The following is a 54,569-nucleotide window of genomic DNA, read 5'->3' as shown; positions in this document are numbered from 1 at the left end:
GGGTTCTGCGGGCTCGCGAGACCGCCATCGGGCTCCTTAGTCGAATTCGAATAACCGAACTCGACTATACGCCGAACACAGCAATTCCGGAGAAGCTCACGGCGGCCGCGCAGCCATAGCCTCGTCGCATGACGACAATTACGAATGTCTCGCTGGTCACGGTGTACGTCACCGATCAGACCGAATCGAAGCAGTGGTATATCGACAAGCTGGGCTTCGTCGAGGTCACCGATATCACCATGGGCGACAACGGGTTCCGCTGGGTCACCATCGCACACCCGGCGCACCCGGAACTCGAGATCGGCTTGATGATCCCCGGTCCCCCGCTGGACGAGGCCCTGGCCGAGGCCATCCGGCGCGCGCTCGGCAGCGGCACGCACGGGGCGCTCGGCCTGCGCACCGAGAACTGTCAGAAGACCTTCGAGGAACTCACCGCCAAGGGCGTGGAGTTCATTCAGCCGCCCGCCGAGCGGCCCTACGGCACCGAGGCCATCATCCGGGACAACTCCGGGAACTGGCTGGTGCTGGTGGAGCAGAAGGAATACTCGCCCGCGGACTTCGCCTAGACGGTGCCCCAACGGACGGGGCTCGTCGTCCCGGGCGTACCGGGACGACGAGGCCGTGCGGGGTCAGGCAGTCGCCTGCGCGGCGACCCACTCCTCGATGAACTTGCGCTCGCTGTTCAGCACGCGGTGATGCAGCTGCTCGGCCAGCGGCTCGATGGCGCCGCCGACCAGCGGCACGTGCACCTGCACGGTGCCGACCACCTCGATCTCGGAACCCTCTGCGGTCGAACGCATTTCGTAGGTGCCCGACATCTCGGTGCTGATGCCGCCGGTCGAACCCTCGAAGGTGCCCTTGGCGACATCGCCGTCGAGCGCCTGCCAGTGGTCGGTGCGCGAGAGCATCAGCTCGCTCTTGAGCACCTTGCTGACCACGCTGGGAACCTTGTCCTGCGCGGCCTTTTCGGTCATATGGATGCGGATGGAGTCCGCCCCCTCGGGATGGGAGAGGTCGAGCGTGGCGGTCTCGGCGTCGGCGAAACGCGCCTGCCAGACCTTGTCGTCGGTGAGTGCCCGGTGAAGATCTTCGACCGGGACGGTGTAAGGCACGGTGAAGCTGAATTTTCGGGACATGCGCGACACGGTAGCCGAGTCGGTCGGTAGCCTGTTGCGGTGTTGGAAACCACCCAGTCTGATCGGCGGTCTGTCCGCCTGCGGCGGGCCAGGATCGGTGTCATCACGGCCGCGACGGTGATCAGTGTGCTGATCGTGCTGCTGGTGCTTGCCGCCTGGCGCAACGACTTCCTGATCAACTCGGACAAGGGTGTCACCAGCGCCGAGGTGCTCTCCGCGGGCAGGCTGCGCTCGGCGGTCATGTACGTGACACCGGACGGGGAAACACACAATCCGAAGGTCGGCGTGCTCTACCCGACCAATCTCACGGCGGGTGAACGCATCCGGGTCGAGTACTACCGTGCCGATCCCGATCTGGTCCGAGTGGAGGGCCGCGACGTGCGCGTCGCCATTCCGCCCGCGCTGTCGGTGATCGTGGTGGTGTGGCTGGTCGCGCTGCCCGCGCTGTGGCTGCTGCACCGGGCCGGGCGGCGCCGGCCGCAGGCCACGGCGACCACCTAGGAGTTCGCCGGATCTTTCCGTTTCCTTCACGCCGGCGTGAGGCCGTGGCGCGTTGCACGGGTCAACCTGAGATGGTGCGTGTAGCGATCGTCGCGGAGTCGTTTCTGCCGAACATGAACGGCGTCGTGAACTCCGTGCTGCGGGTGCTGGATCACCTCGACAGCCACGGCCATGACGCCCTGATCATCGCGCCGGACACGGTGCGCGGCCTGCCACCGGCGGCCCGCTGGCACGACCGGTTCCGGGTGCATCGGGTGCCCGCGGTGATGGTGCCCAAGATCAGTTCGCTGCCGGTGGGCCTGCCGCAACCGGGAATCGTCTCGGCCATCGCCGATTTCGACGCCGACGTGGTGCACCTGGCCTCGCCGTTCCTGCTCGGCGCCGGCGGACTCGGCGCGGCCACCCGGCTAGACCTGCCGACCGTGGCGGTCTATCAGACCGACGTCGCCGGTTTCGCCAAGAGCTACGGTCTGTCGCTGGCCAGCCGGGCGGCCTGGGCCTGGACCCGGCGCATCCACGAGGGCGCGACCCGCACCCTGGCCCCGTCCAGCGCCGCCGCGCAAGACCTTGCGAGCCATGGCATTCCGCGAGTGCACCGATGGGGACGTGGCGTGGACATCGCCCGGTTCACCCCGTCGGCGCGGCGCACCGAGTTGCGCGCCTCGTGGCTCAACGGTGCCGACAAACTGGTGGTCGGCTTCGTCGGCAGGCTCGCGCCGGAAAAGCACGTCGAACGGCTCGCCGTGCTGGCGCACGATCCCGACATCCAGCTGGTCATCGTCGGCGGCGGGCCCGAACGCGACCGGCTCACCCGGCTGCTGCCGAACGCGGTGTTCACCGGCGAACTGGGCGGCGACACCCTGGCCCAGGCGTACGCGAGCCTGGACGTGATGGTGCACGCGGGCGAGCACGAGACTTTCTGCCAGGGCGTGCAAGAGGCCCTCGCATGCGGTGTGCCGGTGATCGGCCCGGACGCGGGCGGCCCGCGCGACCTGATCGCGCACTGTCGCAACGGATATCTGCTCCCGGTCGACCGGTTCACCGAACTGCTGCCGAGTGCCGTTGCGGCACTGCACGATCCGGCGCTGCGCGCCCGATTCGCCGGTGCCGCGCGCAAATCGGTGCTGCACCGCACCTGGCCCGCGATCTGTACCGAGCTGATGGGCCACTACGCGGACGTCACCGGCATGCGGATGCGGTTGCCGCATACCGCTTGACCGAGGGGCGGCCGCGGCGCCGGTGGCCGACCGGATCGGGCCCACCGGCCTCGTGAGACCATGGGTAACCCACCGGGCACCGCCCGGACCCGCGACGTATCCGGCGCAGGCCCTGGACACGGTTCGGCGGATATCCGACTGGTACGGCCTGAAGACGCGGAGAGGCGCATGAGCGTGGCGAAAACAGAATCGGTTCGGGCCTCACTGGACAAGCAGCCGCACGAGATCGCGTCGATGTTCGACGGCGTCGCCCGCCGCTACGACCTGACCAACACGGTGATCTCGGGCGGCCAGGATCGCTACTGGCGCTGGGCGGTCCGCAAGGCGCTGGCCCCGCGCCCCGGCGAGCGGGTGCTCGACCTCGCGGCGGGCACCGGCGTGTCCACCCTCGACCTCGCGAAGTCCGGCGCCTGGTGCCTGGCCGCCGACTTCTCCCAGGGCATGCTCGCCGCGGGCAAGTTCCGCAAGGTGCCGATGGTGGCGGCCGACGCGACGGCGCTGCCCTTCGCCGACAACTCCTTCGACGCGGTGACCATCTCCTACGGCCTGCGCAACATCTCCGACACCGATGCGGCGCTGCGCGAGATGCTGCGCGTCACCAAGCCGGGCGGACGGCTGGTCATCGCCGAGTTCTCCACCCCGGTCATCCCCGGTTTCCGCACGGTGTACATGGAGTACCTGATGAAGGCGCTGCCGAAGGTGGCCCGCGCGGTCAGCAGCAATCCGGACGCCTACGTGTACCTCGCCGAGTCGATCCGGGCCTGGCCGAACCAGCGGCAGCTGGCGATGCGGATCGCGGGCAACGGCTGGGCATCGGTGAAATGGCGCAACCTGACCGGCGGGATCGTCGCGCTGCACCGGGCCTACAAACTCGGCTGACCTGCGATCTTCATCACACCTCACCGGCCAGGATGCGGCTTGTGAGGTGGATTGTGACCTCCCGATAACGCGCGGTAAACCCCGCGCAATCGGCGATGGCCATGATCGGGAGCATGTTGGACGCAGGCGGCACCACCAGGACGGCATGTTCGTACTGCGGCGTCGGGTGCGGAATCACGGTGCAGACGAAGCCGGACGCCGCCGGTAAGCCGGTGCTCGTCAAGGTGAGCGGCGACAAACTGCATCCGTCGAACGCGGGCAGGCTGTGCACCAAGGGCGCCACCCATCTGGAGCTGATGCGCACGCCCGGACGGATGGAGACGGCGTTGCGACGGCCCGAGCGCGGGCAGGAGCCGGTGCCGGTCGCGGTGGACGAGGCGGTGCGCGAGGCGGCCGCCCGGCTGCGGTCGATCCTGGACGAGCACGGGCCGGACGCGATCGCGCTCTACGTTTCCGGGCAGATGTCGCTGGAGGCGCAGTACCTGGCGACCAAGCTGGCCAAGGGCTATCTGCGGACCGTGCACATCGAAGCCAATTCGCGGCTGTGCATGGCGAGCGCGGGCACCGGCTACAAGCAGTCACTCGGCGCGGACGGTCCGCCCGGCTCCTACGACGATATCGACCACGCCGATCTGTTCTTCGTGATCGGCGCGAACATGGCCGACTGCCACCCGATCCTGCACCTGCGCATGGTGGATCGGCTCAAGGCGGGCGCGAAGCTGATCGTGGTCGATCCGCGGCGCACCGAAACCGCCGCGCGGGCCGACCTTTTCCTGCAGATCGCACCGGGCACCGACCTCGCGCTGCTCAACGGTCTGCTGTACCTGCTCGTCGAAAACGGGGATATCGACGAGGATTTCATCGCCGAGCACACCGAGGGCTGGACGGCGATGCCGGAGTTCCTCGCCGACTATCCGCCCGCGCGGGTGGCCGAGCTCACCGGACTCGCCGAGGCCGACATCCGTACTGCCGCAGCCTGGATCGGCGCGGCGGGCGAATGGATGACGCTGTGGACGATGGGGCTCAACCAGTCCACCCACGGCACCTGGAACACCAACGCGATCTGCAATTTGCATCTGGCCACCGGCGCGATCAGCCGCCGGGGCAGCGGCCCGTTCTCGCTGACCGGGCAGCCGAATGCCATGGGCGGGCGCGAAATGGGCTACATGGGCCCCGGCCTGCCGGGGCAGCGCAGCGTGCTCGTGCCGGCCGATCGCGCCTTCGTCGAGACGGCCTGGGGCGTCGAACCCGGCACCATCCGGGACGAGGTAGGGCCGGGCACCATCGAGATGTTCCGCGAACTGGCCGCAGGGCAGATCAAGGCGGCCTGGATCATCTGCACGAATCCCGTTGCCACCGTGGCCAATCGCAAGACGGTGCTGGACGGACTGGAGGCCGCCGAGCTGGTGATCGCCCAGGACGCCTACGCCGAGACCGCCACCAACGCCTACGCCGACCTGCTGCTGCCCGCCACCCTGTGGGCCGAAGCCGATGCGCTGATGGTGAATTCGGAACGCAACGTCACGCTGCTGCAGCGCTCGGTCGAGCCGGTCGGCGATGCCAGGCCGGACTGGTTGCTGATCGCCCAGGTCGCCACCGCGATGGGTTTCCCGGGCTTCGACTTCGAGTCCAGCGCGGCGGTTTTCGACGAGATCAAACAGTTCGCCAATCCGGCCACCGGATACGACCTGCGCGGCATGGATTTCGAACGGCTGCGGCAGGGTCCGATGCAGTGGCCGTGCCCCGACGGAACCCGCCCGCGCAACCCGATCCGCTATGTCAACGACGGTGTGAGCCAGCATCCGCACGTCGACGAGCACGGCCATCGGCCGCGGCTGGCCTTCGCGACACCGAGCCGCCGGGCGGTGTTCTGGCCGCGCCCGCATCTGCCCGCCGCGGAGCTGCCCGACGACGACTACCCGTTCCTGCTCAATACCGGTCGGCTGCAACACCAGTGGCACACCATGACCAAGACCGGCAAGATCGACAAGCTGACCAAGCTGAACGGGCAGCCGTTCGTCGAGGTGCATCCGGACGACGCGGAACGACTCGGCGTGCGGGCGGGCGATCAGCTCGAAATCGCGTCCCGCCGTGGGCGCGCCGTGCTTCCGGTGCAGATCGGCGACCGGGTGCGGCCGGGCGACTGCTTCGCGCCGTTCCACTGGAACGACGAGCACGGTGAGTATCTGACGATCAACGCGGTCACCAATGATGCCGTCGACCCCGCCTCGCTACAGCCGGAGTACAAGGCGTGCGCGGTGTCGTTGCGCCGGGTCGCGGTGCCGGAACAGCCCGAATCGCCTGCCATCCCGATCCCCGTCGCGCCGCATCCGCTCTCGGTGGTGCTCGGCCTGGACGCGACGACCACGCCGACGCTCACCGAGGTCGAACGGATCTACCTGAGCGGATATCTGGCTGCGCTGCAAGCCATTCCGGTGACCGGCCAGCCGGTGCTGCCCGCGTCCGCGCCGATCGCCGCGCAGCGCCGCACCTGGATCGATGGCCTGCTGGCGGGGATGTATTCGCGCGCCGCGGATGCCGCGGCCGCGCCGACCCGTCCGGTGACCGTGCTGTGGGCCTCGCAGACCGGCAATGCCGAGGAACTCGCCGCCACCGTCGCCGCCCGGCTGACCGAATGTGGTTTCCTGCCAACGCTGCTCGATATGGACTCGTGCACCGTCGCGGCCCTGACCGGTGACGTGCTGGTGGTCACGAGCACCTTCGGCGACGGCGGGCCGCCGGACAACGGGACCGACTTCTGGCAGCAGCTGGACGACACGGCGATTCGGCTGGGCGAGATGCGCTACGCGGTGTTCGCGCTCGGCGACTCCTCCTACGACGATTTCTGCGGGCACGGCCGGAAATTGGACGAGCGCTTCGCCGAATACGGCGCCACCCGGCTGCTGCCGCGGGTCGACAGCGAACCGGATTTCCAGGAGCCCGCCGAACGCTGGCTGGACGCGGTGCTCGCCGTGCTCGGCGACCAGCTGAACGGCGAACTGCCGCAGGAGGATTCGATCCCGCCCGGCGGGCAGCCGGGAATCGCGGTGCAGCAGGTGCGCCAGCACACCCGGACGATGACCTCGGTGCTGACCAGGGCCGCCGCGCCCGCACCCGGACGAACCAGGCGCGAAGTCCCCCAATTCACCCGGAACTCGCCGGTGCCCGCGCCCCTGATCCGCAACGAGGCCCTCACCGTCGCCGGATCGGCGAAAGAGGTGCGCCAGTTCGGCTTCGACCTGCGCGGGCTGGAAGCAGGCTACGAGGTCGGCGATTCGCTCGGCATCTGGCCGGCCAACGACGCCGCGCTGGTCGGCGAATGGCTGGCCACCACCGGGCTGGACGGCCGCCGGGTCATCGAGGTCGACGACCGGGAACTGACCCTGGCCGAGGCGCTGCGTACGCACTACGACATCAGCAAGGTGAGCAACGACCTGCTGGCCTTCGTCGCCGAACGCAACCCGAACATCCGGCTGGCCAAACTGCTGCGCCGGGATAACCGCAACGAGCTGGACAACTACCTCTGGGATCGGCAGGCGGTGGACGTGCTGCGCGACTTCCCCGTGCGGGCCGATCTGGTCGACTGGCTGGGCACGTTGAAAAAGCTGCAGCCGCGCCAGTATTCGATCTCGTCGAGCCCGCTGGTCAGTCCCGGCGAGGTGCAGCTGACCGTGGGCGTCGTCCGCTACGGTGACCCCGCCGCCACCGGGTCGATGGCCCGGCGCGGCGGCGTGTGCTCGACCTTCCTGGCCGACCGCGCGGGCGGCGAGGCGGGCACCGTGCCGATCTTCCTGCAGCGGGCGCCGCACTTCCGCCCGCCCGCCGACCCGGCGGCGCCGATGATCATGGTGGGTCCCGGCACCGGCATCGCCCCGTTCCGCGGCTTCCTCCAGGAACGCCGGGAACTCGGCTGCACCGGCCGCAACTGGCTGTTCTTCGGCGAACAGCACGCGGCCACCAACTTCTACTACCGCACCGAACTGGAGGACATGTTCCGCTCGGGCTTCCTCACCCGGCTGGATCTGGCCTTCTCCCGCGACCAGCGCGAGCGGATCTATGTGCAGCACCGGATGATCGAGCACGGCGCCGAACTCTGGTCCTGGCTGCGCGACGGCGCGCATCTGTACGTCTGCGGCGACGCCACCCGGATGGCCAAGGACGTCGACGATGCGCTGCTGCGGATCATCCGGGTGCACGGCAAGGTGGACGAGGCGGGAGCGCTGGCATACCGCAAACAGCTCGTCGCGCAGAAACGCTACGTGCGCGACGTCTACTGACCGCGATTCTCGGCGCTCAGACCAGGGGCGGGTTCAGGCGGGTGAAATCGCCGAGCCGGTGGTACGGGTAGTACGGGTACGGCGGTGTGGTGGCACTGGCCTTGTCCAGCCTGGCCACCTGCTCGGCATCCAGCTCCCAGCCGATGGCGCCCAGGTTCTGCCGCAACTGTTCCTCGTTGCGGGCACCGACGATGACCGTGGCCACGGTGGGGCGGCGCAGCAGCCAGTTGAGCGCGATCTGCGGGACGGTCTTGCCGGTTTCGGCGGCCAGTTCGTCGAGCACGTCGACGACGTCGTAGAGCTTTTCGTCGTCCACGTGCGGGCCCGCCGCGGCGGTCTGGTGCAGGCGGCTGCCGTCCGGAAGCGGTTGGCCGCGCCGGATCTTGCCGGTCAGCCGACCCCAGCCGAGCGGACTCCAGACGACCGCGCCGACGCCTTGGTCCTGACCGAGTGGCATCAGTTCCCACTCGTAGTCACGACCGATCAGCGAGTAGTAGACCTGGTGCGCGACATACCGGGTCCGGCCGTGCTCGTCCGCCGCGGCCAGCGATTTCATCAGCTGCCAGCCCGCGAAGTTGGAGGCGCCGACGTAGCGGATCTTGCCCGCGCGCACCAGATCGTCCAGGGTCGCGACGACTTCCTCGACCGGAGTGCCCGCGTCGAAGGCGTGCAGCTGGAACAGATCGAGGTAGTCGGTGCCGAGCCGGCGCAATGCCGCCTCCACCGCGCCGATCAGCCGCGCCCGGCCCGAACCGGCCTGCCCGGGGCCCGGACCGGTCGGCAGCGACGCCTTGGTGGAGATGAGCACCTGGTCGCGTCTGCCCTTGATGGCCGCGCCGAGCACCTCTTCCGACGCGCCGTCGGAGTAGACGTCGGCCGTGTCGAACATGGTGAGGCCCGCCTCCAGGCTGATGTCCACCATCCGCCGCGCTGCCGCGGCATCGGTGTCGCCCCAGGCGCCGAACAGCTCGCCCCGGCCGCCGAAGGTGCCCGCACCGAAACTCAACGCCGGAACGTGCAGACCCGATGCGCCCAGCCGCCGGTACTCCATCTCCGCGCCTACCGTCCGATCATTCATCGGTCCGCCCTCCTAAAGGGTCTATAGTTTCGTTAATGCGTCGAACAGTACACCCAATCGGCCACAAATGAAACTGGAGTTCCGTTATGACTGATGCCGAGGTCACGCCCGGCTCGATTCGCCCAGGTGGGCGCACCGCTCGCGTGCGGGAGTCGGTGCTGAAGGTCGCCGGCGACCTGCTCGCCGAGCGCGGCTTCGGCCAGTTGGATCTGGCGGAGGTCGCGGCCCTGGCGGAGGTCGGCAAGACCACGGTGTACCGCCGTTGGCGTACCCCCACCGGCCTGGTCACCGACCTGCTGATCGACATGGCGGAGCAGTCCGTCGGCCACACCGACACCGGGTCGCTGCTCGACGACCTCACCGCCAACGCCCGCCTGGTCGCCCGGACCTTGACCGACCCGCGCCAGGGGAAGCTCTTCCAAGCCGTCATCGCGGCAGGCACCTGCGACGAGGCCGCCGCCACCGCGCTGCGCCGGTTCTACGATGTGCGGCTCACCGAATGGTCCCCCTGCGTGGACCGGGCGATCGAACGCGGCGAAGTGCCGCCCGGCACGGACGCCCGCGCCGTCCTCTCGGCCGTGTCCGCACCGCTCTACTACCGCCTACTCGCCAGCGGAGACCCGATCGACGACACCGCCGCGGTCGCCGCCGCCCGTGCCGCGGTAACCGCCGCCGCCGCAGGTGTTTTCGTGTCAGCGCCGAACTAGCCGCTTGCATCGGCGCTGATACGGGTCGGGGCAAGCGTTGCTGCGGTGCGGTTTTCGCCTACGCGGACCAGTCCGCGCGGCGACCGGTGAGCGCGAGGACCCGGTCCAGTGCCGAGGCTTCGGTGGGGACCGGGAGGACCGGGCCGAACAGGCCGGGTGTGCCTTCGGCGGGAGTTTCGCTCAGCAGGTCGAGCAGGGTGGCCAGATCGGTCGCGGTGGCCTCGAAAGGCTGACCGGTGGCCTTGGCCAGATCCCAGCCGTGCACCACCAGTTCGTCCAACGCGATCATCGCCATCACCGGCGCGGCCTCGCTCACCCCGCCCGCCTCGGTGATCCCGTCCCACGCGCCCGGCTCCCGCCACGCCCCGACCAAGGCCTTCAGCTGCGCCGAGATCAACGCCCGCCAATCGCCGGGCAGCGCGTTCTCCGGCGCGATGACCGGCGCCACCGACCCACCGACCGCCTCCTTGGTCGCCGCCTGCCGGAACGCCTCGGTCAGATCCACCACGTGGGCGAGCAGATCCCGGACGGTGGTGTCGGCGCACGGGGTGGCGGCCGCGAGCTGATCGTCGGTGATCCCGTTGATCACGGTGTCCAGCGCGGTGGCCGCCGGTTCGAAATCGAATTCCTGGTTCATGGATTCTCCTGGGCGAGCGGTGGGTCTCAGCAATGCAGACGAACCAGCCGCCCAGAACTCATCGGCCGGGCCATTTCGGCCCGGTCTCGGATTGATCTCGCCGGTGCTTCGCGCACCGGCCCCGCGACCAACTCGTGACCGCGAAAACCGCTGGAAAAGCGGACAATTGGGAGATGAAGGGTGATCGGGTGGAGATCGTCGTCGATTTCGGGGACGGGTCTCGCAGTTATGAAGTGGCCGCGACCCGGGCGGGGCGGCGGGTCGAGGTGCGGATCGCACGCGGTGTCGTCGAAGTGAGCGAGGTGACGCGGACCGGGAATCCGGTGCGCACCGCCCGGTTCATGGCGGGCCGCACGCTGGCGCTGGTCGAATACCCCGCCGACGGGAACGGAGCCCGCGGCGACGAGTGACCCCGCGGCACAAAGGCGGGCACGGGTTGCCCCGACGCCGGACGAGGCGCATCCTCGACAGTGCTGGGACTGACGCCCGCCTCGATTGCGGCGTGCCCGCACGGGTATGCCGACACGCGAGGCCTACGCCGAGAGGAGCGCACGATGACCGATCGCAGCACTATCCGCGACATCGATCCGGTGCCGGAAGCCGACCTCGCGGAGCAGTCCATGCCCGCCTACCCGGACGAGCTCGGCTACCCCGACGACGGACCGGACCAGGACGGCCGGCTCGCACCCGACCTGGCCGAAAAGGCGGCCCCGGACCGGTGGAACGCCGATCCGGCCGACGTGGTCGAGCAGTCGATCGAAGTGCCGTTCGACGACGAACCCGATATCGCCTGACCGGTCGGCGCGCCCGAATGCCGGTGCGGCCCATGGGTGCTGCTCAGGGGCAGATCTTGGCGCGCACGGTGGCGTGCAGCTCGCGCAGGCTGGACCGTTCGGTGGCCACCTCGAGCACGCGGGTACCGTGCGCGTGCCCGGTGAGTTCCACGGCCAGCTGCTCCGGGTCGACCTGCCGGTGCGGAATGCGGTAGGCGGCGCACAGCGCGGCGAGATCCATCCCGTGCGGGGTGCCGAACACGCGCTCGAACACGCCCGCGTACTGCGGATCGCCCTGTTCGAGCAGTTCGAAGATGCCACCGCCGTCGTCGTTGGCGACCACGATGGTGAGGTCGGCGGGGCGCGGTTCGCCCGGACCGATCAGCAGCCCGGAGGCGTCGTGCAGGAAGGTCAGGTCGCCGATCAGCGCGACGGTCCGCCCCTCGTGGTGCAACGCCGCGCCGACAGCGGTGGACACCGTGCCGTCGATGCCCGCGACGCCGCGGTTGGACAGCACCCGGATGCCCGGGCGCGGATGCGACACCAGCGCGGCGTCGCGCACCGGATTGGACGCGCCGAGCACCAGCTGATCGCCCTCGCGCAGCGCGTTCATCACCACGGCGGCCACGTGCAGCCCGGTCGGCTTGGGGTGGCTGCCGAGTTCGGCGCGCACCACCTGATTCGCCTTCTCGTCGAGTTCGCGGCAGTAGGCCAGCCATTCCGGGCGCGGCGCTCCGCTCGTCACGGCGCGCGTCCCGGTGCCGAGCACGTTGCCGGACACATCGGGCCAGCGCGGCCCGGTGGTGAGCGCGTAGACCCGAACCGCCGGATCGGCAAGGACTTTGGACACCTGACGGTGCAGGGTCGGTCGCCCGGTGATGATCGCCTGGCGCGGCCGCAACAGCGGCAGCGCGAGCGGATGCAGCGCGGGCCCGTGCATCGGCGCGGTGGGTTCGGCGACCGTGGGCAGCTGGGCCAGCTCCGGCCGCAGCCCCGCGCCGTGCCCGGAGATGACGACGGTGTCCGGGGTCAGGTCGAGGTCGAGGGGCACGTCCAGGGTGGCGTACTGGGTCTTGGTCCAGGCTTCGTCGGCGTCGCGCCCGGGCGGGGCGGTCTCACCGGGCGCGAGGTCGGGGACCAGCGGCTCGCGCAGCGGGATGTCGAAGTGCACCGGGCCCGCGTTGCCGGAGCGGGTACCGCGGGCCGCGGCCAGCACCCGGCACACGGCCGAGCGCCACTGGCTGTTCTGGTGTCCGTACTCCGCACAGTCCGCGGTCGCGTGCTCCTCCTCGGCGAGGCCGAGGCTGATCGCGGCCCGCACCTGGCTGCCGAACAGGCCGAATTGCTCGACGGTCTGGTTCGCACCGGAGCCGAGCATCTCGTAGGGCCGGTTCGCGCTGAGCACCACCAGCGGAATGCGCGCGTAGTTCGCTTCGAGCACGGCCGGGCCGAGGTTCGCGACGGCGGTCCCCGAGGTCATCACGACGGGCACCGGCTGACGGCTCGCGATCGAGAGGCCGATGGCGAGAAAGCCCGCCGTCCGCTCGTCGATGCGCATGTGCAACCGCAGTCGACCGGCGGCGTCCGCGGCCTGCAAGGCGAAGGCCAGCGGTGCGTTCCGCGATCCGGGGCACAGGACGACATCCCGTACACCCCCGCGCGCGAGTTCGTCCACGACGACCTGCGCTTGTGCTGTAGACGGGTTCACGCCTCCAGCCTCTCAGACAGTGCACCCGCCGTCTTCGTCGCCCTGGTCACACCGCGCTCCTTTGCCCGGATGGCACCGTGCGGTGTCGCCGAGATCGCACGGCGTGCCGCGCCGGAGCGGTCCGGCGCAGTTGCGCCAGCTGTCCATCCGCGCACTCGCACCGGCACGCGCGGCCGATCGGCCCCTGCGCTGCGATCGGCCCGCACAGCAGAACGCGCCGCACATCGAAAAGCGCGGCCGCGGACGGCCGTTCGATGTGCGACGCGTCCGACGTGCACGGCGGGATGAATTCAGCAGGCTGATTCAGTGCGCCTGATTCAGTTGGCGTGCTTCTGCACCAGGTCGCCGACCCGGGGCAGCGCCTCGATGACGTTCTTCTTGGCCGAGGAACGCATCGACGAGTAGACCTTCTTCAGCGCGGGCCGGGTGGACGCGTCGGCACGCGCGTCGGTGACGGCCAGCAGGGCCTCGGCGACCTCGTCCGACTTGGCGACGAGCAGATCACCGAACTTGCCCGAGCCGGACGCGGTGTACTCCTGCCAGAACGGCTCGAGCTGCGCAAGAAGTTTGGGCGCCAACGACTCCAGCGCATCAGGCACGATCGACGGGCTGATCTTCTTGACCGCCGCGTAGCCACCCTTCACAGCCAGGCCGGACGCACCACCCTTGTCCGAGACCTCGGCATCAAGAACCTCGACGGCATCGGCAAGGAAAGCCGGGCGCTTGGCGTCGTCGAGCAGGGATTCAGACAGTGCTGCAACCACTTTCAGGTTCCTCCGGAATAGGTTTCGATGAACGAGCGACCGCAACTATACGCACCGCCGCGCGGCTGGTCGCGGCACTCACCCGCTAACGAGTCGCGCCCCAAACGTGGTCTGCGCCACGGAAAATACAGACCGGGCGGTCGCTCATGGCTGCCAGGGCAGCAATTGCACCATCAAACCTTCGCAGTCGGCGAGCACATTGCCCTGCTCATCGAGTAATTCGGCGGTGATGAACGTCTTGCGCCCCTCGGTCCGGTCGACCCGGCCGCGCACCGTCAGCGGCGTCTCCAGCGGAGTGATCTTGCGGTAATTCACATGGAGATACGCGGTGCGACTGATCGGGCGTCCGGCGTAGTGCACGATCATGCCGAGCAGATCGTCGAACAGCAGCGGCAGCACGCCGCCGTGTGCCGCGCCGTTGCCGCCGAGGTGAAAACGGCGGAACTCCCCCGCCATCCGGATGCCGTCCGGTCCCGCCTCGAGCACCCGCCACGGCAGCAGCAAAAGGCTGCCGCGCCCGGGCAATTCGACGGCACGGCCCGCGGGCCCTTGCAATTCCGGCGCCCGGTAGGGCTCCAGCAGCGCGACGAGTTCTTCGGCCTGAGCGAGCGCGGCCCCGAACACCTCGTCCGGCGCGTCCACGGAAACGGCGAGGTCCTGCAGCGTCCGCATCGCCTCGACGAACGGGCCGAAATTGCGCCCGATCTGCGCGCGGGAGACCTTGGGAAATCCCCCGTGCTTCTCGTACCGGGACTCGTCGACCGCGCTGCGGTCGATAACCGGTTTCACTCCCTCAGTCATATACGCACCATAACCATCTTTTTTACACCGTCAAGTCGAAGCTGGGGCATAGCTCGGTCCGACCCGAGGGCAATAATCACTGGCGTGACGTTCAATCCGAAGTTGTGGCGGCCCGTCCCCGGGTTCGAGAATCTGACCGACATCACCTATCACCGGCACATCGAGCAGGGCACCGTCCGGGTCGCCTTCGATCGGCCGGAGGTGCGCAACGCGTTTCGCCCGCACACGGTCGACGAACTCTATCGGGCGCTCGATCACGCGCGGATGACCCCGGATGTCGGCGCCGTGCTGCTCACCGGCAACGGGCCGAGCCCCAAGGACGGCGGCTGGGCGTTCTGCTCCGGCGGCGATCAGCGCATCCGGGGCCGCAACGGTTACCAGTACGCCAGCGGCGACACCGCGGACACCGTCGACCAGGCGCGGGCGGGCCGGCTGCACATCCTCGAGGTGCAGCGGCTGATCCGGTTCATGCCGAAGGTGGTGATCGCACTGGTGAACGGCTGGGCCGCGGGCGGCGGGCACAGCCTGCACGTGGTCTGCGACCTCACCCTGGCCAGTCGCGAGCACGCCCGGTTCAAGCAGACCGACGCCGATGTCGGCAGCTTCGACGGCGGCTACGGCAGCGCTTACCTCGCGAAGATGGTCGGCCAGAAGTTCGCCAGGGAGATCTTCTTCCTCGGCCGCCCGTACACCGCCGAAGAGATGCACCAGATGGGGGCGGTGAACAAGGTGGTCGACCACGCCGAACTGGAAGACGTCGCACTGGAGTGGACCGCCGACATCAACGGCAAATCCCCGCAGGCGCAACGCATGCTGAAGTACGCGTTCAACCTGCTCGACGACGGGCTGGTGGGCCAGCAGCTGTTCGCGGGCGAGGCGACCCGGATGGCGTACATGACCGACGAGGCCGTCGAGGGCCGCGACTCGTTCCTGGAGAAGCGCAAGCCCGACTGGACCCCCTACCCCTGGTACTTCTGACATGGAGATCCTGAACAGCAGAATCCTGCTGCGCCCCGCCGACTACGACACCACGCTCGCGTTCTACCGCGACGGACTCGGTCTCGCGATCGCACGGGAGTATCCGGGCGGCACGGTCTTCTTCGCGGGCCAGTCGCTGGTCGAGGTGGCCGCGCACGGCGGCTCGGGCACTGCTTCGCGGTTCGAAGGGGCGCTCTGGTTGCAGGTGCGCGACGTGTCCGACGCCGCGGCCGAACTCGCGCTCAAGGGCATCCGGATCGACAAGGCCCCCGCCGAACAGCCCTGGGGGTTGATCGAAATGTGGCTGCGCGACCCGGACGGGGTGCCGATCGTGCTCGTCGAGGTGCCGGCCGCACATCCGATCCGCCGCGATGCCCGCTGGTCAGCGGACTGAACGCCGGTCTGTTTTGTTCCAAATGGGCACATCGAGTTGCCAAGCAGTGCCTCGGCGAGGACGATAGCGCTCGGATGGCCCCCGACCGCCGTTGTTTGGCCCGGCCGCCGTGTGAACCCGTCCGACGAGTGAATCGCAGTCCGCATGCCTGGCGAACCTGAGCCCCATTTCTTGGGGGCGGCCGAACGCGTCTCGCGCCGCCCCGGCAAACCGACCACCCGTTCCGCGTTCGGCGACGCGGTCATGACACGATCCCTACCGTGAGCGAGCGCAGTGAGCGGGCCGAGGGCACAGCGCCTCTGGGCACGAGGGGGTCGAGCATCGAGGTGCCCGGGGCCGTCGAGGCAGGTGAGGTGGGGTCGTGAGGACGCTCCGGACTTTGCCGATGCCCACCGGTTCCGGCGCGGGCGACGTCCTGCCGCACCTGCGAGAAGCGTTGGAGGGCAACGGGCCCGCGTGGCTGCCGATCCCGACCAGCGACCGCAGAGAAGCCCGGCGGCTGAGCGACGCGCTCTCCCCCGGCGAGACGATCGATGACGATGTCGCCCTGGTGGTGACCACCTCCGGCACCACCGGCGTGCCGAAGGGCGCGATGCTCAGCGCCGCCGCGCTGCGGGCCAGCGGCACCGCCACCCACGACCGGCTCGGCGGGCCGGGCAGCTGGCTGCTGGCGCTGCCGACCCACCACATCGCGGGCATTCAGGTGCTGTTGCGCAGCATCCTGGCGGGCACCCAGCCGACCATCCTCGACGTGTCCGGCGGCTTCCTGCCGGAGGCACTGGCCGGTGCGGTGTCGAGCATGCGCGGCGAGCGCCGCTACACCGCGCTGGTGCCGACCCAGCTGATCAAGGCCCTGGACGCGCCCGGCGCCGCGGCGGCGCTGGCCGAACTCGACGGTGTCCTGGTCGGCGGCGCGGCCACCCCGCTGCCCGTCTACGAGCGCGCGAAAGCGGCGGGCATCAACGTCGTTCGCACCTACGGCATGAGCGAGACGTGCGGCGGCTGCGTGTACGACGGCGTGCCGCTGGACGGCACCGAGGTGCGCATCGAGGACGGCCGGGTCGTGCTCGGCGGCACGATGATCGCGTCGGGCTACCGCGGCCAGCCCGATCATCCCGCGTTCGACGAACCCGGCTGGTTCCGCACCGAGGACGCGGGTGTCTTCGACGACGGCAAACTGCGGATCACCGGCCGGCTCGACGAGGCGATCATGACCGGCGGTCTGCTGGTGATCCCGCAGGTGGTCGAGGCCGTGCTGATGACCCATCCCGCGGTCCGCGAATGCGTCGTGCTCGGGCTGCCGGACGAGCGGCTCGGCCAACGGGTCGCCGTGGTCGTGGTGCCCGCGGCCGGCGCGGTGCCGACGCTCGACGAGCTGCGCGAGCACGTGGTGGCCGAACTGGATGCCATCGCGGCCCCGCGCGAACTCGGCATCATCGACGAGATCCCGCTGCGCGGCCCCGGCAAGCCGGACCGCAACACGCTGCGCAAGCAGTTGCTCGCCGACTCCGCGCACTAGCCGGGCATCCTGCAAGCGGTCGCGCCATCGCGACGCAAGGGCGGTGCAAGAGGCGGGTCGCAGAGTCATACCCATGACTTCTTTCACACCCACTGCAGCACTCGCCGTGGAGGCGGACGGGCTGGTCAAGGTGTTCGGGGAACAGCGCGCCGTCGACGGCGTGAGCCTGGCGGTGCCGCAGGGCTCGGTGTACGGCGTGCTCGGACCGAACGGCGCGGGCAAGACCACGACCATCAAGATGCTCGCCACCCTGCTGCGCCTGGACGGCGGCAGTGCCCGTATCTTCGGCCACGACGTGGTCGCCGAACCGACGGCCGTCCGGTCGCTGGTCGGCGTCACCGGGCAGTACGCCTCGGTCGACGAGGATCTGTCCGCCACCGAAAACCTGATCCTGTTCTCCCGCCTGCTCGGCCTCAGCCGCGCCGAGGCCCGACGCAAGTCGGTCGAGCTGCTCGAGGAGTTCGATCTCGTCGAAGCGGCGACCAAACCGCTCAAGAACTTCTCCGGCGGCATGCGCCGGCGTCTGGATCTGGCGGCCAGCCTGATCGCGACCCCGCCGCTGCTGTTCCTCGACGAGCCGACCACCGGCCTGGACCCGCGCACCCGCGCCCAGATGTGGGACACCATCCGCAGACTGGTCCGCGAGGGCGCCACGGTGCTGCTCACCACGCAGTACCTGGACGAGGCCGACCAGCTGGCCGACCGGATCGCGGTGATCGATCACGGCCGGGTGATCGCCGACGGCACCGCCGACGAACTGAAGGCCTCGGTCGGTGGTTCCTCGCTGCACTTGACGCTGGCCGATCGAACCCAGCTCGACGAGGCCCGCCGGGTGGTCGGTGACTTCCTCGGCGCCGAGGCCACGATCACGCCGGAGGCGGGCCGGCTCACCGCCCCGCTGCGCGACGCCGGCGTGACCGCCGATCTGCTGATCCGCCTGCGCGAGTGGCAGATCGGGATCGAGGAGATCACGGTCAGCAAGCCGAGCCTCGACGAGGTCTTCCTCACCATCACCGGCCGTCCGGCCGACGACGACGAAAGGAGCGCGGCATGACGACACTCACCGCCCCCTCCCCTGCGCGCCATGCGGCGCCGCTGCGCATCCCCGAGGTCAGCAACCACATCGGGCTGCGCCAAGCGGTGTCGACCTCGCTGACCATGGCCTACCGCGGCCTGCTGAAGATCAAGCACAACCCGGAACAACTCTTCGACGTGACGGTGCAGCCGATTCTGTTCACCGCGCTGTTCGCCTTCATCTTCGGCGGGGCGATCGGCGGGAACGTGCACGACTACCTGCCCGTCCTGATCCCCGGCATCCTGGTCCAGACGGTGATCCTGACCTCGGTCGTCACCGGCACCCAGCTGCGCGAGGACATGGACAAGGGCGTCTTCGACCGGTTCAAATCCCTGCCGATCGCGCGCATTTCGGCGCTGGCGGGCGCACTGATCGCCGACATGGTGCGCTACACCATCGCCACGGTGCTCACCGTGATCGTGGGCCTGTGCCTCGGCTACCGGCCCGGCGGCGGATTCGTCGGCGTCCTGGTCGCCGCACTGGTGATCATCGTCTGCTCGTTCGCGGTCAGCTGGATCTGGGCGCTGGTCGGCGTCACCGGTAAGAGTGCCGCAGGCGTGCAAGGCATCTCGATGATGGTGATGTTCCCGCTGACCTTCATGTCCGGCGCGTTCGCGATGGTGAGCACCATGCCGGGCTGGCTGCAGGGACTCAACCACGCCAACCCGATCTACTACATGGTGAATACCTGCCGGGAGCTGATGAACGGCAACCAGTACACCGGCAACCTGGCCTGGTCGCTGCTCGGCTCGGCGCTGGTGATCGCCATCTTCGCGCCGCTCGCGGTCAAGGCGTACATGCGCCGGGCGTGAGCACGGAAATCCGATGCGGGACAACGCAACGCCGGACGGCAGTGGGCCGCTCGGCGTTGCGTCGTCGGCTCCGGTCTTCGGATCAGGGAGCTTTGGCCAGCTCACGCAGGATGGCCATGATGCGTTCGGCCGAATCCCGGCGCCGCAGGCGGCTCACCCTGGCCCGGGCCTCGTCGAACGGTTGCGCGCCGAGCCGCTCGCGCGCCAGTTCGGCGTGGGTGGCCCAGCGCATCGACGGAAAGTCCTGGCGGCAGAACACTTTGGGCGCCAACTCGAGCAGATCGGTGCCGCGCGCGGAGTCCTGCTCCGTGGCGATCAGATAGGAGCCGACCGCACAGGCGATGCCGCCGATCTGCGGCAGATCGGCGTACTGGGTCAGCATCGGCACCGTCTGCTCGATCAGCTGATCGACGAACGCGCCCGCGGTGTCGAACGCACCGTGCAGTACCCGGGCGTCCAGGGCGGCCGCGCCGAGCATCAGCGAACCGGGACCGGGGCTGACGTCGGTGGACGGCCAGCCGTACAGTTCGAGCGCCCGGTCATAGCGCTGCAGGCCCTCCGCGATATCACCGCGGCTGAGCGATACCTCGGCCGCGCCCTGCATCACCGTGGCGAGCAGCCGGTTCGGGCCCGCCAGCCCGCTGTCGACGTCGGCGGCACGCAGGGCGAGCTCCAACTCCTGTTCGGCGCGGGCCTGCTCGCCCGCGCCGAGCAATGCCGCCACCAGCATGCTGCGGGTCTCGATGGTGTCCTCGTAGGCGCCGAGACGCACCAGCATCTCGAGCGATCGGCGGTAGTACGGAACGGCTTTCGCGTACTCGGCGATCTGCCCGTACACCTGGCCGAGGTGCCGGCACACCATGGCGGTGCTCCAGACATTGTCGTGGCCGAAGATCTCGAGTGCGCGCACCGCGTCCAGCGTCGAGCCGCGCACGTCGCCGAGGTTTTCCCGCAAGTTCGCGCGCAGCAGCAGCGCGCTGGCCTTGGTCTCGGCATCCGGGGAGCGCACGGCGTGCGCGATCAGGCGGGCCAGGCCACGGCCATCGGCTCTGGTCAGCACGATGCTTGCGACGAAACTGTTGCTCGGGGTGAGTTCGGCTCCGCTGCGCAGCATTCGGCGCACCCGCAAGCGCAGGGCGGCCAGGTCACGCGCGCTGCCGTTGCTGTAGGCGAGGTGCAGGAACATCGTCTGGTAGCTGGTCAGCACCAGATCGGGCGGCGGCGCCTGCGGACCGCTCGCGTCGGGATGCAGTCGAGCGATCCGCCATGCCCAGCCGACCACCTCCGCGTGCGAGCCGCGCAGCATCCACAGCGCGGAGACGATCGGGAAGACGATGTAGGCGGTGTACGCGTCCTCCCGGTCGAGCGCGGCGCGCAAAGCATCGAGCAGATTGTCCAGCTCCGCCGCCACCGACAACGCCAGCCACACCTGGTCGCCGGTGCGATACCGGTCCGCGACGTCGAGGGCATACGTTCTGGCCCACAGCAGCATTCGATCGGTCACCAGTTCGGCCTCGCCGGGCCAGGCGGCCAACTGTTCCGCGCCGTACTCGCGCACCGTCTCCAGCATGCGGTAGCGGGTGCCGAGCAGCTCGTCGTCGAGCACGGTGAGCAGCGACTGGTTCACCAGGCCGTCGACCGCCGCGGCGGCATCGTCGACATCGGGACCGGAGGCCACCAGCTCGGCCGCCGAGAGCGTGAAACCCGCCGGGAATCGGCACAATCGGCGCAAAGCTGCCTGCTGTGGGGCGTCGAGCAGGTTCCAGCTCCAGTCGATCACCGCGTGCAACGTGCGATGGCGTTCGGGCGAACTCCGATCCCCGTGCCGCAGCAGGGCGAACCGGTCGGCCAGCCGCAGCGTGATCTCCTCGACGCTGAGCACCCGCACCCGCGCGGCCGCCAGCTCGATGGCCAGCGGCAGGCCGTCCAACGTATGGCACAGCTGTGCGACGACATCGGGATCGAGCCGGACACCTGGCCGTACCGCCCTGGCCCGCGCAGCGAACAACTCGGTCGCGGGTGACCCGGTGGAGTCGATGGCCAAGGGCGGCAACGGATACACCGTCTCGGCCGTGATCATCAGCGGCGCCCGGCTCGTGGTCAGCACGGTCAGCCGATCCGCCACCCCGATCAGGTCGGCGACCACCACGGCGACGGCCTCGATCAGATGCTCGCAGTTGTCCAGGATCAGCAGCATGGGCCGGGCGGCCACGGCCTCGCGCAGCCGCTGACGGGCATCGATGCGCGGCCGCAACGTCGTGGTGTTGTACCCGACATCGCTCAGTCCGAGCGTCGCGCTGATCGCGGCCTCGATCTCGACCCTGGCGTCGGCGCCCTCCGCGCGGACCGAGGCCAGCTCCACCAGCACCACCCGGTTGGCCGCCGCGGCGCGGGCGCCGACCTCGTTGGCGATGCGGGTCTTTCCCGCGCCGCCCGGCCCGAGCACCGTGATCACCCGGGACGCGGGCAGCAGCGCGGCCAGCGCGCTCAGGTCCTCCGCCCGGCCGAGCAGCGCGTTCGGCGCGGCACGCAGGCCGATGGCCGCGGGCAAGGCGAATTCCGGCCCGTCGATATCGCGGGCAGCCGCGTCGACCGGCGGTCGCGGCGCGGCGGTGCCGTTGTGCGCCAGCGCTTCCCCGCGCAGGATCGCGGTGTTCAACTCGATCAAGGCGGGTCCGGGATCCGCGCCGAGTTGTTCGACGAGCCGGGTTCGGAACGCGGCGAACGACCCCAGCGCCTCGTTCTGGTGACCGGCGAACGCCAGCAACCGCATCAGCGTGAGCTGTGCCGATTCGTCGAGCGGTGCGGCGGCCGCCCGATACCGCGCGAGGCGCAGCGCGCCCTCGATATCGCCCGCGGATTCGCGCGCCGCGAGTTCCAGCACGGTCAATTCGGTGAGCCGGGTCGCCGCCGCGGCGCACAGCGCGTCGGCGACCTCGCCCGGCGGCAGATCACCGCCCGGTTCGCCTCGCCACAGCGCGCGGGCCTCGGCGATCGACGCCAAGCAGGCCGCGTGCTCACCGGCGGTGCGGTATTCGCGCGCCCGGCACAGCAGCTCGGCGCTGCGGGTCAGGTCCACCTCGTCGGCACGCAGCGTGAGCCGGTAGCCGGACGGGCCGATCTCCAGCGCGCCGTCCGGCAGCGCGGCCCGCAGCCGCGACACCTGGGTGTGCAGCGCGTTCATCGGGGCGCGCGGCGGATGCTCACCCCACACGTCATCGATCAGGGCCTGCGCGCTGCGGCTCCGGCCCGGCCGCAATGCCAGCGCCGCGAGCAGCAAGCGCGAGCGAGTGCCGGGCAGCGCGGTCAGCGCGCCGTCGCGGCGCAGCGCGATCTCGCCCAGCAGGGCCACCACGACCGGTTCACCTGCGGGCGCCCGCAACATTTGACCGCGACCACCCGGGCCGCTCTGATCCGACAACATCCCGCGGTCATCGTATGCGAGCAGGACTGACCGAGCCGACATGGTTTTTCCCTCGTTCCCGGTGGTCGGTCCCCTACGCTGTGCGCATGGCTGAGTTCGAAGTGGTCCGGCAGGCCGTCATCTCGGCCGAGCCGTCGCGTATTCACGGACTGATCGACGACCTGCGGGAGTGGACCAAGTGGTCCCCGTGGGAGGACCTCGATCCGCAATTGCAGCGCACCTACACGGGCGCGGAATCCGGCGTCGGCGCCAAATACGCCTGGACCGGCAACCGCAAGGCCGGTGCGGGTCGGATGGAGATCGTCGCGAGCGCCGAGCGCGAGATCGCGATCCGGCTGGACTTCGAGAAGCCCTGGCAGGCCACCAACCAGGTCGTGTTCGAGCTGAACCCGACCGAATCCGGCGCCACCGAGGTGGTCTGGCGGATGAGCGGGCAGCAGCAGGGCCTGATGAAGGTGCTCTCGAAGATCCTGCCGACCGACAAGTTCGTCGGCAAGGATTTCGAGAAGGGGCTCGCCCGGTTGAAGGCGGTCGCCGAGGGCAACGGCCAGTAGCCGACCAGCGCGTGCCTGCGCACGGCCACTGCGCGACCGCGACACTATGCTGCGGGAATGGCTACTGCAGCGCAATGGATCGAGGGCGCGCGTCCACGCACCCTGCCGAACGCAATCGCCCCGGTGCTGGCCGGCACCGGCGCCGCCGCCTCGCTCGACGGCGCGGTGTGGTGGAAAGCCGTTCTCGCGCTGCTGGTCTCGCTGGCCCTGATCATCGGCGTCAACTTCGCCAACGACTATTCCGACGGTATCCGCGGCACCGACGACGTCCGGGTCGGCCCGGTCCGGCTGGTCGGCCAGAAACTGGCCTCCGCCACGGCGGTGCGCAATGCCGCGGTGCTCAGTCTTGCCATCGCCGCGGTGCTCGGGCTGATCCTGGCCGCGACCACGGCCTGGTGGTTGCTGCTGATCGGCGCGGCCTGCCTGGCCGGTGCCTGGTTCTACACCGGCGGCAGTAAGCCCTACGGGTACAGCGGATTCGGCGAGATCGCGGTGTTCGTGTTCTTCGGCCTGGTCGGCGTGCTCGGCACCGAGTTCGTGCAGGCGGAGCGGATCGACTGGGCAGGTGTGGTGCTCGCGGTCTCGGTCGGCGCGTTCTCCAGCGCGGTGCTCGTCGCGAACAACCTGCGCGATATCCCGACCGACTCGCAATCCGGGAAGGTCACGCTCGCAGTCAAACTCGGCGATCCCCGGACCAGGACGTTGCAGCTCGCCCTGCTGGCCGTGCCGTTCGCCGGCACGCTGGCGCTGGTGGCGCGCACGCCGTTCGCGCTGGTCGGCCTGCTCGCCATCCCACTCGCGGTACGCGCCAACGCCCCGGTCCGCTCCGGTAGGGGCGGACTGGAACTCATTCCGGCACTGCGGGATTCCGGCCTGGCGATGCTCGCCTGGTCGATCCTGACGGCGCTGGCGCTCGGTTTCGCCTGATACCGCACGCCGCCCGCGTACCCGGATCCGAACTGCGTACGCGTGGCGGCGCGCCGGGCTCAGTCGTTGTCGGGGACCAGGATCCCGAGCACCCAGTTCACCAGCGAGACGATGATGCCGCCGATCACGGCCGCCCAGAACCCGTCGACCCGCAAGCCGTAGTCGGTGGTCTCGGTGATCTTCGCGGTCAGCCACAGCATGAGCGCGTTGATCACCAGCAGGAACAGCCCCAGCGTGACGATCACCAGCGGCAGCGACAGCAGCTTCACGATCGGCTTGACCAGCGCGTTCACCACCGTGAAGACCAGGGCGACGGCGATCAGCACGATGATCTTGCCGCCGTTGCCGTTCTCGGCCGGACTGACGATGTCGATTTTGTCGACCCAGGCGGCGGCCAGCCAGATCGCCACCGCGTTGATGATCAACCGAATCAGAAGCTGCATGCGCCCATGCTAAGGCGGCGGGGTGGACATGTGTCGACTCGAAACGCGAATTCCGGCCGGGTGGCTGGTCGGCGCAGGCGGGCAGAGCAGCCACCCGGCGACCGGTGACCGCGTCCGCTTTCGGCCTACACATGTCCACTCGCTAGGCGGCGCGATCGAGCAGCGTGTGCACCTTGGACCGCAGCTCGTCGATCGGGCCGGAGCCGCCGAGCAGCCGCTCGGTGGTCGGGTTGGGGGCGCGCAGAATGCCGAGCAGCACATGTCCCGATTCGATGGACTTGTCCTTGCGGGCCAGCGCTTCCCGTAGCGAGAGTTCGAGCACCTTCTTCGCGTCTTTGGTGAACGGGATGTGCCCGAAGTTCCGGCCGCGGCCGAACGGACCGCGGCGTTCCTCGGGGACCGCGCGCTCCAGCGCGTCGGAGCCGAAGTTCGCCTCCAGCGATTCCCGGACGGCGTCGAGGTCGATGCCGATCGAGCGCAGCGCCTCAGCGTCGTCTGCGCCCAGCGGCGCGCTCTTTCCGTTGTCGGCCAGCGCCTGCGTGACGCCGGCGTGGGTGAGACCGGACGCGGCCAGTACGCCGCGCAGCTCCGCTTCGCACTGCGACAGCAGCCCGAGCAGCACGTGCTCCACCTCGATGGTGGGCGAACGCAACTCCCGCGCGTCTTCCTGGGCGATGACGATGGCCATCCGTGCCGATCTGCTGAACCGTTCGAACATCAGCGGTTCCTGCCTCTCCGATTGTGCTTCTGATGGACTGCCTGCTTGCTGACCTCGAGCGCCTCCGCGATCGCCTGCCAGGACCAGCCCTGTTCGCGGGCATTGGTCACCTGGATCGCTTCCAGCCGTTCGAGCAGCCGTCGCAGTGCGAGCACCGCGCGCAACCCGACCTTGGGGTCGGGGCTGCCCGCGGCGGCCGCCAGAGTGGTTGCTTCTGTCATGTCGTCAATTTTGATTGACGACATGGGCGGTGTCAACAAAAATTGACGTCGGTTCGCCGACAGCGGAACGGCCCGCCCGTCAGCAGGAACGACAAAGGCCACCGGTGCGCGGTCGTCGTGTCCGCGCGCAGGTGGCCTCGTAGTGTGTCGGCGCTCAGCCCGCCCAGGTGCCGGAGGCGGTGAACTTGTCCAGAATCGCGGTCGGCTCGGCCAGGCTCAAGCCCTGCGATTCGACCCATGCGTCATCGAAATACGTTCCGGCATAACGATCTCCGCCGTCACACAGCAGGGTGACCACGCTGCCGCCGCGGCCCGCGGCGAGCATCTCGGCGATGATCGCGAACACGCCCCACAGATTGGTGCCGGTCGAGCCGCCGACGCGGCGACCGAGCACCCGGCTGGCGTAGCGGGCGGCCGCGATCGAGCCCGCGTCGGGCACCTCGATCATCCGGTCCACCACCTCACCGACGAACGAGGGCTCCACCCGCGGCCGGCCGATTCCCTCGATACGCGAAGACATTCCGGTCTCGTAGCCCGCGTCACCGGTCTCGTAGCCGCCGTAGAACGCGGAGTTCTCCGGGTCGACGACCGCCAATCTCGTTGCGTGCCTGCGGTATCGGATGTAGCGCCCGATGGTGGCGCTGGTGCCGCCGGTGCCCGCGCCGACCACCACCCAATCCGGCACCGGATGCGACTCCAAAGCCATTTGCTGGAAAATGGATTCGGCGATGTTGTTGTTGCCCCGCCAGTCGGTGGCGCGCTCGGCGTGAGTGAACTGATCCATGTAGTGGCCACCGCATTCGGCGGCCAGCCGGGCCGCCTCGGTGTACATGTCCGGCGGGCGCTGCACGAAATGGCAACGGCCGCCTTGTGCTTCGATCAAAGCGATCTTCTGCGGCGAGGTGCTCGCCGGCATCACCGCGACGAAATCGAGGCCCAGCAGCTTCGCGAAATACGCCTCGCTCACCGCGGTCGAACCCGACGACGCCTCCACCACCGTGGTGCCCTCGTGCACCCAGCCGTTGCAGATCGCGTACAGGAACAGCGAGCGTGCCAGGCGATGCTTGAGACTGCCGGTGATATGCGTGGATTCGTCTTTCAGGTACAGCTGCACGTTCCACTCCGCGGGCAGCGGATAGCGGAGCAGGTGCGTATCGGCGCTGCGCTGCGCGTCGGCATCGATCAACCGGACCGCGTTGTCGACCCAGTCGCGCGGCGTGCTGCGATCGCAGGCCTTCACGAAGCGGCTCCCGGGCCGTCTCCGGGCGTCTCCCCGCGCAGGCGGGCCCGCAGCTGGGCCTTGTCGTGGCGGCGACGCTCGTCCACCACGGCGATGTCCTCGTTCACCCGCACGCGCAGCCGCTTGAACAGCAGCAGCGACAGCGGCATCGCGATGATCAGCGCGAACAAGGCGGCGACGACCAGCGGGATGTCCACCGACACCAGCTGGGCCACCAGCACGATCAGCACCGTGATCACCACTACCAGCGCCAGCCGGGCCAGCGTGTACAGGCCGAGGTTGCGGGCGAGCCGACGACCCGCGCCAGCGGTTTGCTGTCCTGGAGCACCATCCGGTGGAGTTGCGTCACTCACGTCGATCAGCCTATGCGAAGCTGTTGCCCGCCCTCGGGCCGCGCCTCGCGCCGAGGTCGAACGCGTATCCGTTTTGTCTATTACTTCCCCTTTACCAACAGTAGGTGGTTCGAGTACCTAGGGGTTTCAGTGCAACGATGTCGCCATCTGATGAGGGAACTGTCGAGAACGGAGAGGTTTGCTATGAGTGCGATCACCGTCGGCGGCCAGGACACCCTGCTGACGCCAGGGCAGGTTGCTGCCATGTTCCACGTCGATCCGAAGACGGTTACGCGCTGGGCGCATGCCGGTCGACTCGGATCGTTGCGCACACCGGGCGGGCATCGCCGGTTCCGCGAATCAGAAGTGATGCAGCTGCTCAAGTCGCTCACCACCGAGGCGACCTCGCGCTGACTCGGGCCGCGCGGGCCCATCGTGCCGGGGCCCGCGCCCACCCGGGGCAGGCGATTTCACGTCTGCGGTGTGCGGGAGCTACGCGCGGGACTACCCTCGTAAACAGGAGGTGAGCGACGTGACGTACCTGTTGGCACTCATCGCGGTCGTGGCAGTCGCGGTGTTGTGCTGGAAAGCGTTCGGCCCGGAGAAGTCCGCCGGGTCGACCCCGAGCGCTCCCGCGCGTTCACCGCGTAAACGCATCATGGGCCCGGACGACGATCCGGAATTCCTCTGGCGGCTCTCCCGCCAGCATCGCGACGGCGATTCCGGCAGCAACGAACGCTGAGCGTTCGCGCCGCATGTCCGTCGCGCCTGTACAACTCACCCGTCGATGACGTCCAGCCCCGGCAGCCCCTCGCTGTCGCGGAGCTGATTCGCGAGCATCGTCAGATACTGCTGAGCCTCCACCGACAGCCCCGCCGCGGTCCGAGCCAGCCTGCGCAGCGCCGTATCGTTCAATTGACTGACCAAACTCCCGTCCGCATCCACAACCGCCGCCGGGAGATAGGTGAAGTATTCGGATTCCAAGAGTCCGTCCCATCGAGCCGTCGAGCGCCGGATCAGCGCCTCGCATGTAGACAAGACACCCCGCTTTTCCGAACGGCACGCCACCTGGACCGTGATGTGCACCACGTTCTTTCGTCAAGGGGTGTGGTCGCGCCTCGCCGGGTATGCCCGGCACATGGGCGATCATCCGCAGCGGACGCCGTTCTACGGGATGGTGCTGATGCTCGCAGCCATGATCAGCGGGCTCTGGGTGGCCGATCTACCGTGGGTCGCGCTGCGGGTGGTCGCCTATCTCGCGTTGCTCGTGGTCGCGTTGGGCGGGTTCCTGATGACCTTTCGCGATTATTCGTGAATTTTCCTATCCCCGGTAAAGGGTGGCCGTGCGAACAGAGCCGGCGTACGCGAGGGATCCGTCCGGCCGGAGGCGGACGATCGACGTGCCTTCCACCGCCGCGCAGTCCGTGCCGCCGACCGGACGAGCCGCCAGCGTCAGCTCGGTTTCGTCAACGGTGAGGACGCGATCGATGGTTTCGCACCGATTGCCGGAAGTGCGCTCGGTCTGCGTGACGAGAACCAGTTCCTCGGGATTCTTGCCGGTTTGATGGTCACCTCGAGATCGAACACCCGCTGCCCGTCCTCGACCGCACCCCGCCAGCTGCCCAGGAACGCTTGGGGAATGTTCCAGACGGCGGAAACGGGTGTGGTGTCGCGCGAGCGGGTGGTCGTGGTGGTGCCGACGTCGGTGGCGTCGTCGCCGGGCCGACCGCCGACCAGGGTTGCGACGACCACGACAAGCACAGCCGCCACGGCGGGGCGGCGCACTCGGCAGGCGTCGCTGCCTCACAGGGCGGCGTGGAGTGCGGCGGCGAATTCGTAGTCTCGCTGCCAGTCCGGGCCGGTGGGGGCGAGGATCACGCGCTCGACGCCGGCCGCGGCGTGCGCGGCCAGATGGTCGGTGGCGGCGGTGAGGTCGGCGGGCAGATCCGGGGCCACGACAGTCACTTTCGGGGCCGGTCTGCCGAATTCTTCGGCGAGTGAAGCCAATTCCGCCATCTCGCGGGGTAGATCGGCGACGGCCGGGCGCAGCGTGATCCAGCCGTCCGCGAACTCCGCCGCCCGGCGGCGAGCCCGAGACCCGTTGCCTGCCACAAGAATCGGCGGAACAGTCGAACCGGGCGAAAGCGTTGCTTCGACACCGTTGATCGCGGCGGTCTCGCCGGCGATCAACGCGGGCAGCACCCGCAACGCCTCGTCCGTCCGCCGCCCACGATCGGCGAACTCGAAACCGGCAGCGCGCCAACCGATATCACCGTGCGCCGGATTTCCGGTCCCCACGCCCAGCAACAACCGATCCCCCGAAACATACTGCAAGCTACCGACCTGCTTCGCCGCCCACGCAGTCGGCCGTAACGCCAGCAGCATCACGTTGTACCCCACCTTGATCCGCTCGGTCACCGCCGCCGCAGTCGCCAACACCACCGTGCTGTCCAACATCGGCGCACTCGCCACCAAATGATCCGTAGACCACACGGATTCGAGCCCCAGCCCCTCCGCAAACCGCGCACTCCCCCGCACATCCCCCAAGATCGGCCGCCCCGGTTCCGGCGTAGAAGTAGGCAAAATAACACCAATCGCAAGCGCCACAGCTCATCCCATCCAGTACCGAGCGCCACCCAGCACCCTTGTTTCCGTTACCAGAAACAACCTATGCCCCACCCCCGAGCGCCCCAATACCTAAAGCCCTCAACCTCATATCCCAAACACTCACTCCACCCCACCCTGCCTGCCTACACACAGGGCACCCACCAGGAACCACAGACCGCCCACACCGAATCCCGGCGCGCCACACGGCAAGTCGCTATGCGACCCGTCGAAAACCTCTGTGAACCCCGCGATAGACGGAACGGGATCGGCTAAGCGGGGGGAACGCTCAGTTCAGTCCGGCGTAGGAGTGCAGGCCGCTGATCACCATGTTGATGATGAAGAGGTTGAAAAGCATGGCTATGAAGGCGGCTACGTTGATCCAGGCGGCTTTGGTGTCGCGCCAGCCGGAGGTGGCGCGGGCGTGCAGGTAGGCGGCGTAGAGGACCCAGGCGATGAAGGAGCAGGTTTCTTTGGGGTCCCAGCCCCAGAAGCGGCCCCAGGCGGCCTCGGCCCAGATGGCGCCGAGGATGACGCCGGCGCCGAAGAGGGGGAAGCCGATGATGGTGGTTTTGTAGGCGAGCCGGTCCAGGGTGCGGGCGTCGGGGAGGCGACGGGCGATGGCGCCGAGGACACCGGTGGACTCCGCGCCGTCGGGCTGGCGCAGGCGGAACAGGAACAGCAGGCTGGCGACGCCGGCGAACAGGAAGACACCGCTGCCGATGCTGACGATGGTGACGTGCACGGGCAGCCAGAACGATTTCAGCGCGGGCACCACCGGAGCGGCGTCGGCGTAGAGGACGGTCCCGGCGAGGAACAGCAGGATCAGCACCGGGACGAGCAGGAACACCCACATCGCCCGATACCGCTGCTCGCGCAGGAACAGCACACCCATGACGATGGCGGCGGCCGTCGCCATGGTGACGAACTCGTACATGTTGCCGAGCGGGAACCGGTGGGTGGCGAAGCCGCGCAACACGATCGAGGCGATATGCAAGACGATCGCGACGACGAGAACGGAAAACGCCGTGTTGCCGAGCCGCTCGGACAGCGTCTTCGCGGGCGGGGCGGCGATCCGGCCGGGGGCGGCGGGATCGACGGCGGGACCACCGACGGACACGAGTTCGCGCTCGGCGACCTGACGGCTGCGCGCGGTGGCGTACTGCCAGATGAGCAGCACGAGCACCAGCGCGTAGACCACGATCGCGGTCTTGAACGAGAAATCGCTGTAGCGCGCGATGGTCTCGTTGATCGGCATCTCTAGTCTCCCGTGGTCTTCGCGTCGGACGGACCGTCCAGCAGGCGCGCACGCAGCTGATCGAACTCGCCGCCCCAGCCCGCTTGATCGGTCCGGGCCAGCCCGCCCATCTCTACTACAGTGCGTCGTTTGTCCAAGGTACCGGCTGCACTCTCGGCCGGGTAGACCCGGACCCAGATCCGCCGCCGCTTCACCAGCAGCGAGACCAGCAGGCCGAGCATCATGATCACCGCGCTCACCAGCACCCACTGCTGCGCCGGATCGTGCGACACCTGCAGGTTCGCGAACTCCTGCGCGCCGTCGAAGGTCACCTTGGTGCCGTTGGGCAGGTTGGTCGACTCGCCGGGACGCAGGTTCACCCTGGCTTCTTTGGTCAACCGGCCCTGCTTGACCTGTTCGGTGTCGAGCGCGAACAGCGACTGCGGCTTGCCGGTGTCCAGGCCGGTGTCGCCGCGATAGATGTCGACCGCGACGGCCGGATCGTTCATCGCGGGGAACGACGAGGTCATCAGGCTGCCGTGGAACAGCGCGGTCGGCGCGAACAGCCCTTCGATGGCGATCTGGTTCTTGCGGCGCTCCTCGTCGGTGGCGTACATGCCGCCCGGCGGGTCGATCCGCAGCACCCCGCTGGACAGGAAGGTCATCGCGTCGTCCGGACGCCACTGGATGGATTCGGTGCGGGTCTGCCCGTTCGGGAAGGTGACGGTGAATTTCGGCGCGTAACCGTGGCCCTGCAGATAGATCCGGTCGCCCGCGACCCGCAGCGGATGGTTCACCTGGATGCGGGTGGACCGCCAGGTGTTGGTCTGCAGATCACCCTCGGCCTGGTACTCGATGTTCGAGGTGAACATCTCCGCCTGGCCGTTGGTCAGGTAGTCGGCCTTGAAGTCCTTGACCCGCACGCAGATCGGCGTCATGCCGGTGCCGTCGTTGACGTTGCCCGCCTTGAACGAGTCGAACACGGCGGGCGAGGTGGTGCAGAAACCGGGACCGTCGTTCGCGATGACGATGACGTTGCCCTCGTAACCGAACAACTTGCCGACCGCGATGGCGACGAGCAGTCCGACCAGCGCGAGGTGGAAGACCAGGTTGCCGAGCTCGCGGGTGTAACCCTTCTCGGCGGACAGCGTGATCTCGCCGTCCTTGGTGCCGGGCCGGACCTCGGTGCGCCAACCGCGCAATCCGGCCCGCACCTGCGCGACCACCTCGTCGGGCGTCTGCTCGGCGGTGCCGGAGTAGTGGTGCGGCAGCCGGGTCAGGTTGCGCGGCGCGCGCACCGGCGGCGTGCGCAGCGCGCGGTAGTGGTCGAAGCAACGCGGCAGAATGCAGCCGACCAGCGAAATGAACAGCAGCACATAGATGGCCGTGAACCAGAAGCTGCCGAACACGTCGAACAACTCGAACCGGTCCATCCACGGGCCGAGCGTCGGCCGGTCGGCGATGTACTGGGCGACCTTCTGCTCGTTCAGGCTGCGCTGCGGCAGCAAGGCACCGGGGATCGGCGGCGAGCGCGAGCAGGAACAGCAGCACCAGCGCGGTGCGCATGCTGGTCAGGCCGCGCCAGGTGTTGCGCACGAACGCCAGCGCGCGCCCGGGCAGCGATTGCCGCGGCGGCAGTTGTCCGGTCGGCGGCTCGCCCGACGCTTGCTCGCTGTTCGTCATCGAATCAATGCGGTTCGTGCTCATATCGGCAGCGTCACCTCGGAGACGAAGGCGTCGCGCACCCAGCCGACGAACTGATCCCAGATCCCGGTGACCAGGGCCGCGCCCACCGCGACCAGCAGCAGCCCGCCGATGACCTGGATAGTGCGCGAATTGCGCCGCAGCCAGCCGACGCCGCGCAGCGCACTGGCCGAACCGAAAGCGAGAATCACGAAGGGCAGCCCGAGACCGAGGCAGTAGGCGACGATCAGCGCCACCCCGCGCACGGCGGTGGTGCCGTCGGTGCCCGCGGCCACCGCCATCACGCCGGACAGCGTGGGCCCCAGGCACGGCGTCCAGCCGAGCGCGAAGACGCCGCCGAGCAGCGGCGCGCCCGCGATGCTGGTGAGCCGGCGCGGTTGCATCCTGGTGTCACGCTGCAGCGCGGGGATCAGGCCGATGAAGACCAGCCCCATCAGGATGGTGACCACACCGCCGATCCGTTGCAGCAGTTCACGATTGACGTTGAGCGTCTGGATGACGCCGAAAACCGTGGCGGTGGCGAGCACGAACACCACGGTGAAGCCCGCGACGAACAGTCCGGCCGCGCCCGCGACCCGCATCCGCCCGCTGCGCGCGGGGTTTTCGACCGCGACCGAACCGCCTTGCGCCCCTTGGGCTTGCGCGACCGTCGCGGGCGGCGCCTCGGCGCCGACCAACCCGGCCAGGTAGGACAGGTACCCGGGCACCAGCGGCACGACGCACGGCGACGCGAACGACACCAGGCCGGCCAGCAGGCAGGCGCCGAGTGCCAGCAGCAACGGCCCGGTCGCCGCGGTCTGCTGGAACGAATCACCCACGGCGGCCAGCACCATCACCGCGCCACCGGGCTAGACGCGTGATTCACCCGTTTTCACCATCCGGTGTCTGCTCGACCGGCTCTTCGTCGCCGCGCACCACGATGCGCGGTTCGCTCGGTCCCTCGGTCGCGCCGAACAGCACGCCGAAGTCGAGCAACGAGTCCGCGGCTACGCTGCGCGGCACGGTGGCGATGCCCTTCCACCGGTCGTCCACGGCCCAGGCGCCGCCGATGCGGCGAGCCCCCTGCCGGGGTCGACAGGCACGCAGGGTACGGGTGCGGCGATCGCGATTCACTGTGCTTCCTCCGAGGCGATTTTTTGAACGATCGGTTGCAGATCGTCGGCCAGCAACGAGCGCAGGAACACCGCGGCGACGCGGTGCTGACGATCCAAGACGAGGGTGGTGGGGATGACGCTGGTCGGGAAGTTCCCGCCGAGCGCGAGCAGCGTACGCATAGACGGGTCGTAGATGGACGGGTAGCCGACCTTGTTGTCGACCACGAAGTCCTGCGCCTTGTCCTGCTGCGGGTCCCGGACATTGATACCGAGGAAGGCAACGCCGCTGTCTTTCGTTGCCTCATAAACCTTTTCGAGCGCGGGGGCCTCGGCGCGACAGGGTCCGCACCACTGCCCCCACAGGTTGAGCACCACGACCTTGCCCGCGAAATCGGCGACCGAGACGGTCTTGCCCGCGGTCATCAGGTCGGGCCCGGACAGCGGGCCGATGGTGCCGCGCGCGCTGGGCGGATCGTAGAAGATCTCGGTCTTGCCGCCCGGCGAGACGAATTCGAAGGTACCGCCCGAGGCCACCGCGTCCGTACCGCCGGCGCAACCCGCGACCCCGGCGAGCAAGGCCAGGCACGCGAGGAGAGCCGGAACCACCCGTCGGGCCGAACGGGCAGGCGGGGTGGCGAACGCGGCGGCGGAGATCATGCGCCGTGTACCGCGGGATCCGAACCGCCGGCGGGCTCGGAGTAGACGATATCGACGAGCGTGTCGCCCTGGTAGACCAGCGACGTCAGCGAGGCGAGCGAACACTGCCGCACCCGCGGGTCGTGCCAGAGCCGCTGGCCCTGCAGGAAGCGGCGCAGCGTCCAGACCGGTAGCTGATGCGAGACGAGCACGGCTTCGCGCCCGGCCGCCTCCACCCGCGCCTTGTTCACCGCGGCCAGCATGCGGTGCGCGATCTGCAGGTACGGCTCGCCCCAGGACGGGGTGAACGGGTCGCGCAGCTTCCACCAGTGCCGCGGCTTGCGCAGCGCGCCGTCACCGACCGAGACCCGCAGGCCCTCGAACGTGTTGCCCGCCTCGATCAGGTTCTCGTCCGTGCGCACGATCAGCTGGTGTTGCGCGGCAATGGGTTCCGCGGTCTCCTGCGCGCGCTGCAGCGGCGACGCGATGACCACCGCGATGTCGTGGTCGGCCAGCGTGCGCGCGACGGCGCCGGCCTGCGAGCGGCCCGCCACCGAGAGGCTGAACCCGGGCAGGCGGCCGTAGAGGATCCCGTTCGGGTTGTGCACCTCGCCGTGGCGCAGCACGTGCACGATCGTCTCCACCGGCTCGGCGCCGTGCTGAAAGGTGGCCGCCAGCGGCTTCTTGGTCTCGGCGCTCGAAGCCGCACTGTCCTTTTCGCCGAGCCGAGGAGTCGGCTCCGGGCCGCCGGGCGCGGCGGCGGCGAACTGCGCGCCCGCGTCGATGACCGTCGCATCGGCGGCGTCGGAATCGGCGACCGGGGCGGTACCCAGCCCGGCGATGGAGCCGGCGTCGGCGTCGGAGTCCGCGGTGTCCGACCCGGCCACGGCGGACGCGGCAGCGGTCACCGGCGCCGCGCCGAGCCCGGCCAGGTCCACCTCGGGGTCGCCGCTCGCGGCGTCGGCGGCTGGCGTCTCGGCCGGGCCTGCGGCTTCGGTGGGCTGCTCTAGCTCGCGCTGGTCGGCGTCGGGCTGATCGTGATCGGGGCTCACGCGCGGGATCCTTCGGGAGTGGCGGCCGCGGCCGCGTGTGCGGCGGCGGGCAGGGCTGCGGCGATACGGTCGAACGCGTCCTCGTCGAGCGCCGCGGAGACGAACCAGGTCTCGAACGCGCTCGGCGGCGCGTACACGCCACCGTCCAGCAGGGCGTGGAAGAACGCGGGGTAGCGCCAGGTCTGGCTCGCCTTGGCGGCGGCGTAGTCGGTGACCGGGCGTTCGGTGAAGAACACGCTCACCATATTGCCCGCGAACTGCACCCGGTGCTCGACCCCGGCCGCGCCGAGCGCCTCGCCGAAGAGCGCGCCGAGCCGTTGGGCGTTGCGGTCCAGCGCCGCGTACACCGCGTCGTCGGCCGCGCGCAGCGTGGCGAGCCCGGCGGCGACCGCGACCGGATTCCCGGACAGCGTGCCCGCCTGATAAACCGGGCCGAGCGGGGCCAGGTGATTCATGATCTCGGCGCGGCCGCCGAACGCGGCGGCGGGCAGTCCGCCGCTCATCACCTTGCCGAAGGTGTAGAGATCGGCGACGACGCCCTCGTGTCCGAACCATCCCGCCTTGCTCACCCGGAAGCCGGTCATCACCTCGTCCATGATGAGCAGCGCGCCGTGCTCGGCGGTGAGCCGGCGCAGGCCCGCGTTGAAACCGGGCTGCGGCGCGACGGTGCCCATGTTGCCCGCGGCGGCCTCGGTGATCACGCAGGCGATCGAGCCGGGATGCGCGGCGAAGGCGGCGGCGACGGCCTCGAGATCGTTGTACGGCAGCACGAGGGTGTCGGCCGCCTGGGCGCCGGTGACCCCGGGCGAGGTCGGTAGCCCGAGGGTCGCGACGCCGGACCCCGCGTCGGCGAGCAACGCGTCGACATGCCCGTGGTAGCAACCGGAGAACTTGATGATCTTGGCGCGCCCGGTGTAGCCGCGCGCCAGGCGCACCGCGCTCATCGTCGCCTCGGTGCCGGAGTTCACCAGGCGAACCCGATCCACCGGCTGCACCCGCGCGGCGATGGCCTCGGCCAGCTCGATCTCCGCCTCGGTGGGCGCGCCGAACGACAGGCCGCCGACCGCTGCGCGCCGCACCGCGTCGACCACCTCGGGATGCGCGTGGCCGAGAATCATCGGGCCCCAGGAACACACCAGGTCGACGTACTCGTTGCCGTCGGCGTCGACCAGGGTGTAACCGTTGGCGGACGCGATGAATCGCGGTGTGCCGCCGACCGAGTTGAAGGCGCGCACCGGGGAATTGACCCCACCCGGAATCACCGAACAAGCCCGGTCGAAGAGCTGAGCGGAAACCGGCACCGATGCGCTGGTCACGCGCGGAGAAGAACTCACGACCTCCAGTGTCGCAGCCCCTTCGAACCGGGGCGACGACAGGGTGGAGTGGTCGTGACGCACACCGCAACACGCCGAGACACCATTTACGCCGTATTCGGTGGCCAGCAGATTGCCGGCCCGTAATCTCGGGCGTCAACAATCATCGGCCGAGAGGGTTTTCATGCGGTTTGCCATGTTCAGTGCTGCGGTGTCCACGGCGCTCGTGGGCGCGGGGATCGTGCTCGGCGCGGGTTCCGCGCAGGCGGCCGAGCCGGTCGCGCAGCCCGATCGGCTGGGGCTGCAACTGAGTCATGCGGAAACCCAGGCCGTCGCGGGCGGCCCGATCCCGGCACTGGTCAGCATGGTGGTGCCGCTCAACCGGATCGGTGTCGGCCTCAAGCCCGACACCGGGATCTACAAGGACGAGAACGGTGGCGTGCACGCGTCGCTGCGGCAGGCGATCATGGAGGCGGCCGATCGTCCCGACGGGACGATCACCCTGTTCCTGAACGCGCCCGGCACCCGCAACGGCCGCGTGCTCGACATCTACCAGAACTGGGGCTAGCGCCGGCTAGCCGGACCGGCTCAGGCGTACATGCACGGCGCCTGCGGCACGATCGTGTGCAGGAAGCACATGAACGAGTTGTACGGGCCCGCGGAACCGGAGTCCGGCACGAGCACCGGTGCGTCGACCGCGCCCGCGGTCACCGCCGCGGGCTCCAGCGGCAGGCCGGTGTTCGCACCCGCGGGCGCGGCGCCGATCCCGATCGCGGTGGCAAACGCCAGTGCGGCACAGACTTTCACAGCAAGCCGGTTCATCAAACCCTGTCCTCTTGATTGGCACGTCCGAATGACAGCCGAAATCCTAACGGCCGCAGCGGTATTGTGGCCCACCGCGGACAGCGCCGGATATCGGTTGCCGCGACTCTAGTGCCTGGCCTCGCGCCAGGTGATCCCGAGGCTGACGCTAGGTGATCCCGAGGCAGAACAGGGCCGAACCGGTGGTCGCGAGGCAGGCCAGCGGCGCGGGCAACGCGTGCAGCAGTGGCGCGGGCGGGGATTGGACGAGGGCGGGCGGCGGCGCAGCGGCGGAAACCTCGGCGGGCGCCGCCGCGGCCGTGACCACGGTTGCCGTACCGATCAGACCGGCGGCCGCGACGCCGAAGAGCGTGCGCTTGACGGGGACTGTGGGTTTCATGCGTCGGTTGTTCCCGCGAATCGGGAACCGAAACGGCCGGCGCGGCCGAGTTCAGCGCGCGCGGCGCTGCCGCACCGTCCGGGTGACCGCGTCGATGACGAGCAGACCCGCGACGGCGCCGAGCACCGCGGCGAGCAACAGCCACGGCCCCACGTAGCGCGTCGCGATGAATTCCGGCGCCGGGTCCAGGGCCGCGAACGTGGTGGTCCGAATGCCGTTGCGCCAGCTGCCCACCCCGGCGACGAGCGCGAGCACGGCCAAGCCGAGCTCCCCGGCGACCACCGCGATCCAACCCTTCATCGGTCCGCTCCGTTCTCGCTGGGCTCGTCCTCATTGCCTGGTGCGTCGGGCTCGGGATCCGGCGCGGCGGCATCGTCGGCGGGCCGGCCGGCGGGCGAGCCGGGGGCCGTATCGGCCGGCTGGCCGAGGGCAGTGTCGGCCGGCCGGCCGGGGGCTGTATCGGCCGGCCGGGCAGGGTCAGTGTCGGCGGGCTGGCCGAGGGCCGTGCCGAGCGCGGCCCGCAGCGCCCGGTGATCCTTCGCCCATGCTTGCACGTATCCGCCGTCGGCCAGGCGCAGGCCGATGCCGGTGCGCCGCCGCGGTACTCCGCTCAGCTCGCCGAGCGCCCGCGCGGATTCCCAGTCCTCGTCGTCCCACGCGTCTTCGTCGCGTTCGGGCAGCACCGCGGCGACGGCGCTGAGCGGCAACGTTTCGGTGCCCTGCCGCAGCGTGCTGTCGGTGAGTTCGACACTGACGTGGCGGCGCCCCGCGATCACTTGCAGCACAACGAAACCCGCGATCAGCGAGCCACAGAAGAGCAGCGCGAACCAGTGCACGGCGCTACCGGTCGCCAGCTCCAGAATCAGGATTATCAGACACAGAATCGGCCCGTAGGCGGTGGTCCGCCAGCGCGCGCCCGGCTCGGCGAACAGCACCTTCGCGTCGTCGTGTGTGATGGTCATGCGACGTCCACCAGGGCGCGCCGAATCGACCGGATACCGCGAATGGGCAAGGGAGAAGACGGAATCAGCGAGTGAGGCCGGGCAGCAGCAGCACGGCGACGGTGACCACTCCGAACAGGACCAGCAGGCTCAACACGGCCAGCTCGCGCCGAATGCTCTGCGGCTGTTGGATCACCACTCGCATTGATGCCTCCGATTCCCCGGAGCCATCTGCAACGCACAACAACGCTTGACAGCCAACTACCGGTTCCCATGTCCACTGTGACAACCCTCACGATACATGCCGACCCGGCCCCGGCAAATTCGGGTACCGGTCGTTCACCGTCGGCTCACCTGGAAATACGCGGTGGCTTCCGGCCGGTGGGCCAGGTAAACGGCGCCACCCGCGAGCACCGCCTGCACGATCGCGGCACCGCCGGCGATCAGCGAGGCGGCCCCCGTCACCGAGTTGAACGCGAACAGCGCGCCGACCCCGACCACGATGAGCCAGACCCCCGCGATGGTCAGCAGCGTGCGTGCCCAGAGCTTGCCCCGGGCGAACTGGTGCACGATCAGCAGCGCCACCCCGGCCACCGCCAGCCCGATCACCACCACGACCACGTAGACCAGCGCCACCATCAACTCGGCGCTGGCCATGGTGATCTGCGGGTCCTTCTCCTTGGCCTGATCGAGGATCTGCTTGGCGAAGCTGTGCCGCTGCGCAAGCGCGGCCAGCACCGACGCGATCAGCTGGACGACACCGAATCCGACCACGCCCCACCACAATTGCCGGGCGGTACCCACATCCGTCGGCATCGGCGGCGGCGCGGGCGGGTACGGCGCGCCGATCGGTCTCGGCAGGTTGTTCACGACAACCAGTGTGCGGCCTCGGTCGCCCAGTAGGTGAGCACGATGTCCGCCCCGGCCCGGCGGATGCCCATGAGCGACTCGAGCACGGCGCCGCGGCGATCGATCCAGCCCCGCTCGGCGGCGGCGGTGATCATCGCGTACTCGCCGGAGATCTGATAGGCGGCGACCGGCACCGGCGAGTGGTCGGCGACGTCGCGCAGGATGTCCAGATACGACATGGCCGGCTTCACCATCACGAGGTCCGCGCCCTCGGCGAGGTCGAGGTCCAGTTCCCGGATCGCTTCGCGCCGGTTCGCCGGGTCCTGCTGATAGGTGCGCCGGTCGCCTTCCAGCGACGAGGCGACGGCCTCGCGGAACGGGCCGTAGAACGCCGAGGCGTACTTGGCGGCGTAGGCCAGGATGCCGGTATCGGTGCGGCCCACGGCGTCCAGGCCGCGGCGGATCGCGCCGACCTGGCCGTCCATCATGCCGCTGGTACCGAGCAGGTCGGCACCGGCAGCGGCCTGGGCCAGCGCCATCTCGACGTAACGATGCAGCGTGGCGTCGTTGTCCACGGATCCGTCGGCGGCGACCACGCCGCAGTGCCCGTGGTCGGTGAACTCGTCGAGACAGGTGTCGGCCATCAGCACGGTGGCCGAGCCGACCTCGTCGGACAGCGCCCGCAGACCACGGTTGAGAATGCCGTCCGGATCACTGGCCTGGCTGCCGGTGGCGTCCTTGTCCTCCGGACGCGGGATGCCGAACAGCATGAGTCCGCCGACGCCCGCGGTCACCGCCTCGACGGCGGCCTTGCGCAGCGAGTCCATCGAATGCTGTACGACCCCCGGCATGGAACTGATTTCCCGCGGTTCCTCCAGGCCGTCGGCCACGAACATCGGCAACACCAATTGCCGTGGCTCCAGTGTGGTTTCGGCCACGAGTCGACGCAGGGCGGGGGTACGGCGCAACCGCCGTGGGCGGTCCATTCCGGTCATATCCGCACCATACGCCCGGCGCCGGACGGTGTCGCGAGCGCCCGGCGCGCACCCGCCCGCCCGGCCGCCCCGGAGCTGCCGGTTTCCCGCGAGCACCCGGTGAACTGGAACCCGGCTGGTCTTCGGCTGCCACGGTGCTCGAAATCACACCGCCGCCGCGGATCGATGGCGCATACTCCGACAGGAGGGCGAGACCCCCTGGGGGACTTCATGACCGAATCGCACACCGAAATCTCGCTGGCCCGAGCCGCCGACTTCGAATCGTGGGTGGCGGTACTGCTCGCGGACTGGTGGCCGGTGCTCACCGGCGGACTGGCGCCACCCCGGACGACGCTGCGCGCGTGGCGGGCCGTGGACGGCAGCAGGCAGATCTTCCGGGTGGAGCTGATCGCCCGGCAGTCGGCCGAAGCCGATCTCATGACGGTGGCCCGCGCCGCGTTCGTCGAGCTGGGCATGCGGCCGGACGAACGCGAATGGGCGCAGAGTCAGGGCAGGCATCTGGTCGGGCACACCGAGGACGCCACCGCGCAGCTGCGCTTCTCCGATACCGCGCACACCATCTTCCTGCGCCTGCAGAGCAGGCCGTGTCACGTCTCGGTGGCGGGCGGGCGGCAGCTCAGCGCCCTGCCCGACGCGAACCTGCCGTTCCCGAACACCGCGACCGGTCCGCTCGACATCCGGGTCGCGCGCAACAGCGCCCGGCACCTGCTCGCCCAGCACAGCGCGCGCTTCGCCACACCCGCCGACCCGTTCCAGCTGGCGCCGCAGGGACACGTCTCGGATGTGGGCTGGGCGTTCGTTTTTCCCTGGTCCACCACGTCCTGGTACACCGACGGTTCGGCACCGGTGCTCGCGCCCGGCGTCAAAGGGCCGATAGTGGTAGTGAAAGACACTGGAGACACCTGGCTGCTGGACAGCCTCAGCAGTTACGACTCCCAACTCGCCGGCTATGCCGAAGCCAACGGCTACCGGCACGGCACCTCCGATTCGGCCTGAAAGGTCCGCGATGACTCCCGACGCAGGCCCGCAGGAGCAGCCCCCGCCGGGAGCACGGCGACTGCCCGACGGGCGGCTGCTGATTCCGTGGCAGGGCAAGCAGCCGGACGGGACCATCGCGCACGGGATGGTCGAGATCGGTCCCGACGACGACCGGTTCGCCGCATGGAGCGAATCCATCGCGCGGCGCGAACGCGGCGAACTCCCCGACGACGCGTATCCCGTGGATACCGGGGCGCTCCCGCTGTTCCTCGATCCGCGGCCGGACCCGGTGCCTACGGCCCGGGAACGCAGACTGGACGCGTTGCGGGCGATCGCCGGACGCGGCGATATCGGCGCGATGGAACAGCTCGCGCAGCTGCTGCGCGAGGCGAGCGATCTCGCGGGCGCCGAGCAGTGGTTCCGGCGCGCCGCCGAGCGCGGCAGCGGGACCGCGATGGCCGACCTCGGGTTGCTGTGCGGTACGCACGGCCGGATCGCAGAGGCGGTGCACTGGCTGGAGGCCGCGGTCGCGGCGGGTTGCGTGGGCGCGGACGTGCAGCTCGGGCTGGTACATCTGGAACGCGGCCAGATCGACGAGGCCGAGCGGTGGCTGCGCCCCGCGGCCGAGGACGGATCGCCGGAGGCCCTGTGCAATATGGGCGTCGTCGCGAATCGGCGCGGCGACGCCGAGTCCGCCGAGCAGTGGTACGAACGCGCGGCGGCGGCCGGGCATCCCACCGCCATGCGCACCCTCGGGTTGTATCTCGCGCGGCGAGGCGAAGTCGAACGCGCCGTCGCCTTGCTCACGGAGGCCATCCGCCGCGGTCGTGCCGACGCGATGGCCATCCTCGGCTGGCTGTATCTCGAGCAGGGCGATACCGCGGGCGGCGAGTACTGGCTGCGCCGCGGCGCCGACGCGGACGACCCGGATTCGATGTTCCGCCTTGCCCTTTACCTGCGCGAGCAGGAATCGGCCCCCTTCCCGGGCGACCTGTCCGAACCGGGCGTACTGCGCGCCGCCGCACTGATCGCGACCGGCCGCACCCCCGCCCAGCAGGAAGCCCGGCGCTGGCTGGAACGCGCCGCCGCCCTCGGCCACCCCCAATCCCTGCAACTCCTGCACGACCTCTGACCCCCGCTGCCGCACGACCGTTGTGCCCCGCGCGGCGCGCATCGGCCCGGGCGCGGTAAGTGTGCTGGGCAGGGCCCAAAAACGTTGCGGCCAGGGGTTTTTGTCGGTGGGGGGCGGTATAATCGAAACAGTGTTCGAGGGGGCTCGCCGAGCCTCCGATCGCATCGGGAGGGAAGCCTGTGCCCGCGACGAAGACCGTTCTGATCGATAGTCCTTACACACCGCTGGAGAAGAAGAGACTGCCCGCGGGGCGCCCGCGGTCCTGGTATGTCCGGCACAACCGGAAGCTCAAGGCGATGCGACTGACCATCGCGCTGCTCGATTCCGGGGTGTACAACGCGAGCGAAGCCAACAACAAGCGCATCCGCTACACCGCGGACGTGATCGGCATCCGCCCGCCGTCGGACACCACCTGCACCATGGTGCGCACGCTGATCCGCAAGCGGCACTGAGGTTTTCGCCCACCCCGCAGACCCGCGGCACGCGACCGTGCCGCGGGGATGCAACCCTGCCAGGACAGCAACGGCGTCAGGAAGCGGTGCCGTCAGTCAACCGTGGCGTCAGTCAACCTGTTCCGGCGGTCGAACCGTGCCAGCGGACAAGCCGTGCCGGCGGTAACGCTGTGTCGTCCGAAAACAGCACCGCCCGAACCGGATTCGGTTCGGGCGGTGTGACGATCCAGCGGACCGGGTCAGCGGCTGCGGCGGCTCTTCTTGCGCGGCGGCGGCAGCAGACCCTCGGCGCGCAACCGGGCGGCGTGCTCGGCGAGCGCCTCGACCAGCGGACCGACCTGCGCGACCTCGGGTTGCACGTCGACGCGCAAGCCGAACTCGATGGCGGTCTCGGCGGTCTTCGGGCCGATACACGCGACGATGGTGCGCGCGTGCGGTTTGCCCGCGATGCCGACCAGGTTGCGGACCGTGGAGGACGAGGTGAACAGGACCGCGTCGAAACCGCCGGTCTTGATCATCTCGCGGGTCTCCGCGGGCGGCGGCGAGGCGCGCACCGTCCGGTAGGCAGTCACGTCGTCGATTTCCCAGCCGCGGTCGCGCAGCCCCTCGGCCAGCGTCTCGGTCGCGATATCGGCGCGCGGCAACAGGACCCGGTTCACCGGATCGAAAACGTCGTCGTAGGGCGGGAAGTCGGCGAGCAGACCCTCGGAGGACTGTTCCCCGCTGGGCACCAATTCCGGATTGATACCGAACGAGCGCACCTTGTCCGCGGTGGCCTCACCGACGCAGGCGATCTTCACGCCGGAGAAAGCCCGTGCGTCCAAACCGAATTCGGCGAACTTCTCCCACACCGCGCGCACCGCGTTGGTGGAGGTGAACACCACCCACTGGTAGCGGCCGTCGACCAGACCCTTGACCGCCCGCTCCATCTGGGCGGGGCTGCGCGGCGGCTCGACCGCGATGGTCGGCACCTCCATCGGGATGGCGCCGTGGGTGACGAGCCGCTCGCTCATCTCCCCCGCCTGGTCCTTGGTGCGCGGCACCAGCACGGTCCAGCCGTACAGGGCGCGCGACTCCCACCAGGACATCTTCGACCGGGACGCGACCACCTTGCCGATGGTCACCACCAGCGGGCCGACCAGTTCGGAGGCCGCGCTGTTCAGCGTGGCCAGGGTCGCCTCGATGGTGCGCTGCTGGCGCGTGGTGCCGCGCACGGTCACCGCGACCGGGGTCTGCGGCGCCATGCCGTGTTCCACCAGGGCACTGGCGGTTTCGGCCAGGTGGCCCGAGGTCGCGTGCAGCACCAGCGGTCCCGGCGCGGCGGCGAGCGCGGCCCAGTCCACTTCGCCGCGCACATCGGCCTCGGTGTGCCCGGAGCCGAGCGCGATGCCGGCGTAGCTGGGCACGGCCGAGCCGTTGGGCAGCCCGGGCAGCACCTCGAACACCATGTGCGAGCGGGTCACCGCGTTCACCTCGGCGATCACCGAATCGGTGGTGAGCGGATCGCCGGCGACCACCCGCACCACGTCGAAACCGTTGCGGGCCTCCGCGATCAGCGTCTTGGCCACCTCGGCGGGTTCACCGAGCGCGGGCCGCACGTCGACCGGACGTTCGCCGTCGGGGCCGGGCTCGACCGCGGTCCCGATCAGGGCCAGCACGCCCTTGTCCACATCGGGGTCGGTGAACGCCAGGGTGGCGCGCCCGATCACCTCGCGGGCACGCACCGTCAGCAACGCCGGGTCACCGGGACCCGACCCGACGAAAAGGATCCGACCGGGGTGCTTCTTAGTTGCTCGCGCGCTCATTGGCTGTTCTCCATTGGGCTGGGTTGGGTGAAGTCTGTGGCGGGCGCACTCACCGCCGCGGTGGATGAACCGGCATCCGGTTCGGGCACACTGAGCAGCTCACGCGCGCCCAGTTCCAGTAGTTCGCGGGCCAGCGCGCGGCCGAGCTGCTCCGCGTTCTCCGGCGCGCCGACCACCGACGCTCTGAGCACGTCGGAACCGTCGATAGCAGCGGCGCAGCCGCGCAGCGAGAGCTCGTCGAAGATGCGCCCGTCGTCGTCGATCGACTCGACCACCTCGGCCAGCGCGCCGACCGGCGCGGAGCATCCGGCCTCCAGCTCGGCGAGCAACGCCCGCTCGGCGGTGATCGCCGCCCGGGTGGCGGCATCGTCGAAGGCCGCCAGCGCCTCGATGAGTTCGCCCGCGTCGCTGCGGCATTCGATCGCCAGCGCACCCTGGCCGGGGGCGGGCAGCATCTGCACCGGCTCCAGCGCCTCGGTGACCGCGTCGAGCCTGCCGATCCGGGCGAGCCCGGCCTTGGCGACCACGACCGCGTCCAGGTGCCCCTCGCTGACCTTGCGCAGCCGGGTGTCCAGGTTGCCGCGTAGCGCGACGATGTCCAGGCCGAGACCGAGCGCCCGCAGCTGCGATGCGCGCCGCGGCGCGGACGTGCCGACCTTGGCCCCCGGCGGCAGCTCACCGAGCACGAGACCGTCGCGCGCCACCAGCGCGTCGCGCGGGTCCTCGCGCGCCGGGATGGCGGCGATGGTGAACCGCTCGTCCTGGGCGGTCGGCAGATCCTTGTACGAGTGCACCGCGATGTCGATGGTGCCCGCGACGAGTTCGTCGCGCAGCGCCGAGGTGAAGACGCCGATCCCGATCTGCTGCACCGGCTCGGCGGACAGATCGCCCGCGGTCTTGATCACCACCAGCTCGGCCGGATGACCCGCGGCGACCAGCGCATCGCGGATCGTGCCCGCCTGGGTCAGCGCGAGCAGGCTGCCGCGAGTGCCGATCCGCCACGGCGAGCGCATGTTTGCTGCCGTCACGGTGTCCTCTTCCTGCACGAGTGTCATGGGCGCACCTCGTCGGTGCCCGGGGGCCGCGGGCTCATGCCGTCTGCCCCTGTTCGTCGGCGCGGTGACTCGCGGTGAAGTCGTCCGCCAGCGCGATATCGGCGTCGGCGCGCAGCAGGCCGGCGTGCTCGCCGATCGCGGTGATCTCCATCGGCGCGGCAACCGCTTGCGCCGCACCCGGTTTCAGCTCGAACAGCTCGCGCAACGCCTCGGCGTAGCTGTCGCCGCCCGGAGTCGAGGCGAGCTGCTTGACCCGTACCGTCGGAGCGTGCAGCAGCTTGTCCACCACGCGGCGCACGGTGCGGGCGACCTCGTCGCGCTCCGGGTCGGCCAGGCTGGGCAGCCGCGAATCCAGCCGCAGCAGTTCGGCTTCCACCACCTCGGCGGCGCGCTGGCGCAGCGCGGCGACGGTCGGGGTGACCTCGGCCATCCGCTGGCCGGTCAGGTACTTGGCGAGTTCGTCGGCGACGATCGAGCGCGCCGCGGCGGTGTCGTCGGCGGCCGCGCCCGCGGCCGGATCGCGTTGCAGCGTCTCGATATCGATCACCGTGACGCCGGGCAGCCCGGCCACCGCGTGCTCGACATCGCGGGGCAGACCCAGGTCGCAGAACACCAAAGGCCGTTCCGCCGTGGCGAATTCGCCCGCGCGCTCCCGATCGGCCAGGGCCCGGTGGGTGTCGGCCAGCGTCACCACGTTGCCGACCGCACCGGTGCAGGTGACGACCACGTCGGCCACCGCCATCGCCTCGGTGAGCCGGGACAGCTCGCGCGCCTCGGCCTCGACGCCGTGCGTGCCCGCGGTCTCGGCGAGCCGCTTCGCCCGCGCCATGGTGCGGTTCACCACGATGATCCGGCCGATGCCGGCCCGCGAGAGATGCGCCACCGCGAGGCCGCCCATCGCACCGGCGCCGACGACCACCGCGGTACGCCCGGCCAGCGGGCCGAGCACCTGCTGCGCGCGATCGAGCGCCACCGACACCACCGACGCACCGGCCCGGTCGATTCCGGTCTCCGAGTGCACCCGCTTGCCCACCCGCAGCGCGTGCTGAGCCAGCTCGTGCAGGGTCCGCCCGACCGCCTGCTGGGCGTCGGCGGAGGCGTAGGCGCCGCGGATCTGGCTGAGCACCTGCTGCTCACCGATCACCATCGAATCCAGCCCGCTGGCCACCGCGAACAGATGCTCGGCGGCGGCCTCGCTGTAGCGGACGTACGCGTGCTTGGTCAGATCGGGCAGCGGCAGTCCGGAATGCTTGGTGAGCAGATCGCCGACCTCGGCGAGACCACCGTGGAAGGCGTCGACGACCGCGTAGACCTCCACGCGGTTGCAGGTGGAGACGATCATCGCCTCGGACACGTGACTGGAAGCCAGCAGGCGGTCGATCAGCTTGGGTCGATCGGTCTCGGTGATCGCCACCTTCTCCAGCACCGAAACGGGCGCGCTCCGGTGCGAAATACCGACCAACAAGATACTCATGCCTGCGCCTCGCTGCCGCTCGGCTTCGGCATGCGCAGGGCACGCTGTATCACGATTCGCTCGCTTCGCTCGCTCATGGAGTAACCACCGATCCCTTGCTCTTTGGCTCCGTTGCCGTATGCGAGGTCGCCGTGTGCGCGGCTGCCGAATGCTTGAGTGCCGGGTGAGCGGCCGAGGTGTGGGTGGGCGAGCGGTGCGCGATCCGGCCGGAGACGGCCCGCGCCACCTCGGGTTCGGCGACGGCCGGGACGGCCGCGCTGTCGGCGTTGCGCACCCGTTCGAACGAGAGCATCTGCAATTCGACCGCCAGATCGACCCGGCGCACCTCGACCGAGGCGGGCGCGAGCAACTCGCAGGGCGCGAAGCTCAGAATGGACTCCAGCCCGGCCGCGACCAGTCGGTCACAGGCGTCCTGGGCGGCGTCGTCGGGCACGGTGATGACCGCGATGGTCGGTTCCAGCGCGGCGACCGCGCCGGCCAGCTCGGCGACATCGCGCACCACCAGCCCGGCCACCGGCATACCGATCACCTCGATGTCGTTGTCGAAGATGCCGACCACGGTGAAGCCGCGCCGCTGGAACCCGCCGTAGCCGACCAGGGCCCGGCCGAGATTCCCGGCGCCGACGAGCACCACGCGGTGTCCCTGCGACAGGCCGAGCACATCCTCGATCCTGGCCCGTAGCTTGGCTACGTCATAGCCGACACCCCGTACCCCGTTGGGCCCGAGGAAGGAAAGGTCCTTGCGCAGCTTGGCGGAATTGACACCCGCCGCGACAGCCAGTTCCTCACTCGATACGATGGCAACACCCTCGTCGGCCAATGTGGCAAGGACTCGGAGATAGGTCGCCAGCCGCGCCACGGTCGCTTGCGGGATGCCTCGCTGCAGAGCCCTGCCGGAGACGCCGCCGGGCGCCTCATGCTGCTCTGTCACGTCGTCGGCTCCTCGTTCCGGCCCGATCGGGTTCCGGTTCGTCGCTGGACCTCTGGCCCGGGACGGTCCGGTGCCATGGTCGAAGTGTCGCAATGCTGGGTGTCTGTACGCGGTGGGCCCGCAGCCTCGGCGAGCGGGTCCGCGTGCCACCACCGTAACCGCTTGTGCAGCCCTTCACAAAGTCGGTGAAATTGGCCTCATTTTCGGCCGCGACCAGCGCTGCGGCCGAAAAGGACCGCCATCGCTATTACTCAGCGGCTCAGGTCGGCACGCAATCGGCCCTCGTCGACGTCGAAATAGCTGTGCTCACGACCGTCGAGCAGCACCACCGGCAACCGGTCGCCGAACTCCGCGCGCAGGCCGGGATCGGTGGCCACCGCCTCGTCCACGTCGACGGTCGCGGGCTCGATCCCGAAATCGGCGCAGATCACGCGCAGCTGGTCCAGCGCGGTGACGCACAGGCCACAGCCGGATCTGGTCAACAGGGTCACCGAATGTGTGGGATTGGTCATGGCGGATATTAAATCCCCTCGCCACACCCGAATCGGTCTGCCAGGTCCTGCGCTGACTGTCGCCTCCCCCGGTTACTGTGGACGTGGTTCGCGCGACGGGCGGAGGTACTGGTGCCGGAACGATCGAGGGTGGCAAGGGCCGGATTCATCGCGGGACGATTCGGCGAGTTTCCGGCGCGCTGGAACCTGGGCGAGATCGGCCAGGGTCTGCAGGATCAACTGGCCCGCATTCCGCGCAGTCCGTTCGGTCCGAGCGAGGAGGAGCTGCGCGCCAACCTGGCCGGTGAGGCGAGCGCCGATGCCGCGCTCTCGCTGCACGACGCGGAATTGGCGGCGGCGGAGCCGGATCCGACCAGCCCCGAGGTGCCGCGCGACCTGACCGCGGCGGCGTTCTTCGACGTGGACAACACGATGGTGCAGGGCGCGTCCATCGTGCACTTCGCCCGCGGCCTGGCCGCGCGCAAGTACTTCAAGACCTCCGACCTGGTCGACGTGGCGTGGAAGCAGGTCAAGTTCCGGGTCACCGGGCGGGAGAACAGCTCCGACATGGCCAGCGGCAAGGAGAAGGCGCTGGCGTTCATCGCCGGGCGCCCCACCGCCGAGCTGGCCGAGCTCGGCGAGGAGATCTACGACGAGATCATCGCCGACAAGATCTGGCCGGGCACAAGAGCTCTCGCGCAGATGCACCTGGACGCCGGCCAGCAGGTGTGGCTGGTCACCGCCACACCGGTCGAGCTGGCGCAGGTGATCGCCAAGCGCCTCGGGCTGACCGGCGCGCTGGGCACGGTGGCCGAGAGCGTGGACGGCAAGTTCACCGGCCGCCTGGTCGGCGACATCCTGCACGGACTCGGCAAGGCGCACGCGGTACGCACGCTGGCGATCCGGGAAGGGTTGAACCTCAAGCGCTGTAGCGCCTACTCCGACAGCCACAACGACGTGCCGATGCTCTCGCTGGTCGGCACCGCGGTCGCGATCAACCCGGACTCCGACTTACGCGAGGTCGCGAAGAACCGGGGCTGGGAGATCCGCGATTTCCGCACCGGCCGCAAGGCCGCGAAGATCGGTGTGCCAACGGCTTTGGCGCTCGGCGCGGCCGGTGGCGCGGTGGCCGCGGCGGTCACCCGCAAACGCGATCACTGAGCCGGCACCCGTCGGTCCGGCGAACGCCGGAAACCAGTGCGGCCGAGGGGTTTACCGACTGGTGCCCGGCGTTCGCCGGGACGACGGGTGGCGCGACGCACCCGGCGCCCGTCGCTACCCGGTGAACGGGTTGCGGCGCTTGGTGAGCAGTTTGTACAGCGTCGACTGGATGGTCTCGCGCACCTGGTCGGTGACCTCGAACATGGTCATCGGGTCGTCGGCCGCCTCCGGCTCGTAGCCGGTGGTCGGGATGGGTGTGCCGAATTCGATGTACCACTTCGACGGCAGCGGTAGCGCGCCGAGCGGGCCGAGGTGCGGAAACAGCGGCGTCACCGGGAAATACGGCAAACCGAGCAACCGGGCCAGCGGCTTGATGTCGGCCAGCTTCGGGTAGATCTCCTCGGAGCCGACGATGGAGCACGGGATGATCGGCACGCCGGTGCGTACCGCCGCGGCCACGAAACCGCCGCGGCCGAACCGCTGCAGCTTGTAGCGGTCGGCGTATTGCTTGCCGACGCCTTTGAAACCTTCGGGGAAGACACCGGTCAATTCGCCTGCGCGGAGCAGCCTTTCGGCGTCTTCCCGGCAGGCCAGCGTGTGCCCGGCCTTCCTGGCCAGCGAGCCCAGCACCGGCGTCTCGAAGATCAGGTCGGCGGCCAGCAGCCGCAGCGCCCGCTGCTTCGGATGCCGATCGTGGATCGCCAGCTGCAGCATCAGCCCGTCCAGCGGCACGGTGCCGGCGTGGTTGGCCACGATCAGCGCGCCACCCACCTCCGGAATGTTGGCCATGCCGCTCACCTCGGCCCGGAACCACAGCTCCGACATCGGCCGCAGCGCGGGCAGCAACACCGACTCGAGCAGGTGCTCGTCGAAACCGAACTCGTCCACCTGGTAGTCGCCGGTGAGCCGGCGCCGGGCGAACTCCGCGGTCTTGCCGATCTGCTTGCCGATCGCACCCCGCACCAGGTCCGAGAGCGATTGCGGGGCAGGCGGTTCGGCGGCGGCGAGCCGCTCGGTCAGCGACGTCACCTGGCCGGGCGCCTCGCCCTGCGGGTGTTCGGGCCAGCGCCGGGCGGGCGGGCGCGGCCGCGCCTCGACCTGTATGTCGTGGAGTTGGATGACTTTCGCTACGTCGTTCATTGCTGTGCTCCCGTACCGGCCCCGAGCAGGCCGAGCAGTCTGGATTCTGCGGCATCGATCCACTTGGGGTCGATGACGGGCCGCGACGCTGCGCCCCCGATGAAGTCGTCGAAGGCCTGCACCGTGGTCCAGCGCGGCACGAAACCGAGTTCGGCCCGCATCCGGGTGGTGTCCAGGCCACAACCGAAATGGAAATAGTCGAGCTGCTCGCCGGAGAATTCGCGCATCACCGGCCCCATCAGAATCCGCCCCGCGCTGCGGAAGAGCGCGAACGGAACCGGCAATTCGATCCGCCCGGCCCGCCGCACCGCCTGCGACAGCGCCAGCGCGCCGTCACCGGCCACGTTGACGGTGCCGCCGCGCCCGGCGAGCGCGGCGTGCGCCAGCGCGGCGACCGCGTCCTCCTCGTGCACCAGTTGCATCCTGGCGTCGCGGCCGAACACGGTCGGCGTGAGCGGGGACCGCAGATACTGCGCACCGCGCCCGGCCAGGCGCGGCCCGACGATCGGTGCGAAACGCAGAATTGTCGTCGCGATATCGGGCCGGCGCCGGGCCAATCCGCGCACATACCCTTCGATTTCGATCATGTCGCGGGCGAAGCCACCGCTCGGCGGCGTGCGCGCGCTCATTTCCTCCGCGAATTTCGCGGGGTCCTTCGCGCTGCAGCCGTACACCGCGGACGAGGAACGCACCACCACCCGGCGCACCGTCGGCGCCTTCTGGCACACCGCGAGCAGCTGCATGGCGCCGAGCACGTTGAGGTCCTTCATCACCGCACGCGACGCGCCGGCGGGCGGCTTGGCCAGCACCGCGGTGTGCACCACGGTATCCACGGCGCTGCCGTCGACCACCTTGCGGATCAAGGGATTTCGGATATCCGCGCGGACGAACTCGGCGCGGCCCATGCGGCGCTGCAATTCCCGGCTGGGGGTCATGGTGTCGACGGCGAGAATGCGTTCGATACCGGGATCCTGCGCGAGACGAGCGACCACATTGCCGCCGAAAAAGCGGCTCGCACCGGTTACCAACACCACCTTCGGTGTGTGTCCGTCCCGAACTTCAGAACCAGCCGGCACCGCATCCCACCTTGACAAGCCCCCACTTCATTTTGCCCCGTTCCTAGGGTAGCCGCTGCGTCTGTGCGTTCCGATGGGATTTACCAGGTTCTAACGATGACTTCAATCACCGAAATACCGAAAGGCCCGCCACCTCTTCGGTGACGGGCCTTGCAGTTGACGCGCAGCGTTTACTTGCCGAGTTTGCGCCGCTGCACACGTGTGCGGCGAAGCAGCTTGCGGTGCTTCTTCTTCGACATGCGCTTGCGGCGCTTCTTGATCACAGAACCCATAGGGTTGTTCCTCGCGTTCTCTCTACTCGGCGCGCACGCTACTCACGTGCGCCAACTGACCGGTCGCTCGGCAAGCCTCACGCCCAGTGCCCGCGCCGCCGGATACCTCGGGGCACCCAGAAGCGGTGCCACCGGCGGGCGAACACGAACCGAGGATCTATCGTACCGGCACGTCCGACGACCTTCGAAACCGCCTGATCGCTCGCCGCCGGAACGCGTCCGGCGACCGCCTGCGTCGGGGTGACCGCAGCCGTCTCAGCCCGCGTCGAAGTAGGACGTTTCCAGATAGTCGTGTACCGCCTTGGCGTGCACCCGGAACGACCGACCCACCCGCACTGCGGGCAGCTCACCGGAATGCACCAGCCGGTACACCGTCATCTTGGACACTCGCATCAGGCTCGCCACCTCGGCGACCGTGAGAAATTGAGTGCCGCCGAGCATGGGTTGACCCTGCGCACCCGGACCACTCGGTGCCCGGGAACCGCCCCGGCTGCCCGAGGGACCGGAGCCACTCGAACTCCCTGAGCTACTTGCAGACATCTTGTTCGAAGACATCATTGCACCATTGACCTCCGGCACGTCCGCGCCGCCGGCTTCCCCACCGGCGGAACAGACACGCACGTGCTCCTTGAAGCTTAGCGGGACCAGTGGTGTTACTGCGACGGGAGTGAGAAATAAGCTTTTCCGATCGGAATCCGACCGGTCATCCCGCGGATGTGCGATGTTCGCCTCGCCGCCGTCCAGGCCCGATTTGCCCCGTCGGTCCGGATCCGGTGGGAGCAAACTCACGGCGAGTCCGGCCCTTCGTCGTGTCGCGCGCCGAGGGCGGGCCGGCTCACGCTCCGGCGCCGACTCCGGTCCCGACGCCGACCGGACCGTCGCTCACGCCGCCTTGCTCGGCCGAGCGCTGCTTGGCGGCGTGCAACGCCTCCAGGAACGCCGAACGGACGCCGCCACGCTCCAGCTCACGGACCGCGGCCGCGGTGGTGCCCGCCGGGGAGGTGACCGCGGCCCGCAACTCGGCCGCACTCTGCTCGGACTCCTGCAGCAGCGCCGCCGAACCGATCATGGTCTGCACCACCAGTTCGGTGGCCACCTCACGGGTCAGGCCGAGGCCGACGCCGGCGTCCACCATGGCCTCGACGATCAGGAAGAAATAGGCGGGGCCCGACCCGGAGACCGCGGTGACCGCGTCCATCTGGGCTTCCGCGACCGTCACCACCTTGCCGACCGCGCCCAGCACGTCGGTCACCAGTTCCAGCTGCTGGGCCCGGGCGTACCGGCCCGGCGCGATCACGCTCATGCCCTGACCGACCAGCATCGGCGTATTCGGCATCACCCGGACCACCGGGAAGCCGGCGGGCAGCTTCGCCTCCAGACGCGCGGTCGGCACACCGGCCGCCAGCGACACCAGAATCTGGTCCCGATCGTTGCCCACACTGGCGTTGTCGCTGAGCGCGGCCTTGCCGAGCGCGGTCATCACGGCGTCCACGTCGGCGGGTTTCACCGCGACGACCAACAGGTCCGCGCCGACCGCGGCGTCGGCGACGGAATCGGTCACCCGCACCGAGAACTGCTCGGCGATCTGCGCGGCCCGCTCGGTCACCGGCTCGACGACAACCAGGTCCTTCGCCAACCGTCCGGACTCGAGTAAGCCCGCGATCAGCGCCTCCCCGATGCGTCCGCCACCGATAACCGCAATTCTCGTCATGGGAGTCAAGGCTATGCGAGGGCGAACTCAGCGCTGTTGCGGGATGAGCGCCAGCTGCCTGCTCTGCGCTACGACGGCGCCGGTCGAGTCGAGCACCAGCTGGTCCTCGTCGAACATGCGCTCGCCCACTTCGTGCGTGGTCGCGATGAT

Annotated in this window: 62 protein-coding genes and 1 pseudogene (2 of these 63 cut by a window edge); 23 read left to right on the top strand and 40 right to left on the bottom strand. The window is 69.5% G+C overall.

What is annotated here, in order from left to right; genetic code table 11:
• Positions 1-28: the 5' end (the start) of a PadR family transcriptional regulator gene (locus TY25_RS39820; protein WP_042265425.1), read on the bottom strand. 545 nt of this gene lie to the left of the window's left edge; 28 of the gene's 573 nt are visible here — the first part of the coding sequence; its start codon is at positions 26-28; its stop codon lies off the left edge, out of view.
• 100 nt (positions 29-128) lie between these two features.
• On the opposite strand from TY25_RS39820, the gene TY25_RS39815 reads away from it, so the two are divergent.
• Positions 129-566 (top strand): VOC family protein, encoded by a 438-nt coding sequence (locus TY25_RS39815; RefSeq protein ID WP_042265424.1) that lies wholly within the window; start codon positions 129-131, stop codon positions 564-566.
• A 63-nt stretch (positions 567-629) separates the two neighbouring features.
• On the opposite strand, the gene TY25_RS39810 is transcribed toward TY25_RS39815, so the two are convergent.
• The gene (locus TY25_RS39810) at positions 630-1,136 is read right to left on the bottom strand and encodes a DUF2505 domain-containing protein (protein ID WP_014988511.1); all 507 of its coding nucleotides are present in this window, start codon (positions 1,134-1,136) and stop codon (positions 630-632) included.
• Positions 1,137-1,175: 39 nt separating this feature from the next.
• Here TY25_RS39810 and TY25_RS39805 point away from each other — a divergent pair, with 39 nt between their 5' ends.
• From TY25_RS39805 to TY25_RS39790, 4 genes are all read left to right on the top strand, one after another.
• Entirely contained in the window at positions 1,176-1,637 is a 462-nt protein-coding gene (locus tag TY25_RS39805) for a DUF3592 domain-containing protein (protein WP_042265423.1), read from the top strand.
• Between the two features lie 74 nt (positions 1,638-1,711).
• A complete protein-coding gene (locus tag TY25_RS39800; RefSeq protein ID WP_042265556.1) occupies positions 1,712-2,854 on the top strand; it encodes a glycosyltransferase family 4 protein in 1,143 nt (380 codons plus the stop codon).
• Positions 2,855-3,022: 168 nt separating this feature from the next.
• Positions 3,023-3,733: a demethylmenaquinone methyltransferase gene (locus TY25_RS39795; protein ID WP_014988514.1), complete on the top strand. Its 711-nt coding sequence runs from the start codon at positions 3,023-3,025 to the stop codon at positions 3,731-3,733.
• A gap of 113 nt (positions 3,734-3,846) precedes the next feature.
• A complete protein-coding gene (locus TY25_RS39790; RefSeq protein WP_042265422.1) occupies positions 3,847-8,010 on the top strand; it encodes a bifunctional nitrate reductase/sulfite reductase flavoprotein subunit alpha in 4,164 nt (1,387 codons plus the stop codon).
• Between the two features lie 16 nt (positions 8,011-8,026).
• Here the strand turns inward: TY25_RS39790 and TY25_RS39785 are convergent, their stop codons facing one another.
• Positions 8,027-9,061 carry an aldo/keto reductase gene (locus TY25_RS39785; protein WP_042265421.1) on the bottom strand — a complete coding sequence of 345 codons (1,035 nt, stop codon included), beginning with the start codon at positions 9,059-9,061 and terminating at the stop codon, positions 8,027-8,029.
• Between the two features lie 113 nt (positions 9,062-9,174).
• Between TY25_RS39785 and TY25_RS39780 the strand changes: the two genes are divergently transcribed.
• Positions 9,175-9,795, top strand: a complete 621-nt coding sequence (locus TY25_RS39780; RefSeq protein ID WP_042265420.1) for a TetR/AcrR family transcriptional regulator — start codon at positions 9,175-9,177, stop codon at positions 9,793-9,795.
• A gap of 58 nt (positions 9,796-9,853) precedes the next feature.
• Here TY25_RS39780 and TY25_RS39775 read toward each other — a convergent pair whose 3' ends face one another.
• Positions 9,854-10,432 carry a TIGR03086 family metal-binding protein gene (locus TY25_RS39775; protein ID WP_042265419.1) on the bottom strand — a complete coding sequence of 193 codons (579 nt, stop codon included), beginning with the start codon at positions 10,430-10,432 and terminating at the stop codon, positions 9,854-9,856.
• A gap of 173 nt (positions 10,433-10,605) precedes the next feature.
• On the opposite strand from TY25_RS39775, the gene TY25_RS39770 reads away from it, so the two are divergent.
• Entirely contained in the window at positions 10,606-10,842 is a 237-nt protein-coding gene (locus tag TY25_RS39770; protein WP_042265418.1) for a DUF8836 family protein, read from the top strand.
• Positions 10,843-10,986: 144 nt separating this feature from the next.
• On the top strand, positions 10,987-11,226 hold the full coding sequence (locus tag TY25_RS39765) for an Rv3202a family protein (protein WP_014988521.1): 240 nt from the start codon (positions 10,987-10,989) through the stop codon (positions 11,224-11,226).
• A gap of 43 nt (positions 11,227-11,269) precedes the next feature.
• Here the strand turns inward: TY25_RS39765 and menD are convergent, their stop codons facing one another.
• The 3 genes from menD to TY25_RS39745 all read right to left on the bottom strand — a co-directional run bounded on the left by menD (position 11,270) and on the right by TY25_RS39745 (position 14,478).
• Entirely contained in the window at positions 11,270-12,913 is a 1,644-nt protein-coding gene (gene menD / locus TY25_RS39760) for a 2-succinyl-5-enolpyruvyl-6-hydroxy-3-cyclohexene-1-carboxylic-acid synthase (protein WP_042265416.1), read from the bottom strand.
• A gap of 317 nt (positions 12,914-13,230) precedes the next feature.
• Positions 13,231-13,677, bottom strand: coding sequence for a DUF6918 family protein (locus TY25_RS39750; RefSeq protein ID WP_029899409.1), 447 nt, complete (start codon positions 13,675-13,677; stop codon positions 13,231-13,233).
• Between the two features lie 144 nt (positions 13,678-13,821).
• Positions 13,822-14,478 (bottom strand): PaaI family thioesterase, encoded by a 657-nt coding sequence (locus TY25_RS39745; protein WP_042265414.1) that lies wholly within the window; start codon positions 14,476-14,478, stop codon positions 13,822-13,824.
• An 84-nt stretch (positions 14,479-14,562) separates the two neighbouring features.
• On the opposite strand from TY25_RS39745, the gene TY25_RS39740 reads away from it, so the two are divergent.
• The 5 genes from TY25_RS39740 to TY25_RS39720 all read left to right on the top strand — a co-directional run bounded on the left by TY25_RS39740 (position 14,563) and on the right by TY25_RS39720 (position 19,256).
• Positions 14,563-15,456: a 1,4-dihydroxy-2-naphthoyl-CoA synthase gene (locus tag TY25_RS39740; protein ID WP_042265413.1), complete on the top strand. Its 894-nt coding sequence runs from the start codon at positions 14,563-14,565 to the stop codon at positions 15,454-15,456.
• A 1-nt stretch (position 15,457) separates the two neighbouring features.
• A complete protein-coding gene (locus tag TY25_RS39735) occupies positions 15,458-15,850 on the top strand; it encodes a VOC family protein (RefSeq protein WP_042265412.1) in 393 nt (130 codons plus the stop codon).
• A gap of 385 nt (positions 15,851-16,235) precedes the next feature.
• Positions 16,236-17,369: an o-succinylbenzoate--CoA ligase gene (menE, locus tag TY25_RS39730; protein WP_042265411.1), complete on the top strand. Its 1,134-nt coding sequence runs from the start codon at positions 16,236-16,238 to the stop codon at positions 17,367-17,369.
• Between the two features lie 73 nt (positions 17,370-17,442).
• Entirely contained in the window at positions 17,443-18,423 is a 981-nt protein-coding gene (locus TY25_RS39725; RefSeq protein ID WP_042265410.1) for a daunorubicin resistance protein DrrA family ABC transporter ATP-binding protein, read from the top strand.
• Positions 18,420-19,256, top strand: coding sequence for an ABC transporter permease (locus tag TY25_RS39720; RefSeq protein WP_014988530.1), 837 nt, complete (start codon positions 18,420-18,422; stop codon positions 19,254-19,256). Before TY25_RS39725 ends, TY25_RS39720 begins: the two co-directional genes overlap by 4 nt.
• An 82-nt stretch (positions 19,257-19,338) precedes the next feature.
• Here the strand turns inward: TY25_RS39720 and TY25_RS39715 are convergent, their stop codons facing one another.
• On the bottom strand, positions 19,339-22,611 hold the full coding sequence (locus tag TY25_RS39715) for an AfsR/SARP family transcriptional regulator (RefSeq protein ID WP_226887152.1): 3,273 nt from the start codon (positions 22,609-22,611) through the stop codon (positions 19,339-19,341).
• A 155-nt stretch (positions 22,612-22,766) separates the two neighbouring features.
• Between TY25_RS39715 and TY25_RS39710 the strand changes: the two genes are divergently transcribed.
• Entirely contained in the window at positions 22,767-23,234 is a 468-nt protein-coding gene (locus TY25_RS39710; protein ID WP_042265408.1) for an SRPBCC family protein, read from the top strand.
• Positions 23,235-23,291: 57 nt separating this feature from the next.
• Positions 23,292-24,161, top strand: coding sequence for a 1,4-dihydroxy-2-naphthoate polyprenyltransferase (locus tag TY25_RS39705; protein WP_042265407.1), 870 nt, complete (start codon positions 23,292-23,294; stop codon positions 24,159-24,161).
• A 59-nt stretch (positions 24,162-24,220) separates the two neighbouring features.
• Here TY25_RS39705 and TY25_RS39700 read toward each other — a convergent pair whose 3' ends face one another.
• From TY25_RS39700 to TY25_RS39680, 5 genes are all read right to left on the bottom strand, one after another.
• The gene (locus tag TY25_RS39700) at positions 24,221-24,604 is read right to left on the bottom strand and encodes a phage holin family protein (protein WP_014988534.1); all 384 of its coding nucleotides are present in this window, start codon (positions 24,602-24,604) and stop codon (positions 24,221-24,223) included.
• 142 nt (positions 24,605-24,746) lie between these two features.
• Positions 24,747-25,322, bottom strand: coding sequence for a Clp protease N-terminal domain-containing protein (locus TY25_RS39695; RefSeq protein WP_042265406.1), 576 nt, complete (start codon positions 25,320-25,322; stop codon positions 24,747-24,749).
• A complete protein-coding gene (locus TY25_RS39690; protein ID WP_042265405.1) occupies positions 25,322-25,543 on the bottom strand; it encodes a hypothetical protein in 222 nt (73 codons plus the stop codon). The genes TY25_RS39695 and TY25_RS39690 overlap by 1 nt, the downstream gene beginning before the upstream one ends.
• 154 nt (positions 25,544-25,697) lie before the next feature.
• Positions 25,698-26,783, bottom strand: a complete 1,086-nt coding sequence (gene cds1 / locus TY25_RS39685) for an L-cysteine desulfhydrase Cds1 (protein WP_042265404.1) — start codon at positions 26,781-26,783, stop codon at positions 25,698-25,700.
• Positions 26,780-27,136 carry a DUF4229 domain-containing protein gene (locus TY25_RS39680; protein WP_042265403.1) on the bottom strand — a complete coding sequence of 119 codons (357 nt, stop codon included), beginning with the start codon at positions 27,134-27,136 and terminating at the stop codon, positions 26,780-26,782. Before TY25_RS39680 ends, cds1 begins: the two co-directional genes overlap by 4 nt.
• 183 nt (positions 27,137-27,319) lie before the next feature.
• Here TY25_RS39680 and TY25_RS39675 point away from each other — a divergent pair, with 183 nt between their 5' ends.
• Both TY25_RS39675 and TY25_RS39670 read left to right on the top strand, forming a co-directional pair.
• Positions 27,320-27,529 carry a BldC family transcriptional regulator gene (locus TY25_RS39675; protein WP_014988539.1) on the top strand — a complete coding sequence of 70 codons (210 nt, stop codon included), beginning with the start codon at positions 27,320-27,322 and terminating at the stop codon, positions 27,527-27,529.
• Positions 27,530-27,647: 118 nt separating this feature from the next.
• Entirely contained in the window at positions 27,648-27,857 is a 210-nt protein-coding gene (locus TY25_RS39670) for a hypothetical protein (RefSeq protein ID WP_042265553.1), read from the top strand.
• Between the two features lie 35 nt (positions 27,858-27,892).
• Here the strand turns inward: TY25_RS39670 and TY25_RS43125 are convergent, their stop codons facing one another.
• The gene (locus tag TY25_RS43125; protein ID WP_156055191.1) at positions 27,893-28,030 is read right to left on the bottom strand and encodes a hypothetical protein; all 138 of its coding nucleotides are present in this window, start codon (positions 28,028-28,030) and stop codon (positions 27,893-27,895) included.
• 49 nt (positions 28,031-28,079) lie between these two features.
• Between TY25_RS43125 and TY25_RS39660 the strand changes: the two genes are divergently transcribed.
• Positions 28,080-28,430 carry a hypothetical protein gene (locus tag TY25_RS39660; protein ID WP_146154124.1) on the top strand — a complete coding sequence of 117 codons (351 nt, stop codon included), beginning with the start codon at positions 28,080-28,082 and terminating at the stop codon, positions 28,428-28,430.
• 137 nt (positions 28,431-28,567) lie between these two features.
• On the opposite strand, the gene TY25_RS39655 is transcribed toward TY25_RS39660, so the two are convergent.
• The 9 genes and pseudogenes from TY25_RS39655 to hemL all read right to left on the bottom strand — a co-directional run bounded on the left by TY25_RS39655 (position 28,568) and on the right by hemL (position 36,776).
• Positions 28,568-28,867 (bottom strand): hypothetical protein, encoded by a 300-nt coding sequence (locus TY25_RS39655; RefSeq protein ID WP_088607104.1) that lies wholly within the window; start codon positions 28,865-28,867, stop codon positions 28,568-28,570.
• A gap of 51 nt (positions 28,868-28,918) precedes the next feature.
• The gene (locus tag TY25_RS39650) at positions 28,919-29,722 is read right to left on the bottom strand and encodes an LLM class flavin-dependent oxidoreductase (protein ID WP_052383500.1); all 804 of its coding nucleotides are present in this window, start codon (positions 29,720-29,722) and stop codon (positions 28,919-28,921) included.
• A 286-nt stretch (positions 29,723-30,008) separates the two neighbouring features.
• Entirely contained in the window at positions 30,009-30,977 is a 969-nt protein-coding gene (gene ccsB, locus TY25_RS39645; protein WP_042265396.1) for a c-type cytochrome biogenesis protein CcsB, read from the bottom strand.
• A 2-nt stretch (positions 30,978-30,979) separates the two neighbouring features.
• Positions 30,980-32,639, bottom strand: a pseudogene (gene resB, locus TY25_RS39640) (cytochrome c biogenesis protein ResB).
• Between the two features lie 20 nt (positions 32,640-32,659).
• Positions 32,660-33,493 carry a cytochrome c biogenesis CcdA family protein gene (locus TY25_RS39635; protein WP_029899428.1) on the bottom strand — a complete coding sequence of 278 codons (834 nt, stop codon included), beginning with the start codon at positions 33,491-33,493 and terminating at the stop codon, positions 32,660-32,662.
• Between the two features lie 28 nt (positions 33,494-33,521).
• Complete coding sequence (locus TY25_RS39630; protein WP_042265394.1) at positions 33,522-33,773, bottom strand: hypothetical protein; 252 nt, start codon at positions 33,771-33,773, stop codon at positions 33,522-33,524.
• A complete protein-coding gene (locus TY25_RS39625) occupies positions 33,770-34,411 on the bottom strand; it encodes a TlpA disulfide reductase family protein (RefSeq protein ID WP_172595721.1) in 642 nt (213 codons plus the stop codon). The genes TY25_RS39630 and TY25_RS39625 overlap by 4 nt, the downstream gene beginning before the upstream one ends.
• Positions 34,408-35,067: a histidine phosphatase family protein gene (locus TY25_RS39620; protein ID WP_042265545.1), complete on the bottom strand. Its 660-nt coding sequence runs from the start codon at positions 35,065-35,067 to the stop codon at positions 34,408-34,410. The genes TY25_RS39625 and TY25_RS39620 overlap by 4 nt, the downstream gene beginning before the upstream one ends.
• Positions 35,068-35,438: 371 nt before the next feature.
• Positions 35,439-36,776, bottom strand: a complete 1,338-nt coding sequence (hemL, locus tag TY25_RS39615) for a glutamate-1-semialdehyde 2,1-aminomutase (RefSeq protein ID WP_042265393.1) — start codon at positions 36,774-36,776, stop codon at positions 35,439-35,441.
• 190 nt (positions 36,777-36,966) lie between these two features.
• On the opposite strand from hemL, the gene TY25_RS39610 reads away from it, so the two are divergent.
• The gene (locus TY25_RS39610; protein WP_226887151.1) at positions 36,967-37,323 is read left to right on the top strand and encodes a hypothetical protein; all 357 of its coding nucleotides are present in this window, start codon (positions 36,967-36,969) and stop codon (positions 37,321-37,323) included.
• 20 nt (positions 37,324-37,343) lie between these two features.
• On the opposite strand, the gene TY25_RS39605 is transcribed toward TY25_RS39610, so the two are convergent.
• The 6 genes from TY25_RS39605 to hemB form a co-directional block, all read right to left on the bottom strand.
• Positions 37,344-37,577: a hypothetical protein gene (locus TY25_RS39605; protein ID WP_014988553.1), complete on the bottom strand. Its 234-nt coding sequence runs from the start codon at positions 37,575-37,577 to the stop codon at positions 37,344-37,346.
• 148 nt (positions 37,578-37,725) lie between these two features.
• Positions 37,726-37,956, bottom strand: a complete 231-nt coding sequence (locus TY25_RS39600) for a hypothetical protein (protein WP_042265390.1) — start codon at positions 37,954-37,956, stop codon at positions 37,726-37,728.
• A 51-nt stretch (positions 37,957-38,007) separates the two neighbouring features.
• A complete protein-coding gene (locus TY25_RS39595; protein ID WP_052383499.1) occupies positions 38,008-38,256 on the bottom strand; it encodes a hypothetical protein in 249 nt (82 codons plus the stop codon).
• A complete protein-coding gene (gene mce1N / locus TY25_RS39590; RefSeq protein ID WP_042265389.1) occupies positions 38,253-38,918 on the bottom strand; it encodes a transport-regulating membrane protein Mce1N in 666 nt (221 codons plus the stop codon). The genes TY25_RS39595 and mce1N overlap by 4 nt, the downstream gene beginning before the upstream one ends.
• A 318-nt stretch (positions 38,919-39,236) precedes the next feature.
• Positions 39,237-39,767: a hypothetical protein gene (locus tag TY25_RS39585; protein WP_042265387.1), complete on the bottom strand. Its 531-nt coding sequence runs from the start codon at positions 39,765-39,767 to the stop codon at positions 39,237-39,239.
• Positions 39,764-40,741, bottom strand: coding sequence for a porphobilinogen synthase (gene hemB, locus TY25_RS39580; protein WP_041563152.1), 978 nt, complete (start codon positions 40,739-40,741; stop codon positions 39,764-39,766). Before hemB ends, TY25_RS39585 begins: the two co-directional genes overlap by 4 nt.
• A 210-nt stretch (positions 40,742-40,951) precedes the next feature.
• On the opposite strand from hemB, the gene TY25_RS39575 reads away from it, so the two are divergent.
• From TY25_RS39575 to TY25_RS39565, 3 genes are all read left to right on the top strand, one after another.
• Positions 40,952-41,737, top strand: coding sequence for a hypothetical protein (locus TY25_RS39575; RefSeq protein ID WP_042265386.1), 786 nt, complete (start codon positions 40,952-40,954; stop codon positions 41,735-41,737).
• Between the two features lie 10 nt (positions 41,738-41,747).
• Positions 41,748-42,851, top strand: coding sequence for a tetratricopeptide repeat protein (locus tag TY25_RS41125; RefSeq protein ID WP_052383498.1), 1,104 nt, complete (start codon positions 41,748-41,750; stop codon positions 42,849-42,851).
• A gap of 179 nt (positions 42,852-43,030) precedes the next feature.
• Entirely contained in the window at positions 43,031-43,303 is a 273-nt protein-coding gene (locus tag TY25_RS39565; RefSeq protein WP_014988561.1) for a hypothetical protein, read from the top strand.
• Positions 43,304-43,542: 239 nt separating this feature from the next.
• Here the strand turns inward: TY25_RS39565 and TY25_RS39560 are convergent, their stop codons facing one another.
• From TY25_RS39560 to TY25_RS39540, 5 genes are all read right to left on the bottom strand, one after another.
• Positions 43,543-45,108, bottom strand: coding sequence for a bifunctional uroporphyrinogen-III C-methyltransferase/uroporphyrinogen-III synthase (locus TY25_RS39560; protein ID WP_014988562.1), 1,566 nt, complete (start codon positions 45,106-45,108; stop codon positions 43,543-43,545).
• A complete protein-coding gene (gene hemC / locus TY25_RS39555) occupies positions 45,105-46,163 on the bottom strand; it encodes a hydroxymethylbilane synthase (protein WP_042265383.1) in 1,059 nt (352 codons plus the stop codon). The genes TY25_RS39560 and hemC overlap by 4 nt, the downstream gene beginning before the upstream one ends.
• A 34-nt stretch (positions 46,164-46,197) precedes the next feature.
• On the bottom strand, positions 46,198-47,637 hold the full coding sequence (locus tag TY25_RS39550) for a glutamyl-tRNA reductase (protein ID WP_042265380.1): 1,440 nt from the start codon (positions 47,635-47,637) through the stop codon (positions 46,198-46,200).
• A 73-nt stretch (positions 47,638-47,710) separates the two neighbouring features.
• Positions 47,711-48,568: a redox-sensing transcriptional repressor Rex gene (locus tag TY25_RS39545; RefSeq protein ID WP_042265378.1), complete on the bottom strand. Its 858-nt coding sequence runs from the start codon at positions 48,566-48,568 to the stop codon at positions 47,711-47,713.
• Positions 48,569-48,819: 251 nt separating this feature from the next.
• Positions 48,820-49,080: a glutaredoxin family protein gene (locus TY25_RS39540; protein ID WP_029899445.1), complete on the bottom strand. Its 261-nt coding sequence runs from the start codon at positions 49,078-49,080 to the stop codon at positions 48,820-48,822.
• Positions 49,081-49,266: 186 nt separating this feature from the next.
• On the opposite strand from TY25_RS39540, the gene TY25_RS39535 reads away from it, so the two are divergent.
• The gene (locus tag TY25_RS39535) at positions 49,267-50,220 is read left to right on the top strand and encodes an HAD family hydrolase (RefSeq protein WP_042265541.1); all 954 of its coding nucleotides are present in this window, start codon (positions 49,267-49,269) and stop codon (positions 50,218-50,220) included.
• Between the two features lie 114 nt (positions 50,221-50,334).
• Here the strand turns inward: TY25_RS39535 and TY25_RS39530 are convergent, their stop codons facing one another.
• From TY25_RS39530 to TY25_RS39510, 6 genes are all read right to left on the bottom strand, one after another.
• Positions 50,335-51,360, bottom strand: coding sequence for a lysophospholipid acyltransferase family protein (locus tag TY25_RS39530; protein WP_042265376.1), 1,026 nt, complete (start codon positions 51,358-51,360; stop codon positions 50,335-50,337).
• A complete protein-coding gene (locus tag TY25_RS39525; RefSeq protein ID WP_052383497.1) occupies positions 51,357-52,436 on the bottom strand; it encodes an NAD-dependent epimerase/dehydratase family protein in 1,080 nt (359 codons plus the stop codon). Before TY25_RS39525 ends, TY25_RS39530 begins: the two co-directional genes overlap by 4 nt.
• A 170-nt stretch (positions 52,437-52,606) precedes the next feature.
• On the bottom strand, positions 52,607-52,708 hold the full coding sequence (locus tag TY25_RS42285; RefSeq protein WP_003402602.1) for a 30S ribosomal protein bS22: 102 nt from the start codon (positions 52,706-52,708) through the stop codon (positions 52,607-52,609).
• Positions 52,709-52,963: 255 nt separating this feature from the next.
• On the bottom strand, positions 52,964-53,248 hold the full coding sequence (locus TY25_RS39520) for a helix-turn-helix domain-containing protein (RefSeq protein WP_226887150.1): 285 nt from the start codon (positions 53,246-53,248) through the stop codon (positions 52,964-52,966).
• A gap of 295 nt (positions 53,249-53,543) precedes the next feature.
• Positions 53,544-54,419, bottom strand: coding sequence for a pyrroline-5-carboxylate reductase (proC, locus tag TY25_RS39515; RefSeq protein ID WP_042265374.1), 876 nt, complete (start codon positions 54,417-54,419; stop codon positions 53,544-53,546).
• A gap of 27 nt (positions 54,420-54,446) precedes the next feature.
• Positions 54,447-54,569: the 3' end of a thioesterase family protein gene (locus tag TY25_RS39510; RefSeq protein ID WP_081869400.1), read on the bottom strand. 762 nt of this gene lie beyond the right edge of the window; 123 of the gene's 885 nt are visible here — the last part of the coding sequence; its start codon lies beyond the right edge, outside the window; it ends in the stop codon at positions 54,447-54,449.

This window comes from Nocardia brasiliensis NBRC 14402 (assembly GCF_000308475.2).
GTDB lineage: Bacteria > Actinomycetota > Actinomycetes > Mycobacteriales > Mycobacteriaceae > Nocardia > Nocardia brasiliensis.
Note: the sequence above shows the minus strand (reverse complement) of the source record. Positions and strands in the feature narration are given on the sequence as shown.

What these genes read in the sequence shown, in the direction of transcription:
- TY25_RS39745 (WP_042265414.1), bottom strand. Translation starts at nt 14,478, where the DNA reads ATGACTGAGGGAGTGAAACCGGTTATCGACCGCAGCGCGGTCGACGAG.
- TY25_RS39675 (WP_014988539.1), top strand. Translation starts at nt 27,320, where the DNA reads ATGAGTGCGATCACCGTCGGCGGCCAGGACACCCTGCTGACGCCAGGG.
- TY25_RS39625 (WP_172595721.1), bottom strand. Translation starts at nt 34,411, where the DNA reads ATGATCTCCGCCGCCGCGTTCGCCACCCCGCCTGCCCGTTCGGCCCGA.
- TY25_RS39815 (WP_042265424.1), top strand. Translation starts at nt 129, where the DNA reads ATGACGACAATTACGAATGTCTCGCTGGTCACGGTGTACGTCACCGAT.
- TY25_RS39575 (WP_042265386.1), top strand. Translation starts at nt 40,952, where the DNA reads ATGACCGAATCGCACACCGAAATCTCGCTGGCCCGAGCCGCCGACTTC.
- TY25_RS39705 (WP_042265407.1), top strand. Translation starts at nt 23,292, where the DNA reads ATGGCTACTGCAGCGCAATGGATCGAGGGCGCGCGTCCACGCACCCTG.
- TY25_RS42285 (WP_003402602.1), bottom strand. Translation starts at nt 52,708, where the DNA reads ATGGGTTCTGTGATCAAGAAGCGCCGCAAGCGCATGTCGAAGAAGAAG.
- TY25_RS39785 (WP_042265421.1), bottom strand. Translation starts at nt 9,061, where the DNA reads ATGGAGTACCGGCGGCTGGGCGCATCGGGTCTGCACGTTCCGGCGTTG.
- hemB (WP_041563152.1), bottom strand. Translation starts at nt 40,741, where the DNA reads ATGACCGGAATGGACCGCCCACGGCGGTTGCGCCGTACCCCCGCCCTG.
- TY25_RS39810 (WP_014988511.1), bottom strand. Translation starts at nt 1,136, where the DNA reads ATGTCCCGAAAATTCAGCTTCACCGTGCCTTACACCGTCCCGGTCGAA.
- TY25_RS39605 (WP_014988553.1), bottom strand. Translation starts at nt 37,577, where the DNA reads ATGAACCGGCTTGCTGTGAAAGTCTGTGCCGCACTGGCGTTTGCCACC.
- TY25_RS39520 (WP_226887150.1), bottom strand. Translation starts at nt 53,248, where the DNA reads ATGTCTGCAAGTAGCTCAGGGAGTTCGAGTGGCTCCGGTCCCTCGGGC.
- TY25_RS39550 (WP_042265380.1), bottom strand. Translation starts at nt 47,637, where the DNA reads ATGAGTATCTTGTTGGTCGGTATTTCGCACCGGAGCGCGCCCGTTTCG.
- TY25_RS39775 (WP_042265419.1), bottom strand. Translation starts at nt 10,432, where the DNA reads ATGAACCAGGAATTCGATTTCGAACCGGCGGCCACCGCGCTGGACACC.
- mce1N (WP_042265389.1), bottom strand. Translation starts at nt 38,918, where the DNA reads ATGACCATCACACACGACGACGCGAAGGTGCTGTTCGCCGAGCCGGGC.
- TY25_RS39595 (WP_052383499.1), bottom strand. Translation starts at nt 38,256, where the DNA reads ATGAAGGGTTGGATCGCGGTGGTCGCCGGGGAGCTCGGCTTGGCCGTG.
- TY25_RS39765 (WP_014988521.1), top strand. Translation starts at nt 10,987, where the DNA reads ATGACCGATCGCAGCACTATCCGCGACATCGATCCGGTGCCGGAAGCC.
- TY25_RS39710 (WP_042265408.1), top strand. Translation starts at nt 22,767, where the DNA reads ATGGCTGAGTTCGAAGTGGTCCGGCAGGCCGTCATCTCGGCCGAGCCG.
- TY25_RS39790 (WP_042265422.1), top strand. Translation starts at nt 3,847, where the DNA reads ATGTTGGACGCAGGCGGCACCACCAGGACGGCATGTTCGTACTGCGGC.
- TY25_RS39735 (WP_042265412.1), top strand. Translation starts at nt 15,458, where the DNA reads ATGGAGATCCTGAACAGCAGAATCCTGCTGCGCCCCGCCGACTACGAC.
- TY25_RS39690 (WP_042265405.1), bottom strand. Translation starts at nt 25,543, where the DNA reads ATGACAGAAGCAACCACTCTGGCGGCCGCCGCGGGCAGCCCCGACCCC.
- TY25_RS39635 (WP_029899428.1), bottom strand. Translation starts at nt 33,493, where the DNA reads ATGGTGCTGGCCGCCGTGGGTGATTCGTTCCAGCAGACCGCGGCGACC.
- hemC (WP_042265383.1), bottom strand. Translation starts at nt 46,163, where the DNA reads ATGACACTCGTGCAGGAAGAGGACACCGTGACGGCAGCAAACATGCGC.
- TY25_RS39540 (WP_029899445.1), bottom strand. Translation starts at nt 49,080, where the DNA reads ATGACCAATCCCACACATTCGGTGACCCTGTTGACCAGATCCGGCTGT.
- TY25_RS39780 (WP_042265420.1), top strand. Translation starts at nt 9,175, where the DNA reads ATGACTGATGCCGAGGTCACGCCCGGCTCGATTCGCCCAGGTGGGCGC.
- TY25_RS39770 (WP_042265418.1), top strand. Translation starts at nt 10,606, where the DNA reads ATGAAGGGTGATCGGGTGGAGATCGTCGTCGATTTCGGGGACGGGTCT.
- menE (WP_042265411.1), top strand. Translation starts at nt 16,236, where the DNA reads ATGCCCACCGGTTCCGGCGCGGGCGACGTCCTGCCGCACCTGCGAGAA.
- TY25_RS39700 (WP_014988534.1), bottom strand. Translation starts at nt 24,604, where the DNA reads ATGCAGCTTCTGATTCGGTTGATCATCAACGCGGTGGCGATCTGGCTG.
- TY25_RS39695 (WP_042265406.1), bottom strand. Translation starts at nt 25,322, where the DNA reads ATGTTCGAACGGTTCAGCAGATCGGCACGGATGGCCATCGTCATCGCC.
- TY25_RS39720 (WP_014988530.1), top strand. Translation starts at nt 18,420, where the DNA reads ATGACGACACTCACCGCCCCCTCCCCTGCGCGCCATGCGGCGCCGCTG.
- TY25_RS39600 (WP_042265390.1), bottom strand. Translation starts at nt 37,956, where the DNA reads ATGAAACCCACAGTCCCCGTCAAGCGCACGCTCTTCGGCGTCGCGGCC.
- ccsB (WP_042265396.1), bottom strand. Translation starts at nt 30,977, where the DNA reads ATGCCGATCAACGAGACCATCGCGCGCTACAGCGATTTCTCGTTCAAG.
- TY25_RS39560 (WP_014988562.1), bottom strand. Translation starts at nt 45,108, where the DNA reads ATGAGCGCGCGAGCAACTAAGAAGCACCCCGGTCGGATCCTTTTCGTC.
- TY25_RS41125 (WP_052383498.1), top strand. Translation starts at nt 41,748, where the DNA reads ATGACTCCCGACGCAGGCCCGCAGGAGCAGCCCCCGCCGGGAGCACGG.
- TY25_RS39795 (WP_014988514.1), top strand. Translation starts at nt 3,023, where the DNA reads ATGAGCGTGGCGAAAACAGAATCGGTTCGGGCCTCACTGGACAAGCAG.
- TY25_RS39530 (WP_042265376.1), bottom strand. Translation starts at nt 51,360, where the DNA reads ATGAACGACGTAGCGAAAGTCATCCAACTCCACGACATACAGGTCGAG.
- proC (WP_042265374.1), bottom strand. Translation starts at nt 54,419, where the DNA reads ATGACGAGAATTGCGGTTATCGGTGGCGGACGCATCGGGGAGGCGCTG.
- TY25_RS39725 (WP_042265410.1), top strand. Translation starts at nt 17,443, where the DNA reads ATGACTTCTTTCACACCCACTGCAGCACTCGCCGTGGAGGCGGACGGG.